We start from the raw sequence: 56,636 nt of genomic DNA on the forward strand, positions 1-56,636 counted from the left end.
CTCGCGTCGGTTCAGGACGGATGCGGCGTCCAAGCCATGAGAATGCCCCGCGACCTAGTTGTCGCGGGGCATTTCTCGTTCATGCGTCCTCAGCTGAGGTGGTGCACCTCGGCCAGGCCGTAGACCGGAGTGTCGAGGCCCTCGTACCGAGCCTTCAGCTGAAGGGCCAGGTACAGCGAGTAGTGGCGGGACTGGTGCAGATTGCCTCCGTGGAACCAGAGGCCCGGCTGCTGCGTCGGCTTCCACATGTTGCGCTGCTCGCCCTCCCACGGTCCGGGGTCCTTGGTGGTCTCCGATCCCAGTCCCCAGACCTTGCCGACGCGGTCGGCGACCTCTTGTCCCATGAGGTCGGCGGCCCAGCCGTTCATCGATCCGAATCCGGTGGCGTAAACCACGACATCGGCTTCGAGTGCGGTGCCGTCGGACAGGACCACCGCGGTCTCGGTGAGATGATCGAGCTGACCGTGGACCAGCTTGATGGTGCCGTTGGCGATGAGTTCGCTGGCGCCGACATCGATGTAGTAGCCCGAGCCGCGTCGTAGGTACTTCATGAAGAGACCCGAGTCGTCGTCCCCGAAGTCGAGCTGGAAGCCGGCCGCCTCGAGACGGTCGTAGAACTGCTTGTCCTGCTCGCGGATCTGGTTGTACACCGGCACCTGGAACTCGTGCATGATCCGGTAGGGCAGCGAGGCGAAGGTGAGATCGGCTTTCTTGGTGGTCATCCCGGAGGCGACCGCCTCCTCGCTGTAGAGGCCGCCGAGAGCGATCGACCGTAGCGAATCCGACTTCACGATGTGCGTTGACGATCGTTGCACCATCGTGGTGTCGACGCCGGTGTCGACGAGCGCCTTGCAGATGTCGTGGGCGGAGTTGTTCGACCCGATCACGACCACCTTCTTGCCCGCGTAGGCGTCGGGTCCCGGATGCCGGCTGGAGTGATGCTGTTCGCCGGCGAAGATGTCCTGACCCGGAACGGTCGGGATCGAGGGCTTACCGGACATACCGGTGGCGAGAACGAGCTGCATCGGATGAAGAGTCAGGCGTTCGCCGTCGCGGTCGAGTTCGACCGTCCAGCGTTCCTGGTCCTCGTCGTAGGTGGCCGACAGGCAGGTGGTCTTGCTCCAGTACGGCACCTCCATGACCTTGGTGTAGAACTCCAGCCAGTCGCCGATCTTGTCCTTGGGTGCGAACACCGGCCAGTTCTCCGGGAAGGGGAGGTACGGGAGGTGGTCGTACCAGACCGGGTCGTGTAGGCAGAGAGACTTGTACCGCTTGCGCCACTGATCACCGGGCCGGTCGTGACGGTCCACGACGACCGACGGCACCCCGAGTTGCCGGAGGCGTGCGCCCAGCGCGATCCCGCCCTGTCCGCCGCCGATGACGAGGACGTAGGGCTGTGCCGTGCGGCCCAGCTCGCGCTCTTCGTCGGCCTTCTTCTCGGCCCAGGATCGGGTGTCGGGATCGGAACCATGTACGGCACCCAGCACGCGGGTGGGGCCCCGGCTCTCCTCGTACCCCTTCAGCTCCTGCATGGTGGTGAGGAGCGTCCAGGCGCGATCGGTGCCGTCGGCGTCCGGGCGGATACGTAGGTGACCCTCGCAGCGTCCGACGGCGGTCTCGAAGGAGATGAAGGCCGACGCCACACCGTCGCCGTCATCGGCGGCCTCCTCGGTCGTCGCGAAGCCCGCGGGACGGGTGTCGGCCAGACGAGCAAGGAGCATGTCGGTGATCTGCTCGTGGCCTTCGACGGTCTTGATGTTCCAGGTGAACGCCGTCAGATCGCGCCAATAGCTGTCGGTGAGGAACGCAGCTGTCGCCCGACCGACGTCGAGCGAGGCCAGCGCGGCTTCGAACTCCTCCAGCCACGCGTCGATCCGCTGCTGCGGGGTCCGGCCGGTGCTGACGACCGGCTCGAGCGTCTGGGTCATGGTGTCTCCTCAACAGTTCGGGTGGTCCACCCCCGAAAGTGACGCGGACCACAGTCTTGCTGAGGACAGCAGACGCCACGCCTATCCACCGCGGCAAGGGTTGCAGCCCGTTGCGACCCGACCCCTTCTTGCATCGATTCTGTGATGTGACGCACAATCTTCGTGATGATGACTTCCGACCACGTCTCCGATCTGGAGCCTGCGGTTCAGGCCGGCGACGATCCGAGGGAGTTCGCCCACGTCCTCAGCGCCGTCCACGACGCGGCGATGTCGGGTGGGCGGATGCCGGCACGTCCGCGGGCCGTGATCGACGACTCGTGGCAGCGGCTCCGTAAGGCGGGCCTCGACCCGGACGCGGACTCTGCCGTCGAAAGACGACTGGACGTGGAAGAACTCGAGGAGCGCCGCCGCCAATCGGGGCTTGTCGAGGTCGTCGACGAACTCGCCCGCGGTCTCGACTCGCTCATCGCCGACGGCGACAACATCCTGGTGATCGCGGATGCGCGGGGTCATGTGCTGTGGCGCAGCGGGTCGTCGAGGGTGCTCAGCCGCGCCGATCAGCTGGGCTTCATCGAGGGCGCCGACTGGGCCGAGAGCTCGGTGGGCACCAATGCGATCGGCACCGCCCTGATGTCCGGCCGGTCCATCCAGGTGTTCTCCGCCGAGCACTTCGTGCGCAGCCATCACTCCTGGACGTGCTCCGGCGCGCCGATCAAGGACCCGCGCACCGGTGACGTGCTCGGCGTCGTCGACGTGAGTGGGCCGGCGGCGACGATCCATCCCACCACGCTGGCGCTCGTGCACGCCGTCGCGCGGCTTGCCGAGTCCCAGCTGCGGGAACGGCATCATCGACGTCTGGACTGCCTACGCGCGGTCGCTGCCCCGATCCTGGCCCGCTCACCGGGTCCGGCGCTGGCCGTGGACGTCGACGGCTGGGTGGCGGCTGTCGACGCGGTGTCCCCGCGAGCCCGGCTGCTGTTGCCGCGTGGCGTGGGACCCGGCCGGACCTTCTTCGGTGCGCTCGGTGAGTGCGATGTGGAGGCGCTGCCGGGCGGCTGGCTGGTTCGGGTCGCCGACGCGGTGGATGCGTCGCCGACGCGGGTGTCGATGCGCACGGTCACGACCGCTTTCGGCGGTGAGTGCGTCGCGGTCTCGGTCGAGGGAGCCAGCGGCGGATGGACCCACCGGTGTTCGCCGCGTCACGGGGACATCCTCACCCACCTCGCCCGGCATCGCAGCGGGGTCGCCGCGGCGCAGATGTCGACGCACCTCTTCGGCGTCGATGACCGGACGGTGACCGTGCGCGCCGAGATGTCGCGGCTGCGCAAGCGGTTCGGCGGTCTCCTGGTGGCGGGGCCGTATCGCTTCGCCGACGGGGTCGAGGTGCGGCTGGACGGCTGAGTGCCGAGAACCGCCCCGGAAAACCAACCGATGGGGTCGCGCCGCGCGCATACCGTCGTCGGCTGCGTCCAGGAGGGCGGATCTCCGGGGTGGATTCGTTGTTCTCCGTCAGTCGAACTCGGCCAGGACCAGCCCTCGGTCATACGCCGCAGTTCGGCACCGAGGTCTGCTGTGAAGCTCGTCACCGTTCCAGAATAGGTCCGCAGCCCGCTCCCACCTCCGCCCACCGATGGATTCTGACCTCCACCCACGGGCGGAGGTCAGGTCATCCCACAGCATGGCGATTCGGGGTCTTCGTCTCTATAGCGTTGTGAGCAGCACGTTTACACCACTGGCGAGAGGACGAGACGATGACGCTGCACCCCGGACGCAACGGCCCGCAATGGCTCGCGTCACCCGCTGTTCCGGAACTACACGGCCTGTCCGCGGGACGCCCGGTGGTCGTCGGCGTCTCCGGAAGCGAGGCGTCGCGTCGGGCCATCAAGACCGCCGTGCGCGCGACCGGAGGGACGTCCGACATTCTTCTGGTCTGCGCGACACGACGCAGCCGGCGAGACGAGGCCCCGACCGGACTCCACGATGCCCTCAAGGGCGAGTCCTATCTGCTGACCGGGCAGGCCACGGTCGCCGAGCAGCTGCGGACCGCGCGCGAACTCGCGATCTGGCTCGGTGCGCGGTCGGTGGAGATCGTCACCGACTTCGGCGACCCGGTGACGGTGCTGCAGCACGCTGCCGATCGCTTCGGCGCCGGGGCGGTCGTGCTGGGCACGTCCGGTCGGCGGCCCGGGTGGACGGCGAAGAGCCTTGCCCGCCGACTCGATACCGAGGTGGATCTCGTCGTCACCGACGGGAGGCTGCATCACCACCGCCGGTTCGCGACGCGTGAGGCATCGCTCCGCACCATCCGCTGGACACCGGGATGGACCGTTCCGCAACGCGGCCTCGCCTCCCGCTGAACGCTTGGGAGGAGGTGCGCATGCGCATCACCGACGAGGCACGTCTCAGGGAGATCGTCGGGCATCCGATCCTGGTGGTGGGGACCGCAAGATCCTGTACTTGTCCCCTTCGACACGCTTCTCCGCAGGCTACTCGACCGCGTCGAGCACTGAGGTGGCAACCTCGTCCGCGGGCTCCAGTGGCAGTGTGTGGTGGGTTCCGCTGCCCAACATGATGATCCGCGCATCGGGTAAGTGCTCCCGAAGTCGCGCCGCGACACGGGGAGAGTGGTGTGCCCGGCTGTCGGGCGCGAAGATCGCGGTGACGATCTTGCCGCCCTGCAGCTTCGAGGATTCCTCTCGGGACGGGCGTTTCGGAACGATCGTGGGGCCGGTGGGGTACTGCGCTCCGGCGCAGTACATCTCGGTCCACGTGCGGTCGAGGGTGGCATCGCGGGTCTCCCACGACAGGAACCGGCGTTGCCGCCGCGGAGTCGGTGCGATGAGCGTCGGCACTGCGTGGGCGAGATAGCGCAGTCGGAGGCCGCCGAAACATGAGGTCGGGTCGAGGAGGACGAGTCGCCGCACCCTCTCTCGGTGGACGCCGGTCGCGTAGGCCAGCGCGATCATCGCGCCGTACGAATGGCCCACCAGGTCAACGGATTCGACATCGAGGGCGTCGAACGTCGCGTCCAGCCAGGTCGACAGTTCGTCGGTTGTGCGCGGCCGGCCGGGCCCGGGGCGAGAGCGTCCGGCGTCGCCGATGATGTCGACGGTGAGTACCCGACGCGACTCTGCGAGGCGGCCGACCACATTCACATACGACGCGGATGTCGCGCCACCGCCCGGGAGCAGGACGATGGGCGTGCCCGGCGAGGTGCCACAGGTGTTGACCCGAGTCACCCCGTGGCCGCTCTCGACCTCGAGGGGCCGACCTCCTCCGCGTGCGATGAGGGCGTCGTAGGCGGTGAAGAACCTGGTGCCGTCAGGCGAATCGGCGAACTCCTGCATGCCACCGACGTGCGTGCGCTCATCGCCCTCCTCGACCGTTCGCGGGCAGGGGAAATCGCAACCCCCGGCTGGCTTGCCGGGCACCTGGGACTCAACAGCGCGTCGACGACGGCGTTGATCGATCGGCTGGAAGGTCGGGGCCTGGTCTCCCGGGCGCGCGACGACGCGGATCGTCGACGGGTCACGCTGTACGTCACCGACGCGGCCCAGGAGATGGGTTGGGGCTTCTTCGGTCCGCTCATCGACCGGGTCCGGGCCGTAGCCGACGACTTCTCGGCGGCCGAGCTCGACACCGTCCGCGCCTTCCTCGACCACGTCACCGCGGCGGTGGGGGAGCTGCGCAACGCCTGACCGAGCGTGGTGCGTGACCGTTCGTCGCCTGCCGGTGACCGATCGGCGCAGGTTGAGAGATCCGATTCGGTGCCGGCCATCACACCGATACCCTCTAGGGGCGGCGTGGCACATGAGGTGTCCCGCCCTACGCGCGAGAACGGCGAAAGGATGGCCATGGGCCGGTACACCGAAGCATTCACCCAGGCGGTCGACGATCGTGAAGGCTTTTGGCTCGAGGCCGCCCGGGCCGTCGACTGGACCGTGCGGCCCACTCGCGCCCTCGACGACTCGGCCGCTCCGTTCTACCGCTGGTTTCCCGACGGCGAGCTGAACACGTCGTACAACGCCCTCGACCGGCACGTGCAGGCCGGAAACGGCGACCGCACCGTACTCATCTGGGATTCGGCGATGGTCGGCGAGGTCCGCCGTTACACCTATGCCGAACTGCTCGACGAGGTCTCGCGCTTCGCAGGTGTCCTCGCCGCCCGGGGCATCGCCGCCGGCGACCGTGTCGTCATCTACATGCCGATGATCCCGGAGGCCGCGATCGCGATGCTGGCCTGCGCGCGGATCGGTGCCGTCCACTCGGTGGTCTTCGGTGGGTTCGCCGCACCCGAACTCGCCACCCGCATCGACGACGCCGAGCCGGTCGCTGTCGTCACCGCCTCCGGTGGTCTGGAGCCGGGGCGCGCGGTCGAGTACCTGCCGATGGTGGCGAGGGCGATCGAACTGTCGGCCAGTGCTCCGCAGACCGTCATCGTCAAGGACCGTCCCGAGATCAACGGCTCCGCAGCCGATCACGACGGTTGGCTGGACTGGGATTCCGCGATGGGCGACGCCCGGGCCGTCGACCCAGTGCCCGTCGCCGCGACCGATCCGCTCTACATCCTCTACACCTCCGGCACCACCGGAAAGCCCAAGGGCGTGGTCCGCGACAACGGCGGCCATGCCGTCGCGCTGACCTGGTCGATGAAGAACATCTACGGCATCTCCGCCGGTGACCTGTGGTGGACGGCGTCCGACGTCGGCTGGGTCGTCGGCCACTCCTACATCGTGTACGCGCCGCTGCTGGTCGGTGCGACGACCGTGATGTACGAGGGCAAGCCGGTCGGTACGCCGGACGCCGGTGCCTTCTGGCGCGTCATCGCCGACCACGGCGTCAAGGCACTCTTCACCGCGCCGACCGCGATCCGCGCCGTCCGCAAAGCCGACCCGAATGCCGCGGAGCTGGCGAAGTACGACGTGTCCACGCTCCAAACGTTGTTCGCTGCAGGCGAGCGGCTCGACCCGGACACCTTCACCTGGGCCTCGGAGGTTCTCGGGGTGCCGGTCGTCGACCACTGGTGGCAGACCGAGACCGGCTGGGCCATTGCGGCGAATCTTCGTGGCCTGGAACCGATGCCGATCAAGGCGGGGTCGCCGACGGTCCCCGTCCCCGGTTATCAGGTGGGCGTCGTCGACGCCGAGGGCAAGCAGGTGGGCGCGAATGAGGAGGGCAACATCGTCATCACCCTCCCGCTGCCGCCGGGGACGCTGACCGGTTTGTGGCGCGACGAGGAGCGCTACCGCAAGTCCTACCTCGCCGCCTTCGAGGGGTACTACCTGACCGGCGACAGCGGATATCTCGACTCCGACGGGTACGTGTTCGTCCTGGGACGCTCGGATGACGTGATCAACGTTGCCGGGCACCGGCTTTCGACCGGAAGTATCGAGGCGGTCGTGGCGTCGCATCCGGCGGTCGCCGAATGCGCGGTCATCGGGATCCACGACGATCTCAAAGGACAGCGCCCGAGCGGTTACGTAGTGCTGAAGTCGGGTGTCGACATCGAGGCGGACACGCTGCGGAGCGAACTGGTCGCCATGGTGCGCAACGAGATCGGCGCCGTCGCGACCTTCCGCGATGTGACGGTGGTGCCGGCGCTGCCCAAGACTCGGTCGGGCAAGATCCTGCGCAAGACGATGCGCCAGATCGCCGACCACGAGGACTACACGGTCCCGTCGACCATCGAGGACCCGGACGTCCTGACCGCGCTCGCCGAGCAGCTCAAGGGTTGACGGGCGTCACGACGTGCGCGACCGCATCCTCCGCACCGCGATAGCCCTCGTCCCGTTCGTCGGGCTGGTCGGCACGATCGTCATGACGGTGATCGATGTGCTGTCACCTGGAGGCGAACCAGGCCGGGATCTGCTCGAGAACTCGGTGCTGTGGATGATCGGCGTACAGGGCTGGATGACCGGGTGCGGTCACATGTTCTTCGGCGAGCCGATCGCGGAGTCGATCGGCTGGCCGTCGAAGACGCCGTGGCAGTGGGAGGTCGGTCTCGCCAGCCTGGCGACCGGTGTGCTGGGTGTCATCGCCTCCGGTTTCGGTGACGAGTTCACCCTGGCCACGATCATCGCGTTCTCCGTGTTCTACCTGGGTGCCGCCGTCGGACACGTGCGGGAGATGGTGACGCACCGGAACTTCAAGGCGGGCAACGCCGGACCGATCTTCTTCTTCGACGTGCTGGTGCCGGTCTATCTGATCGTGTTGTACACGGTCGTCACGTAGCGGAGACTTGTCGCGTGCATGTGGACAAGCACGACGAACTCCCCGTCGATCCCGACGAACGGCCGCTGCATCTGCGCGTGCACGCCTTGGTGTGGGTGTTCGCGGGAGGGCTGATCGGTACGGGCGTGCGGTACTGGGCAGAGGAGACATTCCCCGCAGCCGAGGGGCACTGGCCGTGGGCGACGTTCGCGGTCAACATCATCGGCGCCTTCGTACTCGGTGCGCTCCTGGAACTGCTTGCGCGGCTTGGCCATGACGAGGGCTGGCGACAGCGGGTGAGGTTGTTCGGTGGCACCGGCATCTGCGGGGCACTGACCACCTACAGCACGTTCGCACTGGAGATCTCGGAACTGACCCGCGCGTCGGCGGTGGTGACCGCCATCGCGTACGCGGCGGTCAGCGTCGTGCTCGGTCTCGGCGCGGCAGCCTGTGGGATCGCTGCCGCCTCGGGGTTCGCGGCACGACGGAGGCGGCGATGATCGCCCTCGCCGTGGTGGTGGCGGGAGCGCTCGGAGCGGTGGTGCGCTTCGTCGTCGACGGTGCGGTCAAATGGAAGTGGCCCAGCATCACCCCGTGGGGAACCTTCGTCATCAACGTGACCGGTTCGGCGCTGCTCGGTGTGCTCGCCGGTCTGGTGATCTTCCAGGGGGCTCCGCATGAACTGCAGGCCGTCGTCGGCACCGGATTCTGTGGCGGTTACACCACTTTCAGCACCGCGAGCTTCGAGGTCGTCCGCCTGGCGGAGAACCGGCAGAGGCTGGTCGCGGCCGGGTACGCCGGAATCACGCTGACCGTATCGGTCGCCGCATGTGCCGTCGGTCTGGCACTAGTCGGGGCGGCCTGAGGTCGACCGGCGCCGAACGCATTCGTCCCCGCCACCTTCGTCGAGGCGGCGGGGACGAAAAGCGCACGGTCAGAGACTCACTTGAGCTCGGCGCTGCTCTTGTTCAGCACGCGGCGGGCGATGATGAGGTTCTGGATCTGCTGGGTGCCCTCGAAGATGTCGAGGATCTTCGAGTCGCGGGCCCACTTCTCCACCAGCAGGCGCTCCGAGTACCCGAGCGTGCCGGTCAGCTCGACCACCTTGTTGGTGATGTCGGTGACGGTGCGTCCGGCCTTGGCCTTCGACATCGACGCCTCGGTCGAGTTCGGTTGCTTGTTGTCGGCCATCCAGGTGGCGCGCATCGTGTGCAGGTAGGCCGCCTCGAAGTCGGCCTCCATGCGCAGGAACTCGGCGGCCGCGGCGTGCTGGTCGGCGGCGGGACGGTCGTAGTCGACCTCGATACCGGCCTCGTCGAGAATGCGGCGCAGTTCCTCGAGAGCGGCACGCGCGACACCGACCGCCATGCCCGCGACGAGGGGCCGCGTGTTGTCGAAGGTCTGCATGACCCCGCCGAACCCCTTCTTGGTGTCCACCTCGGGGGAGCCGAGCAGGTTCTCCTTGGGGATCCGGCAGTTCTCGAACCGGATCACCGCGGTGTCGGAGACGCGGATGCCCAGCTTGTGTTCCAGCCGAACGACTTCCACCCCGGGGTGCTCACGCGGGACCACGAAGCTCTTGATCGCGGCGCGGCCCAGGCTCTTGTCGACGGTCGCCCATACGACGATGTGGGTGGCGCGCGAGCCGGCGGTCACGAAGATCTTCTCGCCGTTGATGACGTACTCGTCGCCGTCGAGGGTGGCGGTGGTGCTCACGGCCGCCGAGTCGGAGCCGAAGCTGGGCTCGGTGATGGCCATCGCGGCCCACACCTTGCCGAACCGCTCCAGCTGTTCGTCGGTGGCCACCGCGGCGATCGCCGAGTTCCCCAGACCCTGGTAGGGGATGGACAGCATGAGACCGAGGTCGCCCCAGCCTGTTTCGATCACGTTGAGCGCCGACTGCATGTTGCCGCCGTTGACCACCGCGCCCTCTTCGCGCGGCTTCGCCTTCTTCTGCTGGCTGCGACCGCCGTCGGCACCCGCGCCGGCCTGGCCGGTCTCCGAGAGACCGTCGTAGAGGCTGGCCAGGGTGTCGAGTTCGACCGGGTAATCGTGTTCGCGCAGATCGTATTTGCGCGAGATGGGTCGGAAGATCTCCGCCGCCGCCTGATGTGCCTGGTCGATGGTGACGTGCAGCTTCTTCGGGAGTTCGAGATTGATGCTCATGTCAGTTTCCTTGGGTCACAGGCGGTCTAGAGGACGACGATGCCTTCGCCGATGCCGGCGCCGCGGAGGTCGCGGTACCAGCGCTCGACCGGGTGCTCCTTGGTGAAGCCGTGTCCGCCGAGCAGCTGGACGCCGTCGAGGCCGATCTGCAGGCCCTTGTCGATGGTGAGCTTGCGGGCGAGGGCGGCTTCGCGGGCGAAGCTCAGGCCCTGCTCGGCACGTGCGGCGCCGCGCAGCGTCACGAGGCGGATCGAATCGACCTCGGTGGCGATGTTGGCGACCATGAACGCGACCGCCTGCCGGTTGGAGATCGGCTCGCCGAAGGCCTCACGCTCGTTGACGTAGGGGATGACGTAGTCGAGGACCGCGCGGGCGGTACCGGCGGCCAGTGCGGACCAGCCGAGGCGTGACAGGCGCACCACGTCGCGGTACGCGGCGAAAGCGGCGTCGCCGTCGCCGGCCAGCAGTGCCGTCTCGGGAACGGCGACGTCCTGCAGGAGCAGGCGTCCCATGCCGGCGGCGCGGACACCCATGCCGGGATCGGCTTCGACGATCAGGCCCTTGGAGTCGGACTCGACCAGGAACAGCGCGGGTTTGCCGTCGAGCTGGGCTCCGACGACGAACAACTCCGACGACCCGGCGGCCGGGACGAAGGACTTCACGCCGTTGAGGCGGTAGCCGCTGGGTACGCGGGTTGCCTTGGTGCTCAACGCGAATGCGTCGAACAGTGGCTTGGGCTCGGCGATGACGACGGCCGACTGCGGCACGTTCTCGCCGGCGAAGTCGGGCAGGTAGGTGCGCTGCTGGGAGTCGGTGCCGAAGTTGGTGAGGGTGGTGGCCACACCACTCGGCGCCAGAAGCGGGAGGGCCAGGCCCATGTCGCCGTAGGCCATCGCCTCGGCGACGAGTGCGTTGGTGACCACGCCACGCTCGGAGGCCGCACCGTCGAAGGTCTCGGGCACGTTGATCATCGTGATGCCCAGCTCGGCCGAGCGCTTGACGATGTCCTCGGGCGCCGTGGCCGCGGCATCGGCGTCGTAGGCGGCGGGGCGCAGGATCTCGGTGGCGAACTCCTTCACCGTCTCCGCGATCATCTGCTGCTCGTCGTCGGGGGTGAGGTTGAAGTAGTTCTTGGGTGCGGTGGTCAGCCGCTTGGCGTCGCCCGAGCCGCCCTGGGCGGCCTTGAACGCGCGGTTGGCCGCACCGAGGGTCTGGAAGCCGGTCTTGGTGGCCTGGTAGGCGACCCGGTTGATGGGTTCGCGGATCTTGTACTTCTCCGCGAACTCCGAGCCGGTCACCGTCGTGAGGACACGCATCGCGGTGCCGATGAAGTTGCGGGGATGCGGGTTGCGGCCGACTGCGGAGGTGTCGCGCGGTTCGGTGTGAGTTGTCATGATCACCAGCCGTTCTTCCAGTCGCCCCGGTGAGGGGCTCTGCACAGGTATTTGCGGACCGATCTTACTCGGTGGTAAGTCCAAACCTTACTCTGCAGTAAGAAGTTTGTCACCTACTTGTCCGACGCCGGCGGGGGTGTTGCGCGCTAGGCTGGCCGGGTGACCGTGGAAGCCCGCTCCGACCTGCGCTTATCGTCCACCGGCGCGCTGGGTGCGGCGGTCGTCGGACTGGCCGGTGCCGCCGCGGTGGGAGCCGCGTGCGTGTTCACCCCGGCCGGGATCGACGCCGGTCCGGGGATCTGTCCGTTCGCGATGATGACGGGCCTGCCGTGTCCGGGTTGCGGTCTCACCCGTAGCTGGGTGGCGTTCATGCACGGCGACGTCGGAGCGGCGTTTCGCTTCAACGTCTTCGGGCCGATCCTGCTCGTCCTCACCATGGTGACCGTCGCCCTCGCGACCGCAACTCTGGTGTGGCGGCGGAAGTCTCCGCTCGGGAGCTGGCGCGACCTCGTGCTGGGCCGCGCGGGTGCAGTCCTGCTGGGCGTGTGGCTGACCTACGGGTTGGCGCGCATCGTCGACGCCGCCGCGGGCTGGGGGATCTTCCCGATCGTGGTCTGAAGAAGGCAGAGTGGATGCATGCAGATCACCCACTTCGGCCACTCCTGTCTGCTCGTCGAGATCGACGGGACCAAGGTGCTCTTCGACCCGGGCAACTTCTCGCACGGTTTCGAGGGCATCAGCGGTCTCGACGCCATCCTCATCACCCATCAGCATCCCGATCACTGTGATGTCGCGAAGCTGCCCGACCTCGTCGCGGGCAACCCCGACGCCGTGCTCTACGCCGACCCGCAGACCACCGCGCAGCTCAACGGCGACGACGTCGCGGGGGAGTGGACGGCTGCCCACAGTGGTGGCCTGATCGAGATCGGTTCACTCACCGCACGATTCACCGGCGGCCGGCACGCGGTCATCCACCCGGAGATCCCGGTCGTCGACAACGTCGCCTATATTCTCGGCACCCCCGAGAACCCGGGACAGTTCATGCACCCGGGTGACTCTTTCTACATCCCGTTCGAGCGCGTCGACGTCCTCGCGCTGCCGTCGGCCGCGCCGTGGATGAAGCTCAGCGAATCCGTCGACTACCTCCGCGCGATGGCCCCGCGGGTCGCGGTGCCGATCCACCAGGCGATCCTCTCCGACGCCGGGACCGGCATCCACTACGGGCGACTGTCGGACATGAAGAACGACGCGACCGAGTTCAAGGTCCTCGACAAGGAGACCGGTACGGAGCTCTAGGGACGAAGCTCTTGGGACTGCGCTCTAGGGACGGAGCGCGGCCAGCACCTTGTCGTGGAGCAGGCCGTTGCTGGCGACGGCACTGCCGCCGGCGGGACCCGGGGTCCCGTCGAGTGCGGTGAACCGCCCGCCGGCCTCCCGGACGAGGATGTCGAGGGGAGCGAGGTCCCAGAGGGAGACCTCCGGCTCGGCGGCGACGTCGACCGCGCCCTCGGCCACCAGGCAGTAGTTGAAGAAGTCGCCGTAGCCGCGGACCCGCCACACCTGATCGGTGAGGTCGACGAAACGGTCGCGGATGCCGCGGTCGGCCCAGCCGGAGAGGCTCGAGAACGCCAGGCTCGACGCGGAGAGGTCGCCGACCCCCGACACCGAGAGCTGACGGGCGTCCTCACCGTCGAAGCACGTGTGGGCGCCGAGTCCGCCGGCGGCCCACCAGCGTCGACGCAGGGCGGGTGCCGACACCACGCCGACCGTGGGCACGCCGTCGACGAGCAGGGCGATCAGCGTGGCCCAGACCGGGACACCGCGGACGAAGTTCTTGGTGCCGTCGATGGGGTCGATGACCCATTGGCGACCGGTGAGGGTCGCGTCACCGCCGAACTCCTCACCGAGGACCGTGTCGGCGGGCCGGCGGGCGGCCAACCGTTCGCGGAGCAGCGTCTCGCAGGCGAGGTCGGCGTCGGTGACGGGTGTCAGGTCCGGTTTGTCGTCGACGCGGAGGTCGACCGCCCCGAACCGGTCCGTGGTCAGCGCATCGGCGGAATCGGCGAGCGACAGCGCGAGTTCGAGGTCGTCGTCGTAGCTCTGTGCGGTTCTGGGGTTTTTCGGACCGGAGTCGGCGGACATGCCCGGTAGGGTAGCCGTCATGCTGCTCACCGTGACGTTCACCCTGTTGCTGGCCGCGCTGGTGGTGGTGCTGGTCGTCCAGTGGCAGCGAGGCCGGAATCCGCGGGCGATGTCCCCAGGTAAGGCCTCGCAGTATGTGCAGGGCACGCTGACGGTCGTCGGCGTCTCCGACGACCAGGTCGACCCGCAGAGCACGACGGACAAGAACGGCCAGCGCTTCTACACCATCACCGGGACCATCGTCGGACCGGAGACCAACCCGACCGAGGTCTACGGAACGCTTGTGCTCGGTCCCGACGATCCGTGGCCGCAGGTGGGCGACGACCTGCCGGTGATCTACAAGCCGCAGAAGGCCGTGACGTCCTGGCAGTTCGGTGTCCTGCCCGATCCGCAGCCGCCCGCGGGACCCGGCGGCATCTGAACTGCGGGGCCTGACACTGTCTGACCCGGCCCGCGGTCGGTACTCTGGATAACCGTGCATCCCGACGTGACCGCAGACCTCGAATCCCTCGACACCACCTTGACCACCGTGGAAAAGGTGCTCGACCTCGAGGAGCTCCGTCGTCGCATCGACGAGCTGGAGATGCAGGCCTCCGATCCCGACCTGTGGAACGACCAGGACCACGCGCAGAAGGTCACCAGCGAGCTCTCGCACGCCCAGTCCGAGCTGCGCAAGGTCTCCGAACTGCGTCAGCGCCTCGACGACCTGCCCGTGCACTACGAGCTCGCCGACGCCGAAGAGGGTGACGACAAGACCGCGGCCCTGGCCGACGCCGATGCCGAGCGGGCGAGCCTGCGCGCCGACATCGAGGCCATGGAGGTCAAGACGATGCTCGCGGGTGAGTACGACTCCCGCGAGGCACTGGTCAACATCCGCTCGGGCGCCGGTGGTGTGGACGCCGCCGACTGGGCGCAGATGCTGATGCGCATGTACATCCGCTGGGCCGAGCAGAAGGGGTACGGCGTCGAGGTCTACGACACCTCCTACGCCGAAGAGGCGGGCCTCAAGTCCGCGACCTTCGCGGTCAAGGCGCCCTACATGTACGGCACCCTCTCGGTCGAGCAGGGCACCCACCGCCTCGTGCGGATCAGCCCGTTCGACAACCAGAGCCGCCGCCAGACCTCGTTCGCCGAGGTGGAGGTGCTGCCGGTGGTCGAGACCACCGACCACATCGACGTCGACGAGAACGACGTGAAGGTCGACGTCTACCGCTCGTCCGGCCCCGGTGGTCAGTCGGTCAACACCACCGACTCCGCCGTGCGCCTGACACACATCCCGACCGGCATCGTCGTGACCTGTCAGAACGAGAAGAGCCAGCTGCAGAACAAGGCGTCGGCGATGCGGGTGCTGCAGGCCAAGCTCCTCGAACGCAAGCGACTGGAGGAGCGCGCCGAACTCGACGCACTGAAGGGTGACGGCGGTTCGAGCTGGGGCAACCAGATGCGTTCCTACGTGCTGCACCCGTACCAGATGGTCAAGGACCTGCGGACCGGCGTGGAGGACAACAACCCGACCGCGGTGCTCGACGGAGAGCTCGACAAGTTCATCGAAGCCGGCATTCGCTGGCGTATGGCGTCCGCCGAAGCGTGACCGTGCAGCCGGGAGCCGCGCTGCTGGCCGCCGGGCCGTCCCCGACCGAACTCCTCATCGGCCGGGTCTATGTCTGGCTGGCCACCAACGGACTCGAGATCGTGATCTGGATCCTGGGTGCGGTCCTGTTGGCCCGCGTCATCCGGTGGTTCGCCGGCAGATATGCCACGCGGGTCGAGTCGCGCTTCTCCACCAGCGACCTCATCGTCCAGACGGAGGACGCCAAACACCGTCGGGCGCTGGTCGATGTGGTGGCGTGGACGCTGATCGTCGGCATTGCGATCGTCGTCGTCATCCACATCCTGGGCGTGTTCGGGATCCCGCTCAGCGGGCTCACCGGACCGACCGCCGTGATCGGTGCAGCCCTCGGTTTCGGCGCGCAGCGCATCGTGCAGGACATCCTGGCGGGCTTCTTCGTCGTTGCCGAGAAGCAGTACGGCTACGGCGACGTGGTGAACCTGACCGTCACCGGCAACGCCCCGGCCGAGGGAACCGTCGAGGACGTGACCCTGCGGGTGACCAAGCTCCGCACCACCGAGGGCGAGGTCATCACCGTCCCCAACGGTCAGATCATCAAGGCCACCAACCTCTCCAAGGACTGGGCCCGCGCCGTGGTCGACGTGCCGGTGCCCTCCGAGGCCGACATCGGCCTCGTCAACGACACCCTCGATCGGGTGGGCCGCGAGTTCTACGAGCTGCCGCGCTGGCACGATCTGCTGCTCGACGCGCCGTCGTCGCTCGGCGTGATCAGCCTCGAACTGGACTCGATCACCGTGCGCATGGTGACGCGGACCCTGCCGGGCAAGCAGTTCGAAGTGGGCCGCGCCCTGCGCGTCCACATCATCCGGGCGCTGGCACGGGAGGGGATCAACGTGCCCCCACGCGACGTCCAGGCGTCGAGTGGGCCGCCGGCAACGTTGGCCGACCAGGTCGCGCGTGACCGGGGCGGGGACGAGTGATGGCCGAATCCCCACAGGGCTCGTCGCCGTCGGATCCGCAGGACGGACGTCGCTTCCGGTTCCGGTGGAATCAGCACATCGGTAGGACGTCGGTACGGATCAGCACCACGATCCTGTTCGCCGTGTTCATCCTCTGCTGTGTCCTCTACGGCTACACCTCGCAGCGCTACGGCGTGGTCGCGCCGGAACCTCCTCGGCCTGCACCGAAGACGTCGCAGGTCGTCGACACACCGGTCTATGAGGAACCGGTGCCGTCGACGTTCAGCGAAACCACGTCCAGTAGACCGTCGGAGTCGTCGACCAGCGAGCCGGGCATCGACGGCGGGACCGAGGGCGGTACACGCTCCACGTCGACGCCGTCCACCACCCGCCCGACGATCCCGGGTCTGCCGGGGGTGGAGATACCGCAGTTCGGCGCGCCGACGCCGACCACGCCCGTCCCGACACGCTGAGGTCGACACAACCGCTGCCGAAGGGGCAGGTCAGGAACATTCACGGTGTGGTGTGTCGCGCCTGAACGGACTCTCAGGCGTCGTCGTTACACTGGCTCATCGTGATCAAGCTGGAGAACGTCACGATGCAGTACAAGGCATCCTCTCGGCCGGCTCTGAAGGATTTGAGCTTCGAGGTCGACAAGGGGGAGTTCGCGTTCCTCATCGGACCGTCCGGATCGGGCAAGTCGACGTTCTTCCGACTGCTGCTCAAGGAGGACCGGCCGACGAGCGGCGACGTGTATCTCGGTGAGTTCCACGTCAACAAGCTCCGGGCCCGGGACGTGCCCAAGCTGCGACAGTCGATCGGCTGTGTGTTCCAGGACTTCCGTCTGCTGCAGAAGAAGACCGTCGCCGAGAACGTCGCCTTCGCGCTCGAGGTGATCGGCCGCCCGCGGTCGACGGTCCAGCGCGTGGTGCCCGAGGTGCTCGAGTACGTCGGCCTCGAGGGCAAGCACGACCGCATGCCCAACGAGCTGTCCGGCGGCGAGATGCAGCGAGTGGCGATCGCCCGTGCCATCGTCAACCGCCCGCTCGTTCTGCTGGCCGACGAACCCACCGGAAACCTCGATCCCGAGACCAGTGAGGAGATCGTCGACGTCCTCGACCGCGTCAATCGTCGGGGCACCACGGTGGTCATGGCCACTCACGACCGGCACATCGTCGACGCGATGCGGCGCCGGGTTCTCGAATTCGACAACGGGCAGCTCGTGCGCAACGACCCGCAGGGTGTGTACGGAATCGGCTGACGGCTCGGCCCACTCCCGACACACAACAACGACCCCCAAGGACGTCTGAGCAAGCATGCGAGCGAATTTCATCATCAGCGAGGTTCTCCACGGACTCCGCCGCAACGCGACCATGACCATCGCGATGATCATCACGACGGCGATCACGCTGGGCATGTTCGGCGGCGGTCTGTTGGTGATCCAGATGGCCGACAAGAGCCAGAAGATCTTCCTCGACCGGGTGGAGATGGAGTTCTACCTCAATCCTGAGATCACCGAACGCGATCCGCAGTGTGATGCGGACCCGTGTGCGCAGTTGCGCCAGGGACTCGAGAACGAGCCCGGGGTCACCTCGGTGACGTACCTGGACAAGGACGAGGCCTACAAGCGTGCGAAGGAGATCTTCGCCAACAACCCCGACCTCGCCGAGAACATCGTCGAGGGCACGCTGCCGGCGTCGTTGCGGGTCCGCGTCTCCGACCCGGCACAGTTCGACGCCGTGCTCACCAAGTACGCGGGCCGAAAAGACATGGGCGTGGACGCTTTCAAGGACGATCGCAAACTGGTGCAACGTATCTTCAGCGTGCTCGACGGCGTGCGGAACGCGACCTTCGCGATCGCATCGGTGCTCGCGATCGCGGCGATCCTGTTGATCATCAACACCGTTCAGATCGCTGCCTTCACCAGACGGACCGAGGTGTCGATCATGCGCCTGGTGGGCGCGACGCGGTGGTACACGCAGTTGCCGTTCCTGCTGGAGGCGGTGGTGTCCGCCCTGGCCGGTTCGCTGTTGGCGATCGGTGGTCTGCTGCTCGCGAAGAAGTTCTTCTTCGACACGGCGTTGAAGGAGTTGTACGGCGTCAGCTTCTTCGCCCGCATCGAGCTGACCGACGTGCTGTTCGTGGCGCCCTGGCTGATCCTCGGCGGAATTGTGTTGGCGGGTGCGACGGCATATGTCACCCTTCGTGTGTACGTCCGTGAGTGAGCGGACCCGCTGCTGCCGTTGTGGCGCGGCCAGTACGATTACCGGTTCGACGAGGAGGTGAGTGCGCGATGCCCAGGGAAAAGGGACGCAACGTGATTGCGACGAACCGCAAGGCGCGGCACAACTACACCATCCTCGACGTCTACGAGGCCGGCATCGTCCTCGTCGGAACCGAGGTGAAGAGCCTGCGCGCCGGAAAGGCGTCGCTCGTCGACGCCTTCGCCACCATCGACGACGGTGAGGTCTGGCTGCACGCCCTGCACATCGCCGAGTACGGCCAGGGCTCGTGGACCAATCACGCGGTCCGGCGTAAGCGCAAACTGCTGATGCATCGTCGTGAGATCGACAACCTGATCGGCAAGATCCGAGACGGCAACCTCACGCTCGTGCCGCTCTCGATGTACTTCAGCGATGGTCGCGTGAAGGTCGAGCTGGCGCTGGCCCGCGGTAAGCAGGCCCACGACAAGCGTCACGACATCGCCAAGCGGACCGCGCAGCGTGAGGTCGAGCGTGAGGTCGGCCGTCGGGTGAAGGGGATGTGACCTCACCTTCGGTGAGATAGCCGTCAGGCGGCCCGGTCGAGACGAGTGCCCTCGTCCGCGGGTGCGGTCGCGGGGGCCTCGACGGCTGCCACCCGTGCGCGACGGTAGGTCCGCTCGTACTGTTCGACGTCGGCACGTCGCAGCGGGGGAGTCATCGGATCCGACGAGATGATCATGTCGTCGGAGTGCTGCTCGCTGAGTGTGATCTGCAGCCGGAAAGCAGCGATGGACAGGGCGAACAGCACTGCCACCGCCAGGCCGAACGGCCATGCCGGCGCACCGATGCCGCCGGCCAGGGACACCACGAAGAGTCCCAGGAAAAGGAATCCGAGAAGCATCACCAGGTACCCGGCGAATGCGTACGACTTCGAGCTGGATGCATTGTGCACGTCCACCAACCTCCTTGTTGAGAATTGATCGCTACATCTCATGTATCGATACACCGACTGTAGCGCTACACTATATGTAGCGCTCGATGGGCGCGTGATATTCCTGAAGCACCGGATTCGACGACGAAGGGTTCCGCGGGTGCCTGCTGACAGCGGCTCGAAGATCATCACGGCTGCGCTGGAGTTGCTGCGCGCGAAAGGTCCGGCCGGGGTGACGATCGAGGCGGTCGCAGCTCATTCCGGCGTCGCCCGCACCACCATCTATCGGCGTCACCGCAACCGGGACGAGATGCTGACCGCCGCGCTCGTCGCCGTGGGAACGCCGCCGGCCCTCGACGAGGATCTGTCCGGTGAGCAGCGACTCAGGTGGGTGGTCCGGCAGGCGGCATCCATGGTGTCCGACGGCATCGGATTCGGCGGCATGGCGGCGCTGATCACCGATGCCGATCCCGCGTTCACCGAGATCTTCCGAACCGTGCTGTCCAAGCACCGCGCCGATCTCGCCGCCGTCATCGACGACGGCAAGGGCCGTGGTCTCGTGGCGTCGACCGTGGACCCGGACGCGCTGCTCGACGGGATCGTCGGGACGCTCGTGGCCGAAAAGGCCAGGTCGGGGAGTGTGGGCGACGACTGGGAGAACCGTGTCGTCGAGCTGTACGCCCCGCTCGTGCTCAGCCGGGAATAGACTCCGCTGTCCGACTTGTTAGACTGAAGTACTCGCTGACTTCGGTCGGCGGGTTCCTCCTCGGGGCTGATCGGTTTCGACTACGTGCGTCGAGGTAGGGGAAGCGTGTCGGTGCAGGCTGGAGACCACCGTATAAGCGTCGCAGCAACCAATTAAGCGCCGATTCCAATCAGCGCGACTACGCCCTCGCTGCCTAAGTAGCGACGGCTAGTCTGTCGGCCCGGATTTTGCTCCCGAATCCGGATGCCGGCATCATCTCAGGGAGCTCACCGTCCTCGCCGGTCGCGGGCGAGGTCGGAACATCAAACAGCGACTGGGATCGTCATCTCGGCTTGTTCGCGTGACCGGGAGATCCAAGTAGAGACATAGCGGACTGCACACGGAGAAGCCCTACCAACACGACGGAGGACCCGGGTTCAATTCCCGGCAGCTCCACGGCGAAGCGCCCCACCTGTTCGCAGGTGGGGCGCTTTTGCGTACAGCGGTTGGACACGTCACTCGCAACGGCACCGTAGGATTTGCTGGTCACTTCCGCAGCCCTTCCCATGAACTCGGAAACAGCGTGGGGTCAGTTCGGGAATCTGAGCTGACCTCAAACCTCGAGTTCGGCGAAAGCCGGGTGCTGGTTCTCCGGATGCCTATCTCAGTAGTAGTGCGCTCGACCGCCCACCGCGCGCCCGGTGGCACCGAGGATCGCCAGGATCGCGCCGATCACGGCGATGATGATGCCCAGGGTCCACAGGATCGGGATGCCGAAGATGAATCCGAGAACTAGAAGGATGATTCCGAGGATGATCACCGCGCACACTCCGGGGTTCGGTGTTACAGGATGCTCGACGCTGCTGCAAGCGATTCTCACCTTACTCCCGTCACATCCGGTGGTGCGCCAAATGATGCCGGACGTCGGATCCAGGTCTGCGGGCACGTGGGCAACACCCGATTGATACGGCGGATCTCGACAGCGGGCGGTCTCGGCCGGCGGCTCAAGCCGCCGTGGCGTCGGCCAGCGCGTTCTCGCGGTGACGGCGTCGCTTGCTGATGACGCCGTGGGTCGGGCTGAACAGGAAGACGAGCAGGAACAGGATGCCTTGCACCAGAACGACCATGCCGCCGGGCGAGGTGTCCTGGTAGTACGACACGTACAGGCCGATGACGCCGCACAGTGCAGAGGTGACCGGAGCGATGATGAGCATCCGGCTGAATCGGTTGGTGAGCAGCTGCGCGGTGGCGCCGGGGATGATCAGCATCGCCACCACCAGCACGATGCCGACGACCTGCAGGGCGGTCACGGCGGTCAGGGCGAGTAGGGCGAGGAGTGCAGCGCCGAGGAGTCTCGGACTCAGACCGATGGCGAAGGCGTGCGTGGGATCGAAGGCGTAGAGAGTGAAGTCGCGGCGCTTGAGCAGGAGGATGACCGCGACGATGGCGCCGAGGATGGCGATCTGGATGAGGTCGGACGTCGAGACGCCGAGCAGATTGCCGAAGATGATGTGGTTCAGATCGGTCTGGCTCGGCGTCACCGAGATCAGGACCAGGCCGAGCGCGAACAGCGTCGTGAAGACGATGCCGATTGCGGCGTCCTCCTTCACCCGCCCGCCGTCGCGGACCGCGCCGATCATCGTCACCGCGAGGAATCCGAAGACGGCCGCGCCGATGGCGAACGGGATTCCGACGATGTAGGCGAGGACCACGCCGGGCAGCACCGCGTGGGAGACCGCGTCACCCATCAGCGACCAGCCGATGAGCACCAGCCAGCAGGACAACAGGGCGCACACCACCGACGAGATCAGCGTCGCCCACAGCGCACGCGTCATGAACGCGTAGGCGAACGGGTCGAGGAGGTAGTCGACGATGCTCACGATGCCTCTCCTTGGCGGTCGCGTTCGAGCGGGTCGAGTCCGAAGGCGCGCACGAGATTGTCGGTGGTGATGACCTCTTCCGGAGCGCCCTGGGCGACGACCCGGCGCATCAGCAGGATCGCCTCGTCGGCGAGCGTCGGCAGGACCTGCAGGTCGTGAGTGGAGACCAGGATCGTCACACCGGAGTCGGCGAGTTCACGCAGGAGTGCGGTGATCGTGGCCTCGGTGCGCTTGTCGACGCCGGCGAACGGCTCATCGAGCAGGAGGATCGACGCCTCCTGGGCGATGCCGCGGGCGACGAAGGCGCGCTTGCGTTGACCGCCGGAGAGCTGGCCGATCTGGCGGTCGGCGTAGTCGGTGAGTTCGACGCGGGCGAGTGCTGCGTCGACGGCGTCGTGGTCGGCGCGTCTGGGGCGTCGGGTGAAGCCGAGATGGCCGTAGCGGCCGGTCATCACCACATCGCGTACCGACAGCGGGAACGACCAGTCGATGTCCTCGGACTGCGGTACGTACCCGACGAGGCCGGACTTGCGGGCAGCGGTCGGGCTCTTGCCCGCGAGGGTGACCGAGCCGGTGGTCGGGGTGACCGACCCGACGATGGTCTTGAACAGTGTCGACTTTCCTGATCCGTTCATGCCGATGAGGGCGCAGACGCGGCCGGTCGGCACCCGCACCGACGCGTGATCGAGTGCGAGGATTCGCCCGTAGCGCACGGTGACGTCGTCGACCTGGATTGCCTGCGAGGTGATCATCGGTTGTCTCCCGTCAGTCCCGACACGATGGTCCGGGCGTCGTGGCGGATCAGGTCGAGGTAGGTGGGCACGGGGCCGTCGGCCTCCGAGAGGGAGTCGACGTACAGGGTGCCCCCGAAGCGGGCGTCGGTGGCGCCGACGACCTGCTGCATCGCTGCGTCGGAGACGGTCGACTCGCAGAAGACAGCCGGCACCCGGTTCTTGCGCACGAAGTCGATGGTCGCGGCGACCTGCTGCGGGGTGGCCTGCTGCTCGGCGTTGACCGGCCAGATGTAGCGCTCGGTGAGCCCGGCGTCGCGTGCGAGGTAGGAGAAGGCGCCTTCGCAGGTGACCAGTGCGCGTTCGTTGGGCGGCAGGTGGTCGAGTGCGGAGACCAGTTCGGTCTGCACCTGCTGCAACTGTTTCTTGTACGACGCGCCGTTCGCCGCGAAGATCTCGGCGCCCTCGGGGTCGAGGTCGGTGAAGGCGTCGACCAGGTTGTCGACGTAGATGCCGACGTTGACCGGACTCATCCATGCATGCGGATTCGGTTTGCCCGCATAGGCATCCGAGGCGATGTCGATCGGTGCGATGCCGTCGCCGGCCACGACGTGCTCGACGTCGAGGCCCTCGACGAACTGCCCGAACCAGGCCTCGAGGTTGAGTCCGTTGTCGACGACGAGGGAAGCCGTCGCCGTGCGTCGGACGTCGCCGGGTGTTGGTTCGTAGCCGTGTATCTCCGCGCCGGGTTTGGTGATCGACTCGACGCGGAGACGGTCGCCGGCCACGTTCGACGCGATGTCGGCGAGCACGGTGAACGTGGTCAGCACGACCTTCTCGTCGGGGAGCCGGCTGGAGAGGGTGCAGCCCGAGATGAGAATCCCGATCGCAGCGATGAGTGCGCCGACTGGCAGGAGTCGGCGGGCAGCGTTCAACTTGGGCATGCCGACACTATAGTTTCGGGTCGCCGAACTTTCTACCTGAGGAAGCCCTCATCTCCGTTTCCGCTGCAAACCGCCCCAGGAAGCCGCCCTGCTCAACGAGGTCGGCGACAGTATGGTCGCCCGCGGACCTGTGGCGGGTGCTTTCCGGGGGCGCTTTCCAGGGGCGGATTTCAGGGGCCGGTCAGATGACACCCGACGCCCGCAGCTCGGCCACCTCGTCGGCCGACAGCCCCAGCACCTCGCCGTAGACGGTCTCGTTGTCGCACCCCGGCGCGGGCGGGCCGGCGTTGCGGATGCCGCCGGGGGTGTCACTGAACTGCGGCACGACGCCGGGTCCGAGGACCGTGCGCTGCGCCCGTTCGTCGTAGTGTTCGGCGATCATCCCGCGTGCCCGCAAATGTGGGTCGGCGACCACCTCGGCGACCGTGTTGACCGGTCCCACAACGACTCCCGCGGCGCTCAGGACCTCGGTGAGTTTGTCGGGCGAATACTGCGACGACCATTCGCCGATCAGTTCGTCGAGCTCGTCCTGGTTGCGACCGCGGGCGGCGTGGTCGGCGAATCGCTCGTCGGTCGCGAGTTCGGGCCGGCCCATCGCCTGACAGAGGCGTGCGAACACCGAGTCCTGGTTGGCCGCGATGATCACATGCGTGCCCTCGCTGGTGGGGTAGAGGTTCGACGGCGCGATGCCGTCGAGGCGCGTTCCCGACGGTCCGCGCACCACGCCACCGGCGTCGTAGTCCGCGATCGCCGACTCCTGAACGGCCACACAGGATTCGATGAGCGACGTGTCCACGACCTGGCCCTTGCCGGTCACCGAACGGCGATACAGTGCCGCCAACGCGCCCTGTGCGGCGAACATCCCGGCGAGGGTGTCACCGAGCGAAAGTGCCAGTCGCGGAGGCAATTGCCCGGGATAGCCGTTGAGATACCGTAGGCCGCTCGCCGCTTCGGCGACGGATGCGTAACCGGCACGCGTCGAATCCGGTCCGGTCTGGCCGTAGCCGGACACACGTACGACGATGATGCCCGGGTTGCGCTCGGACAACACCTCGGGACCGATGCCGAGGCGCTCGAGGGTGCCGGGCCGGAAGTTCTCGACGACGATGTCGGCGTGGTCGGCGAGCCGGAGGAAGATCTCGCGTCCACGATCGGAGCGCAGGTCGAGGGTGATCGCCTTCTTGTTGCGGCCGTGGACCGTCCAGTAGAAGCGATGGCCGTCGACCTCGGCCTGGCCCCAGGTGCGGATCGGGTCGGGCTTGCCCGGCGGCTCGATCTTGATGACGTCGGCGCCCATGTCGCCCAGGAGTCGGGCGGCATGCGGGCCCGCGATCAGGGTTCCCAGCTCGAGTACGGTGACGCCCTCGAGCGGTCCGGTCGGCGCTGCGGACCGGTCCGGCGCGGCAACGGTGTTGTCGGTCATGGAAGACAGTGTGGCGGGTCACAACCGGTGGCGCCATCACCAGGTGACCGATCCCCGGTTGGAACGAATCGCTACCGACGTTTCATTGTCGCCGATCTCCCGCTATGGTGTGTGTCGTCGAACACATACTCGGGGAGGCTTTGAATGGTTGAACACGCATCGGGGACCGGGCTCTTGCCCGACATCCGTCTCGCCGACATGGCGGCGGGGGTCGCGTCACTGCGCAAGGACATCGGGACCGTTCTGCGTGTGCTGCCGGAGATGCTGCCGAAGCCGCCGACGACCAAGATGTCGATCGGCAAACGCTTCCAGCAGTCCGTCGACAAGTACCCGGACCGCGACTTCCTGCGCTTCGAGGGCTCGTCGATCACCTACCGCGAGGCCAACGCCCGCGCCAACAGGCTCGCCGACTTCCTGACCAGGGAAGGTGTCGGCAAGGGCGACGTGGTGGCGGTGCTGTCGAAGAACCACCCCGACGTCGTGATCGCCATGCTCGGCATCGTCAAGATCGGCGCGATCTGCGGCATGATCAACTTCCACCAGCGCGGCGCGGTGCTCGAGCACAGCCTGGGTCTGATCGGCGCCAAGGTCGTTCTCTACCAGGAGGATCTGGTCGAGGCTCTCGACTCGGTACCGGAGAGTGCGCGTCCATCAAAGGAATTCACCTTCGAGAAGCTGTCGTCACTGACCGCGCCGTGCTCTCCCGTCAACCCGGCGGCGACGGAGACCGTCGAACTCGGGTCGACCGCGATCTACATCTTCACCTCCGGGACCACCGGATATCCCAAGGCCAGCAAGATGACCCATTACCGCTGGCTGGTGGCCATGAACGGTATCGGCGGTCTCGGCATCCGACTCCGCGGTGACGACGTGATGTACACGGCGCTGCCCTTCTACCACAACAACGCGCTCACGATCTCGCTGTCGTCGGTGCTCGCGTCGGGCGCCTGCCTCGCGATCGGCAAGCAGTTCTCTGCGTCGCGGTTCTTCGACGAACTCATCGAGAACGACGCCACCGCGTTCAGCTACATCGGTGAGCTGTGCCGGTATCTCCTTGCGCAGCCGCCGAAGCCGACCGACCGCGCACACCGAGTGCGGCTCGCCGTCGGCAACGGTCTCCGCCCCGATATCTGGGACGACTTCACCGGGCGCTTCGGCATCGACCGCATCGTCGAGTTGTACGCGGCCAGCGAGGCCAACATCGGCTTCGTGAACGTCTTCGGCCTGTCGAAGACAGCTGGCTTCTCGCCGCTGCCGTACATCGTCGTCGAATACGACGAGGAGACCGGCGAGCCGCTGCGCGGACCCGACGGGCGGGTCAAGAAGGTCGGCAAGGGCGGCACGGGACTGCTTCTCGCACAGATCAACTCGCGCGTCCCCTTCGACGGGTACACCGACCCCAAGGCCACCGAGAAGAAGATCGTCCGCGACGCCCGCAAGAAGGGCGACCAGTGGTTCAACAGCGGCGACGTCGTCCGCGACCAGGGCTTCAACCACATCGGATTCGTCGACCGCATCGGTGACACCTTCCGCTGGAAGGGCGAGAACGTCGCCACCACCGAGGTCGAGGCCGTCCTCGATGCGCATGACTCCGTCGAAGAGGCCGTCGTGTTCGGCGTGCCGGTGCCCGGCGTCGACGGCAAGGCCGGCATGGCGGCTGTGAGCCTCCAGGACGGTCGGGAGTTCGACGCCGCCGGGTTCGCCGCGCACGTCCGCGACGGACTGCCGACCTACGCGGTGCCGCTGTTCGTGCGGCTCGTGCCCCAGCTCGAACACACGTCGACCTTCAAGAACATGCGCACCGAACTGCGGAAGCAGGCCTACTCCGAGACCGGTGAGGACCCGATGTTCGTGCTCTCCGGTGACACCTACGTCGAGTTTTACCCGGAGTTCGTCGAGGAACTGTCGGGGTCGCGGCGCCCGGCCTGATCGAGCGCCTCGTAAACCCACCGTTGATCGCCAGATCCTCCACTCATGGGGGTGCTGGGTTTGGCGATCAATGGTGGGTTTGTGCGTTGTCAGGACTGACGCAGCGCGGACAGGCGCTCACCGACGAAGTCGAGAGCGCTGCGTTGCCACAGCCCGACGTGGTCGAGCATCGCGTGATCCCCATCGGGAACGTTGATGTACTCGGCGTCGACGCCCTGGGCCGACAACTCGTCGATGCCCTTGTGGGTGCGCTTGGCGAACGTTCTCTCGTCGGCGTCGCCGTGGATCGCCACCACGCGGGCGCCGGGCTGGATGTGCCGCCAGTCGGCGTGCTGCCACCACGGGGCGAGGGCGAGGACGCCGATCACCCGACGGTCGGCGGCGAGCTGTGCGGCGACGCGGCCGCCCATCGAATGCCCGATCGTCACCACCGGGACGCCCGGGTGGCGGCGGCACATCTCGTCGAGCGCGGCTCGCGCGGGCAGCATCGGGCTGTTGTCCTCGCCGTTCCACCCGTAGACGCGGTACCGCACCTGATGCACACGCACCGACCGTCCGTAGCGAAGCCTCAGCGACCACGTGAACGGATACATGCGCAGTGCCGACCCCTGCCACGCGGAGAACGGCTTGCGGCTGTCGTCGGTGCCACCGGGCAGCACCAGGACGATGAGGCCGGCCGAGTCACGGCGGGCGAACATGCCGGGGGAGAGCAGGGCGGGCCGAAACAGGCCGGGTCGACCGGGGTTCTTCATGGTCTGGTTGGCCTCCAACGGCACGTCGACGATCGTTCCACCCTAGCGATTCGATTCCGGGCGGAATATGGACCGGTCTCGTGAGTCTCGCTAATCGGCATCGTCGGGCAGGCGGATTCCGCGCAGAGTGGCAGAATCGCAAATATGGCGCATTCCCGAGCTGGAACATTGGCCCTGCCCGAAGACCTCGTCGATGTGGAGGCACTCGAGCGTGCCTATTACGAGAACGTCCCCGATCCGTCGGACCCGTTGCAGCAGGTGGTGTTCGGGACCTCTGGTCATCGGGGTTCGAGTTTCGACACCGCATTCAACGAAGCGCATATTCTCGCGACGACCCAGGCGATCGTCGAATACCGGCGAGGTGCCGGAATCACGGGTCCGCTGTTCATCGGTTTCGATACCCACGCTTTGTCGATTCCGGCGTGGCGGACCGCGCTGGAGGTTCTCGCCGCCAACGAGGTGTCCGTGTACACCGCCGAAGACGACTCGTTCACACCTACTCCAGCGGTCAGCCGCGCCATCCTGACGTTCAACAAGGAGAACCCCGGAGTGCTCTCCGACGGGATCGTGGTGACCCCGTCGCACAACCCGCCCCGCGACGGCGGATTCAAGTACAACCCGCCGACCGGCGGACCGGCCGACACCACGATCACGTCGGTCATCGCGGCACGCGCGAACGAACTGCTCGCGTCGCGCCTCGACGGGGTCAAGCGCATCCCGTTCGAGCGTGCCCGCGCGAGCGAGCACGTGACGGACTACTCGTACCTGCTCGGCTACATCGAGGGCATCGGCGACGTCGTCGACATGAAGGCCATCCGCGACGCCGACATCCACATCGGCGCCGACCCGCTCGGCGGGGCGTCGGTCGGGTACTGGGCCCACCTCGGTCTGCGCTACAACCTGGAACACCTCACCGTCGTCAACCCCACCGTCGACCCGACGTTCTCGTTCATGACGCTCGACACCGACGGCAAGATCCGGATGGATTGCTCGTCGGCGAACGCGATGGCATCGCTCATCTCCGCGCGCGACTCTTTCGACATCGCCACCGGCAACGACGCCGACTCCGACCGCCACGGAATCGTCACGCCCGACGCCGGCCTGATGAATCCGAACCACTACCTCGCGGTCGCCATCGACTACCTGTTCACGCATCGCCCGCAGTGGTCGGCGCAGGCCGCGGTCGGCAAGACGCTGGTGTCGTCGTCGCTGATCGACCGGGTGGTCGCCGGAATAGGACGGCCGCTCCTGGAGGTGCCGGTCGGCTTCAAGTGGTTCGTCGACGGGCTGCTGTCCGGCCGCGTCGCCTTCGGCGGCGAGGAGAGCGCCGGGGCGTCGTTCCTGATGTTCGACGGCACCCCGTGGTCGACGGACAAGGACGGCATCATCATGGCGCTGCTCGCCTCCGAGATCCTGGCCGTCACCGGCAAGACGCCGTCGCAGCGGTACGCCGAACTCGCCGAAGAGTACGGGGAGACCTCCTACGCCCGCATCGACGCACCGGCCTCGCGCGAGCAGAAGGCGGTGCTGTCGAAGCTCTCGCCCGAGCAGGTGAAGGCCACCGAACTCGCCGGTGAACCGATCTCCGCGATCATGACCACCGCACCCGGAAACGGGGCGGCCATCGGTGGCCTGAAGGTGACCACCGAGAACGCGTGGTTCGCCGCGCGGCCGTCGGGAACCGAGGACGTCTACAAGATCTACGCCGAATCCTTCAAAGGCCCTGAGCATCTCGCGCAGGTCCAGAAGGAGGCGCAGCAGGTCGTCGACGCCGCACTCGGGAGCTGATCAGCCGCCCGCGGGGACGCCGATCGCCAGGCCCACCAGGTAGGTGGCGCCGGCGGCGACGACCCCGAAGCACAGCTGCCGCAGCGCGCCCCGCACGATCGGATGACGGGTCACGTAGGCGGCGACGCCACCGGCGATGAGGAGTCCGACGGCACCCACCGACAGGCCGAGGATCAGCGACGAGAAGCCGAGCAGGTAGGGGATGAGCGGCACGATGCCGCCGATCGCGAACATGATGAACGAGGAGACCGCGGCCACCCACGGGGACGGCTTGTCCGAGGGGCGACGCCCAATTCGTGGATGATGTGAACGTTGACGGCGCCGTCGGGGTCTGCGTGGATCTCGTTCGCCGCGGTGGTCGCGGTCGACTCGGTCATCCCCATGTCGGTGAGCATGTCGATGAGTTCGTCGAGCTCGCCGCGCGGGTTCTTCTCGATCTCGTTGCGCTCGACAGCGACCTCGGCGTCGAGCTGCTCGTTCTGCGTCGAGACCGAGGTGAACTCGCCGAGAGCCATCGAGAACGCGCCCGCGATCAGGCCCGCGACACCCGACAACACGATGGTGTGTGCGCTCGCACCGGCGCCACCGACACCGGCGACGAGGCTGATGTTGGTGACCAGCCCGTCCATCGCCCCGAAGGTCGCGGCTCGCACACGGCCACCAGACACGTCCGCGTGCTCATGGCTGATCGGGTTCATGTCCTCGTCGAGCTCTCTGTCCGTCACCCGCCGAGCGTAACGACGCACGTTCCGGGCCGCTCGACGACCTGGGGCATACACTCAGCGACTTATCAGTGCGGCGCGGATATTGTCGTAACGTGAGCGAAAAGCGTAAGTCGGGAGCCTCCGTGCCCCGCGCCACCAAGTCGAAGTATCAGCCGAGCGCGCCGTCGAGCACGATGACCTACGTCCTCGGTGGGATCGCGGTCCTGGTGATCGCGGGTCTGGTCATCGGCGGCATCTGGTGGAGTGGCCGCGACAAGGGCACTGCGGACCAGTCCGCGCTCGCGTCGAGCTCGACGATGATCGTCGGACCGGAGAACGCACCGCTGATCGATCTGTTCGAGGATCCGCTGTGTCCGGTGTGCAAGCTCTTCGAGCAGCAGTCGGGGCCTGCGATCACCGCCGCGGTCACCGAGGGCAAGCTGCGCGTGCGCTATCACACGCTCAACTTCCTGAACTCCAGATCGGCGACGGGCGACTACAGCTCGCGGGCCGCGGGTGCCCTCACGTGTGTGGCGCAAGAGCAGAACACCGACCTGTTCCTCCGGTTCCACAGCGCGCTGTTCGGCGCCCAGCCGGCCGAGGACGGCACCGGCAACATCACCAGTCCGGAACTCGCCCGCCTCGCGACGGCGCAGGGTGCGACCCCCGCCACCGCGACGTGCATCACGAACAACGAGAAGGTCGCGCAGGCGGAGGCGAACGCCACGAAGTCGACCGACGAACTGAAGAAGGCCGCCGGCCAGGTGGGCACCCCAAGCGTTCTGCACGAGGGCAAGCCCGTCGAGAACCTGCTCGACGGCACCGGCTGGCTCGACGGAATCCTGGCCGGCAAGTCCTGATCCGGGAGGGACCGGGCCCTGCATCGGGCCCGGTTCCTGCGGATTTGGTCGCCGTCATGGCAGTGGTGTAACTTTCCTAGTGCCCTTGAACAGGGCGGAACAACAAAATACGGGGCTATGGCGCAGCTGGTAGCGCACCACACTGGCAGTGTGGGGGTCAGGGGTTCGAGTCCCCTTAGCTCCACTGAAAGAAGCCCGCTTCGACTCTGGTCGGAGCGGGCTTCTTCGTTCCTCGGGATCATCCCCGACGGCCCCAGGGCAGATGGATCTCGGGTGCCACTCCCAGTCGGTGCGAATGTGTGGAGCCCTGGTCGTGCCGAAGAGGAGGTCGGTGGCACCGTTCGGCGGACGTGGACCGTTCGCGCCATTAGTCTCGGACCATGGCTTGATCGGCGGCAAACCGCAGGAGCGACGTCATGTGTGCGTCCTCCGACGATCCGCGCACGCTGAGCCGGGCCCGACGGAATGGTTCAGCGATGACTTCTGAGATCGACGAGATGACCGAGCTGGCCTACGAGGGTGGCGAGGCCCCGCTGACGACCACCCCGATGGTCGGGACGCCGGCCAGGGACTATCCGCGCACCGTGCGTCCCGACACCGAGCGGGTCGCCGACGGCGAGATCCGGGTGACCATCCTGGGGAGCGGCGATCCGTTCGTCAAGCGGGCGCAAGCATCGGCGTCGGTGCTGATCGAGGTCGGTAACGAACAGCGAGACTTCTTCTTCTTCGATCTGGGGTCGGGGGCGCTGGCCAACTTCAACGGCCTGCAGCTACCCGTGACGGCCACCACGAAGGTCTTCCTCAGCCACCTGCACGCCGACCATGTCGGCGACATGCCGACCTTGGTGTGGAGCCTGGCCAAGGCCGGGCGTCGCGACCCGGTCGAGGTGTGGGGTCCCGGCGGTGAGCGCCCCGAGCTCGGTACGCGCGCCTACACGCAACACCTCGAGGCGGCACATGCGTGGGACATGGAGTCCCTGTGCGGGCACCCCGGCCAGTCCGGAGCACGCACCGAGGTCACCGAAGTCCCCTTCGCCACGACGAGCACGGTCTATGAGCGCAACGGTGTGCGCATCTCCTCGTTCCCGGTCATCCACATCCTCAACGGCGCAGTCGGCTACCGTCTCGACTACGCCGGGCTGTGCGTGGTCTTCTCCGGTGACACGCGGCCCAGCCACACCCTCGTGGATGCCTGCGACGGTGCGGACCTACTCATCCACGAGACATTTCCTTCGCCGGGCATCTATGCCAGGAAGGCCGGTGTCCCACCGGAATTCGCCGAGAAGATCGTCAACGGTGCCCACACCAGCCCGACCGCTGCGGGCAAGGTGTTCCGGCGGGTAGGTGCCCGCATGTCGGTGATGTGGCACCTGGACGTGGACCACGAGACGGTCGGGCCGGCGTTCGCCGACATGCGCACCCAGTACGAGGGACCCGTGACGATAGCGCAGGACCTGACGACGTTCACCATCACCCGGGACTGCGTCGTCACCCGGCAGGCGATGATCGACCCGTCCGCCTGGCCGGTCGTCGGCCCCACCGGAGTGACCGGTCCGCCGATGGCCGCACCCAAGCCGCCTCCGGCCTGGTGGGCCGACGCCCTGATCACCGACTGAGATACGGACTTCGTCGCGGCGAGCGTTTCGGCGTCATGAGAGAAGCGCCGCCAACGCATGTTGCACGTCGTCGGGACTGATGGCCGGGAGGCCGTCGTGCCCGTGGATGTAACCGATCCCGGCGTACACCAGCAGGCTCGCCAGCATGCGTGTCTGTCCGGGACCCATGCCGAGTTCCGTCAGGGTGGCCTCGGCTGCGGCGAAGATCTCGCTGTCGATGTCACGCACCGTCTCGGCAATGCGCTCGTTGGTGCGTGCCCGGTCCCGGATGGCTCGTTCGACCGTGAGGTGGTCGCTGCTGACCAGCATCGTGGACAACGCGGTGAGTCGAGCGTCGGGTGTCATCTCGGCCAGGGAATTCAGTTCGATGACCCGCTGACGGTTCATGTCCTTCCAGCGCATCGCCATCGCCTCCCACAGGCCGTCGAGATCCGTGAAGTGCCAGTAGAAACTTCCCTTGGTGACGCCGAGCGTCTCGCACAACCGGGCGATGGTGACACCCCGCGGGCCGCCGGTCGAGGTGAGCAGTTCCAGTGCTGCGTCGACCCAGTCGGTGGCGCCCAGACGGTGGGAGCTCAGACGGTGGCCGCCTGGTCTGGGGGCACCCGGTTGGTCGGCGCTGCGCGAGTGGGTCATCTTCCGATCTTGCCTCCCGGGGCGGGTGATCCGTCGAAGGTCAGACCTTATCTGGCCTCTACCAGGTCCGATGAGGCCGAGATCGATGGTGGTGTTGCCGTCCCCGCAGGGCACCATACCGATGGTATGGTGCCCTGGCGTAGTGGTGGCGCCGGGTGAAGGGGGCCGAGTGGGCATGGGTGTCAATCGACGGAAGTTCCTGATGGGCACCGCTGCAGCGGCCGCGTCCGGGGTGGTGGGCGGTCGCCTCGGCACAGCCTCGTCGGGCGCCGCGCCCGTGCCTGACATCAAGCTGCCGACCATCTTCCACTCGCCGGAGATGACCGCCTACGTCGACGACCTTCCCGTGCCGAGCGTCATCACCTCATCGCCGTCGCAGCCGATCGAGATCGTCGCCCGCACCACCAGCAGCCGGTTCCATCGCGACCAGCCGAAGGTGCCGACTATGGCCTACAACGACGAGTCCTATCTGGGGCCCACCATCGAGGCCCATGTCGGCGAGCAGACGACAGTGCACTACCGCAGCGAACTCGGCAAGCACATCTTCGCGGCGGATCTGGACACGTCTTTGCATGGCGTCGCCGAGCGGTACCGCGACGAGCCGGTCACCTCGATGCATCTCCACGGCGGTGCCACCCCACCGGAATTCGACGGCAACCCGGAACGGCTGATGTTGCCGCATCACGGCACGGCGCTGTTCGAATTCCCCAATCGTCAAGAGGCCGGGCATCTCTGGTACCACGACCATGCGATGGCGATCACGCGTGCCAACGTGTACGCGGGGCTGGCCGGGATGTATTTCCTACGTGACGACCACGACACCGGTACGCCCCAGAATCCACTCGGGCTCCCCGCGGGCGAGTACGAGATCCCACTGATCCTGCAGGAGAAGATCTTCCGCCCCGACGGGCATCAGTCACTGCGCTCGACGCCGGTGGTCCCGCAGGGGATGTGGGAGGGAGGCGCGGTCGGCGACCGCGGGCTGGTCAACGGCAAGGTGTGGCCGAAGATGACGGTGGCTCGTGGGCTGTACCGTTTCCGGCTGATCAACGCGGCGTCGTTCTCGGTGTGGAACCTCTTCTTCTCCAACCGCATGCGCTTCTGGGTCATCGGCAACGAGGGCGGCCTGCTCAACGCTCCGGTCGCGACCCGTTCGTTCCAGGCGGCGCCCGGCGAGCGCTTCGATCTACTGGTCGACTTCGGTTCGCTCGCACCAGGAGAGACCGTCGACCTCTGCAACGACCTCGCGCCGCCATTCCAGGCGGCGATTCTGGGTGAGGTCGCCATGCCGCGGTTCTGCCGGTTCATCGCAGGTGCCGACCGCGGTCACCGGGGCGGTGTGCCACACCGCCTTCGAGGTGGACCGGGACAACCGAATCGCATACCGGCCGTCGCCACCCCGCAGCGGGTGCGGCGGGTGAGTGTTTCGCAGCCCTACGCGCTGCGCGTCCCGCCGGCCATCATGTCGCTGAACAATCTGCGCTACTCCGATCCGCAGATCGAGAAGCCGCGCGCCGGTACCACCGAGCGATGGGACATCATCAACATCACGCCGGATCCTCACCCGGTGCACCTGCATCTGGTGATGTTCCGTGTACTCGGAAGGCGTCCACTGCGGACCGTCGAGTACCAGGCGGCCCATCCGCAACCGCCGCTCGGAACCCGATGGGCACCCGATCCGAGCGATTTCTACGCGGGACCGATGCGCGGCCCGGCGGCCTGGGAGGCGGGCTGGAAGGACACTGTGCACGCCACCGGTGGGCACGTGACGTCGATCGTCGTCCGCTTCCCGACGGCCGACGAACTGGGATTCGACCCCGACGCGATCTTCTCCTCCGATCCGACGCAGTCCTGGACACGCCCGTCACTCGGCCAGGAGGCCGACCGGCCGGCACCATCTGCGCACCACAACCACGCCGGTGCGACGCCGGCGCACGGAATGGTCACCAAGGATCTGCAGGGTTACGTCTGGCACTGCCACATCCTCGACCACGAGGACCACGACATGATGTTGCGTTACAGGGTGGTGCCGTGACATAGGTCGGGTTCCGGACTCGTTCGGTTGTTCGATCATCTCCTCAGCCGGGATCTACGACTGAAATGCCAAGTGCTGCAGCGGAAACGGACTCGTGAAAATGGAGTATCGCGCGTTCGGCGACGCCGGGACCACCCGGCGTCGCGCCGTGCCGACTACGCCTCGTGGGCCGGCCGCTGTTCGGGCCGCGGGTTGCGGCGGAACCATGCGGCGTACCGGTCGGCGAGGGGGGCGGCGGTGGCCCCGTGGGCGAGGACCGACAGGCCCACGGTGACGACGGCGGTGAGCAGTAGCAGGTCCTCATGGGGCAGGGTGCCGGGTTCTTCGAGAACCAGGATGACGAAGACGATGGTGGCCAGCCCGCGGGGGCCGAACCAGCCGACGAAGGCCACGGTCGGGCGCCGGGCATGGGTGCCGAGCAGTGCGAGCGCGACGGGCAGCATGCGCACGACGGTCAGACTCAGTACGGCGTAGGCGAGCACCGACCACGACAGGTGCCCGAGTGCCGGCCCCAAGAACACCGCGCCGAAAACGATGAATGTCACGGCGCTGAACACGTCCCCGGCTTCGTCGATCAAGTGGGAGACTTCCCCTCCCGCGCGGCGTCGGATCGCCCCGAAGGTCAGCCCACCGACGAACGCGGCGATGAATCCCGAGCCGCCGAGAGGCGAAGCGACGGTGTAAGCCAGTGTGGCGGCGGCCACCGGCAGGATCTGAACCCACAACGAATCGATCATGCGGCGGCTCCCGGCGAGGAGGAGCACCACCGCCGCGACGGCCCCGGCACCTATCCCGGCGAGGATGCCGTAGCCGATCTCCTCGGTGACCAACCGCACGGCCGCGCCACCGCCGACTGCCCCGGATTCGGCGCCGGCGATCGCCAATACGATCAGGAACAGCGGAACGCAGATGCCGTCGTTGAGCCCGCTTTCCACGTTCAGCCCCTGTCGCACCCGCGAGGGCAGAATCGGCAGGGTGACCACAGCCTGCCCGAGCGCGGCGTCAGTGGGTGCGAGGAGCACGGCGAGCAACAGTGCCTCGGGCCAGGCGAGGTCGCCCAGGACGAGCACCGCGGCGCCGAATCCGGCGGCAATGGTGAGGGGTAGTCCGATACCGAGAAGGCGTGCAGGGAGTGCTATCTCGGCTCGCAGAGCAATCAGGTTCACGCGGGAGGCATCGGCGAAGAGCACGAGGGCGAGGGTGACCTCGGCGAGCAACTTCACCGTTTCGCTGGTGGCCTCGACGTCGATCAGTCCGGCAGCGTGCGCGCCCAGCACGAGGCCCCCGGCGGTGAAGACCATCGGAGCCGTGAGGGAGGTGCCGGAGACCCGTCCGGAGATCGCCGCGAAGACGAGCAGGATCGCGGCGATCGCCGGAAGCGCCCAGGTCACGATCCTGCCTTCGAGGAGGGCGGACGGTGGACGGGGGCGTCGGCCGCCGACCGCTGTTGTCCGAACGGCCCGAGAACCGCCATGCAGGACCACAGTGGAATTCCCAGGAACGTCAGGATGATCCAAATCATGATCCGAGTCCTTCTCGCCTCGCCGCAGAGGTCTGCGCGGCCGTTCGACCCGAGAGTGGCGTGGTCACATTCTGCCAGACCCGGAATGCCGTGCGATGAACTTCGGCCGATCGAGCCGTTTGCATGTTCGGCGATCAGGCCAGTTGTTACGCTCGGGATTCCGGGGGTCAGCCAGGTTTGCTCGACACCGGGAGCCTCGTCATGGCAGGAACTCACCGCGGAAAGATCGCCGTCGACATTCGCGATGCCATCCCGGACTGGGCGCCGTACCTTCCCGCACAGGCGCCCGAGAACGCCCCGAACGTCCTGATCATCGCGTGGGATGACGTCGGGTACGGCAGCATGGACATCTTCGGGGGTCCGACCGAGACACCCACCATGCGACGCATCGCCGACCGGGGTGTGAAGTATTCGAACTTCCACACCACCGCCCTGTGTTCCCCGACCCGGGCCTCACTGCTGACCGGGCGCAACGCGACGACCAACGGTATGGCGACCATCGCCGAGTTCAGCTCCGGATTTCCGGGCATCTCCACACACATACCGTTCGAGAACGGATTCATCTCCGAGGTGCTGGCCGAGCGGGGGTGGAACACCTACTGCGTCGGCAAGTGGCATCTCACGCCGGGCGAGGAGATGAACATGGCCGCGGTCAAGAGCCGGTGGCCGCTGGGCCGCGGGTTCGAGCGCTTCTACGGCTTCCTCGGCGGCGAGTCGAGCAGCTGGTACCCCGACCTGGTCTACGACAACCATCCGATCGACGCCCCCGCAACCCCGGAAGACGGCTACCATCTGTCGAAAGACCTGGCGGACAAGGCAATCGAATTCATCCGTGACGCCAGGGTCGTCGACCCGGACAAACCGTTCTTCATGTACCTGGCCCCACAGGCCGGGCACGCCCCGCACCATGTCTTCACCGAATGGGCCGACCGGTACAAGGGCAGGTTCGACCAGGGCTACGAGGCAATCCGTGCCGAGATCCTGCAGCGGCAGAAGGATCTCGGGTTGCTACCCGAGGACACCGAGCTCTCCCCGATCAATCCGCACGGGGAACCGGCCACCACCGGGCCCGACGGACAGCCGTGGCCCTTGCTCGACACGGTCCGACCTTGGGGTTCGCTCACCGCCGACGAGCAACGTCTGTTCATCCGGATGGCCGAGGTCTTCGCCGGCTACATCTCCTACACCGACGATCAGCTCGGCCGGGTGATCGACCTGCTCGAAGCGACCGGCGAGCTCGACAACACCCTCATCGTCGTGGTCTCCGACAACGGTGCCAGCGGTGAAGGGGGGCCGAACGGATCGTTCAACGAATGGCGGTTCTTCAACGGGATCCCCGACACCGCCGAGGGCACCCTGCCACACCTCGACGAGCTCGGCACACCCGCGTCGTACAACCACTACAACACCGGGTGGGCGTGGGCCTTCGACACCCCGTTTCCGTACTGGAAGCGTTGGGCCGGTTACGAGGGTGGCATCGCCGACATGTGTGTGCTCTCGTGGCCGGCGCGGATCGACGCCTCGGCCGAGCCTCGCCAGCAGTATGTCCATGCGGTCGATGTCGTCCCGACGATCTACGAGTTGCTCGGCATCACCCCGCCCGAGGTCCTGAAGGGATACACCCAGAGTCCACTCGAGGGCGAGAGCTTCGCGGCCTCGCTCACCGATCCCGCCGCGCCGGGCAAGGACGTGCAGTTCTACACGATGCTGGGGCAACGCTCGCTGTATCACGACGGGTGGCTCGTCTGCTCCGTGCATCCGCCGCTGTCCGGTTGGGGCCATTTCGACAAGGATGTGTGGGAGCTGTACCACCTGACGGAGGACCGGGCCCGACTGCACGATCTCGCCGACGCCGAGCCCGAGCGGCTGGAAGCCTTGAAGAGCCTGTGGTTCTACTACGCCGGCCGCTACCACGGGCTACCGCTGGACGACCGCAGCGCCCTCGAACAGGTGCTCGCCGAACGTCCCCGCCCGGGAAAGACGCGGGACCGCTACGTCTACTACCCGGACTGCGCGGACGTCCCCGAGGCGGCCGGTGTCGTCATCATCGGACGGTCCTACACGATCGCCGCGGGAGTCCACCTGGATTCGGCGGATGCCGGGGGAGTCCTCTACGCCCACGGCGGCCTGGCCGGCGGTCACAGTCTCTACGTCAAGGATCGTCGTCTGCGCTACGCCTTCAACTGGGTCGGCACGCACCTGCAGACCGTGGTCGCCGACCGGGACATCGGTCCCGGAAACCACGTGTGCACCGCCGAATTCGCCCTCTCCGGGAAGAACACCGATCCGGCGATGCCGGGGTTCGCCGGCACCCTGACCCTCTACGTCGACGATCAGCAGGTGGCGACCGGTGAGATCGTCACCCAGCCGGGGCCGTTCTGTGCCGTCGGTGACGGCATCTGCGTCGGGCGTGACAGCGCCTCATCGGTCACACCTGACTACGTGTCCCCGTTCCCGTTCACCGGGGGCACGATCGACAGGGTCGTCGTCGACGTCTCCGGCGAACGCTATGTCGACCACGAGGCGCAGGTGCGCGCCTGGTTCTCGATCGATTGACCGGCGCTGCTCAGCGGCTGCGGACGATGCAGCGGAACCCGATGTGGCAGGTGGAGGTCTCCGCGCTCTCGCCCTGCCTGGCTGCGGGCCGGTAGCGCAAGCAGTAGTTCGGGGCGCAGAGGTGCGATCCGCCCTTGATGACTCGCCGGGGATGGGCCTCGGCGCCGGTCCCGGACGCGAGCGTGCGCGGATCGGCGGGCATGCAGCATGCCGTGACCGGGGAGCTCCCACGTCTGTTCGGATCGTGGCGGGCGGTGAAGCGGTCCGTCGTCCATTCCCAGACGTTGCCGGTCACATCCACCAGGCCGTAACCGTTGGGCCGGAAGCTGCCCACCGGGGACGTGCCGACGTACCCGTCCTCCGCGAGGTTCTGCCACGGGAACTCGCCCTGCCAGGTGTTGGCCAGGTACCGCCCCTTCGGGGTGTATTCGTCGCCCCACGAGAACCGGGCCCGATCGAGACCGCCGCGGGCCGCGAACTCCCACTCGGACTCGGTCGGCAGCTCCTTGCCCGCCCACCGGGCGTAGGCGAGCGCGTCATAGTGGGACACGTGGGTCACCGGATGGCGTTCGCGGCCGCCGACCGTACTTCCCGGACCCTCGGGATGGCGCCAATCCGCACCCGGCACCCACGACCACCACCGGCGATAGTCGTCGAGCGGTACGCGCCGAGCGGGCGGGGTGAACACCAGCGACCCGGGTACCAGCAGCGCCGGGTCGGCATCGGGATACTCGGCCGGATCGGGCGCGACCTCGGCGGTCGTGACGTGACCGGTGTCCTTCACGAAACGCCGGAACTCGGCGACCGTCACCGGATGGGTGTCCATCCAGAACCCGCCGACACCCACCTGGTGGACCGGACGCTCCTCGGGGTAGAACTCCTCCGACCCCATCCAGAACATCCCGCCCGGAATCCAGCTCATGTTCTTCGGTGCGCGGCCGGTCGGCGCTGCAGATTGCACACCTCGAGTATCCCGGAACCGGCGAGTTTCGAGTGCGGTCTCGGGATACCGTGCAGGTCTTGCCCTATCGGAATCGCATGCCGGGCCGTCCAGTGGGTGTCCGGCCCAGATGGTTTCCGAAAGCGGCCCGCCGCGGGCTCACCTGCGGTGCTTGCGGCCCCAGAGCAGGTAGATCGCCGGCGCGATGCCGGCGGTCGAGCCGAGCGACAGTCCGATGACCCAGGCACGCTTGGGGCCGTTGATCTCGTCGGCCTGCCGTCCGGCGAGGTCTCGTAGTGCCCACACTCGCGTACCGGCATCGACCGCGGCGACCGTGACGATCGCGGCCTTCGCGGTGGGGGACAGCTCTTTCCAGCTCTTCTTCTTACTCATGGTCGAGAGCGTAGCGGAGCCGACCCACGCCCTCGCGTGTCACCGCACGTAGCGCAGGAACACGTCGTCCCCGTGCGGGACTGCATGTTTGAGCCGGAAACGACGAGGGGCGTCGAGCGGACTGAGCACTGCCGCGGCCGGATCGGTCACCGGGTTTCCCTCGGCGGTCACCTGGGGCGCCATGGTCACGCAGAACTCGTCGACCAGGTCGGCTTCGGACAGTTTGTCGAGCAGACTCGGCCCGCCCTCGCAGTTGATCCGTCGCAGTCCTCGTGCACGAAGTTCGCCGATCGCGGCGGGCAGATCGATGCCGTCGTCTCCCACGGCGATGATCTCTGCTCGGTCCCGCACCGCGGAGGTGTCCGCCTGCGCGGAGGTGATGACTATCGGTCGATGCTCCGGCGGTACGTCGAGAGACCGTTCGGGCAGTGCGCAGGACAGCGAGACGATCGCCAGACGCGGGATGTCCGAGCTCTTCGACCCGATAGTGCGCGAACGCAATTCGGCCAGCTCGGGGGAGAGGGTCGCGGGACCGTACTTTTCGACGCGCGCGGTGGCCGCACCGACGAGCACGACGTCCGAGAGTGCGCGGAGCGCGTGGAAAAGGGCACGGTCAGCCGGGGAGGACAACGGGCCGACCCGACCGCGGAAACTCACCGAGCCGTCGATGCTCATCACCATGTTGGTGCGGAGCCCTTCGGGAAAGTCGGCGTAGAGGCGTTCGGCGAAGGCCGGCGCGTCGAAGCCCGGACCGTGCTCCTCGGTGGTCGTGTCGCTCATGCGTCGTGTCCGGGCTCGATGTGGCGGGTGTCGGCGAAGCTGACCCAGGAATCGCGCGAAGGGTCGTCGACCAACACCGCGCCGTCGATCGGCTCGACGATGTGCGCGGTGTGGTCGCCGACGTCGATGCGATCGAGAATCCGTGCGGCGAACCACATTTCCGAGTCTTCGAGGATCGGCAGACCGTGCGGGCCCGCCGACCATCGGCATCGCTCGAACTTGTCGACCTCGTCGCCCGTCTGTCCTCCGAACAGTTCGGCGAGTTCCTTATGATCGCTCGGTATCAGGTGAACCGCGAGATACTCGGCGGCCGTTGCGACGCCGTGCGTGTGATTGGCCTGGGAGATCCCGATCAGGAAGCGCCGGGGGTCGATGCTCGTCTGGGTCGCGAACCCCACGAGACATCCTGACCGTCGACCTTCGGCGACGGTCGTGATCACGAACACCGGGTAGTCGATGACCTCGACCATCTTGTCGAATGCGTCCGTGCCGGCCACACTCACCTCTTTCTCTCGGGGTACACAGTGCCTTGCTGTCGTACCCGATCGGTGTGAGTCTCAACCGCCTCGGAGCGTCGGGTTACGCGGCGTCCTTGATCTGCTGACGCTGCGCGGTGAACATCTCGGCGAGGCTGCTGGTGACCTCCGAGCTGACCGACGGCGCGCTGTCGCTGAAGGTGTTGTGGGCCACCGAGAACGACACACCGCGCTCTTCGCCGACCGCCAGGGTGCCCACCATGTGGACCTCGATGTCGGAGATGGTGAACTCGCCGGTCATCCGGAATGCCTTGTAGTCGCCACTGATCGGCAGGTTATGCTTCTCGAGCTTGATCGCGACCGGCACGGTCTCGCCGTCCTCCTCCAGATTCAGAGTGAAGGATTGGCAGGCGGAGAGGATCTCGTCGAAGTCCTGGTAGCTTCCGTCGGCGGGCTTGGTCACGTCGACGCTGTACTCGTCGAGACCGAAGAAGACCTCTCCCGAGTCGGCGGTTTCGCTGAGCTGGCGTTCGGCGTACTCGGCGGTGGTGTCGGGGCTCTCCACCAGTCGCGCGCACTTCTCGTTGTCGACGCTGGTGCCGTCGTCCTCGTCGGACTGGTCGGTGTCCAGTGTGAATTCGCCGGTGATGTCGGGGAATTCGGCCTCCGGGAGCAGCATGGCGACGGCCGACGCGGTCGGCACCTTCGGCTCGTCGGAATTGTTGTCGCCGCCCAGTGTGAACGCCAGGACGACCGCCACGACGACGATGAGCACGAGTAGGAGTCCGCCGCCGCCGATGAACCACCACTTCTTGCCGCCGCCGGACGACGACGGGGGAGGAGGCGGTTGCTGACCGTACGGCTGTTGACCGTAGGGCTGCTGCCCGAACGGTTGTTGCTGCCCATAGGGCTGTTGTCCGTACGGCTGTTGGCCATAGGGCTGCTGCTGCGGGTACGGCTGCTGGCCCTGGGGTTGCTGCTGCGGGTACGGCTGCTGCCCATGGGGTTGCTGACCGTACGGCTGCTGACCGGGCGCGGGTTGTCCACCCTGCGGGCCGAGCCGGGTGGGCTCATTCGGGTCGTAGGGACTGCCCACGATTGGCTCCTTTTCTCAGCGGAACGCGACCCATGACTCTGTGCGGTCGTCGACTCGGGGAGAGTACCGCGCGCAAAGAGGCCCACGGTGGTGCCCGAGAAAACCGGATCGTGCGGGATGGCCGAATTGTCTTCGCAGGTCATCGATGGTTCGAGGGTGGGGAACCGGGGCGGATTCAAGCGGTTTCCACGGCGTGACGAACGCCGTATTTCATGCGGTCGAATGAGAATGCCGAGGGATGCTCATCGGCGGTCGTGACGACGTGGCGATCCTCGACGGTTCGACGATGGCGACGGCGAACAACCCCGACCGTCCGCTGGTCCCCGGATCGTCCCCGAACTGAAGGACACGGGGGTCACTTCTGGGTATGGGATCCGTGAACCGCCGGACACCGCGTGCGTGGCTGCGTTCCACTCGGTATGCGGTGGTGGGGTACCCGGCTCGGCGCTGCCGTGCCCGTGATCGACGAGCCGGGCAGAGGAGAACGGTCTCATGGCAAGTACTCCACGCCGGTTGCTGGCCGAGTTGTTCGGCACCTTCTGGTTGGTCTTCGGCGGTTGTGGCAGCGCGATCTTCGCGGCCAAATACGTCGCGAGCGCCGGCGACGACAGAGACACCCTGATCCAGTTGGGCATCGGGTTGCTCGGCGTCGCGTTGGCGTTCGGTCTGACGGTCGTCACGATGGCCTACGCGGTCGGGCACGTCTCGGGCGCGCACTTCAACCCGGCGATCACGCTCGGTGCGGTCATCGGCGGTCGCCTCCCGGTCAAGGATCTACCGGGCTACTGGATCGTGCAGGTCGTCGGCGGGCTCCTCGCCGGCACCCTGCTCTATGCCATCGCCAACGGCAAGCCGGGGTTCGAGGCGACGGGCAACATGGCGGCCAACGGCTACGGCGACCATTCACCGAACAACTACAGTCTCGTCGCGGTCCTCATCGCGGAGGCGGTCCTCACCGCGTTCTTCCTGCTCGTGGTGCTCGGTGCCACCGACGACCGTGCTCCCGCCGGATTCGGTCCGCTGGCCATCGGTCTGACGCTGACGGTGATCCACCTGATCTCGATTCCGATCAGCAACACCTCGGTGAACCCGGCACGTTCGACGGCGGTCGCGTTCTTCAACGGCAACGGCGCGCCCGGTCAGTTGTGGTTGTTCTGGCTCGCGCCGCTGCTGGGCGGCCTCATCGGCGGCATCCTGTACCCGCTGATGTTCGGCAACGGGAAATTCGCTCTGGGCCGGGCGTCCGACGACGGACCGGCCGCCGAGCCGACCCGGAGCTGACCGCTCACGGCCGGGGTCATCGGTGGTGCGACCATTGACCGATGACCGCAACTCTCGTCGCCAAGGACGTCGCGGGCGGATACGCCCACCGCGTCCTGTTCGATCATCTCGACCTCACCGTCGCGCCCGGCGATGTGGTCGGGGTGGTCGGAGCGAACGGAGCAGGCAAGACGACGCTGCTGCGCGTCCTCGCCGGTGACCTCGCACCCCTGGCGGGAACGGTGACCCGTGCACCGGCCGACGCGTTCGTCGGCTGGTTGCCACAGGAGCACGAGCGGATCCCCGGGGAGACCGTTCGTGAGTACGTCGGGCGTCGTACCGGATGCACGGCTGCCACGCGGGCGATGGACGCCGCCGCCGCGGCTCTGGCGGACGACTCCGCTCCGGCCGGGGCCGACGATCCCGCCGACGTGTATGCGGTGGCCCTCGACCACTGGCTCACCACCGGTGCCGCAGACCTCGACGATCGTCTGCCGGCAGTCCTCGCCGACCTGGGCCTCGCCACCGATGTCATCGACCCGGACACCACCCCGATGACCGCGCTGTCGGGTGGCCAGGCGGCGCGCGTCGGCCTCGCGGCGCTGCTGTGCTCCCGCTTCGACATCGTGCTGCTCGACGAGCCGACCAATGACCTCGACCTCGACGGCATCGCCCGACTGGAGGATGTCGTCGCCGGTCTCCGCGGCGGCGTCGTGCTCGTCAGTCATGACCGAGAGTTCCTGGCGCGCACTGTGACCCGGGTCCTCGAGCTCGACCTCGCCCAGCACACGAACACGGTGTACGGCGGCGGCTACGAGAGTTACCTCGAGGAACGCGAAGTGGCGCGTCGGCACAAACGCGAGGAGTACGAGGAGTTCGCCGCCAAGAAGGCCGATCTGGTGGCGCGGGCGCGCACGCAACGAGAATGGTCGAGCCAAGGTGTGCGCAACGCGATGCGCAAGGCACCTGACAACGACAAGATCCGACGCCGTGCCGCCACCGAGTCCAGCGAGAAACAGGCGCAGAAGGTCCGGCAGATGGAAAGTCGGATCGCACGCCTGGACGAGGTCGCCGAACCGCGCAAGGAATGGGTCCTGGAGTTCACGATCGGCTCGGCACCCCGCTCGAGCTCTGTCGTCTCGACCCTCAACAACGCCGTTGTGCGCCAAGGTGATTTCGTGATGGGTCCGGTCTCGATCCAGGTGAACGCGGGTGAGCGCATCGGCATCACCGGGCCCAACGGCGCCGGGAAGTCGACGCTACTCCGACTGCTCCTCGGCCACCTCGAACCCGATTCGGGTTCCGCGCAGCTCGGCGCCAACGTGGCGATCGGTGAGATCGACCAGGCGCGAGGGCAATTCACCGGTACGACACCACTCGCCGACCGCTTCGCCGAACTCGTGCCCGACCACACCATGGCCGACGTCCGGACACTGCTCGCCAAGTTCGGCTTGCGCGCCGACCGCGTCGACCGGGCGGTCGGCGAACTGTCACCGGGCGAGCGCACCCGCGCCGGGTTGGCGCTGCTGCAGGCCCGCGGTGTCAACGTCCTGGTGCTCGACGAGCCGACCAACCACCTCGACCTCCCGGCGATCGAACAACTCGAATCGGCTCTCGACTCCTACGACGGCGCACTGCTTCTGGTCACGCACGACCGGCGCATGCTCGCGAATGTGCGCGTCGACCGGCACTGGCACGTCGAGGGTGGACAGGTCACCGAGCAGTGACGCCGGCCCGTCACGGTCCGAAGCGCTCGTCCGGTAGTCCTGCGGCTTTGCGTGCCCGCCAGTTCTCCAGATAGGGGAGGGCTCGGTCTCGATCGAGCGCGGAGCGGACCGCCGCTGCCGGTCGGCCGAGAGCCGTCAGATCGCCGTCGTCGACGGCCCAGCCGAAGGGGAAGGGCGTTCGCGTCGTGAAGTGGGACATCCAGAGCAACAAAAGGTCTCCGGGATGGGCGAGTCGCGTGTAGTGGTGACTGCCGCGCTCATGATCGTCGATCAACCAGCCGCCGTCGGTCCGGTGTGCGGTGAAGTCGGGATCGTTCAGCCACTCCCATCGACCGTGATGGTCTCGTGGAGCGGTACCGAAACCAGCTGTCTGCAGCTGTCGGGCGAGTGCTGTCGGCGTCCACGGCGCGGGGAAGAAGGACCTGATGGTCACATCGAGTTCGAGGCGGTGAAGATCGGGCCCGCTGTTTCCGCGTTCGGTGATGAGAGCGTTGACGATCATGGTCGACGGGGACGGCGACCCGTCATCGATCAGCGCCAGGTGAAGCGCGAGCATCCGGGAGAACCGGCGGTGCTCGTCGGGAGAGGTGAACGGCGGCAGGGGAATGTCCGGCACACGAGGCATCCCCCAGGGCACGCCGGTCGCCTTGTGGAGCGGCGCCGCCGACCACTGCCGTCGAATTTCATCGGAGTCCACGAACCCAGCCTAAGGCGAGTTCTTGCGTGGGCATTGACATACAACCAATCGGTTGTATGTTGGAGCTGTGGCCGAAACCACTGGCGCATCGCCAGACGACGAGGACAGGGCCGACGCCCTGTTCCACGCGCTGTCCGATCGCACGCGCCGCGACATCATGCGACGTGTGCTCGCCGGTGAACACTCGGTCTCGGTACTCGCCGCGAAATACGACATGAGCTTCGCGGCGGTACAGAAGCACGTCGCCGTGCTCGAGAAGGCGGGCCTGCTGACCAAACGACGTCAGGGGCGCGAACAACTCGCCAGTGGCGATGTCGCCGCGGTGCGTTCGGTGGCGTCGATGCTCACCGAACTCGAACAGGTGTGACGCGGCCGTATCGCGCGCATCGACGATCTGCTCACGCTCGAAACACCACCAACTGCAACACCGTCGGAGGAATGACCAATGCCCGTCATCGATGTGACCCCGGACCTCGACGCCCGCACGATCACCATCAACGCCGAATTCGCCGCCCCCGTCGAACGCGTCTGGCAGATCTATGCCGATCCGCGCCAGTTGGAGAAGATCTGGGGTCCGCCCACCTACCCTGCGACCGTCGTCGACCACGAACTCAAGCCGGGCGGGAAGGTCACCTACTACATGACCAGTCCCGAAGGCGAGAAGTTCGGCGGCTATTGGAAAGTCGAGACGGTCGACGAGCCGCGCGGATTCACCTTCCTCGACGGATTCGCCGACGCCGACCTCAACCCGCTCACCGACATGCCCGAGTCCCGCAACGCATACACGTTCGCCGAGAAGGGTGACAAGACACTCGCCACGTATATCAGCACCTACGACTCCGCCGAAGCGCTTCAGAAGGTGCTCGACATGGGCGTCGTCGAAGGTGCTTCCAGCGCAATCAATCAGATCGACGACTTCCTGAAGGTCTGACCTCGATACGGCCTCGGCTTGCGCCTCGGCCTACTCGGCCGGCGGTGGGACGGCTCGGCTTGCGCCTCGGCCTACTCGGCCGGCGGTGGGACGGCTCGGCTTGCGCCTCGGCCTACTCGGCCGGCGGTGGGACGGCTCGGCGTGCGCCTCGGCCTACTCGGCCGGCGGTGGGACGGGTCAGATGTTGGAGTTCAGCGCTGGGAAGCCTTCGGGCAGTTCGGCGGCCGGCGCGTCGCTGAACTGTCCGGCGTCCAGGTCCAGGCCGTGTGTGTAAGCAGCCATCGAGATCGATCCGGCCGCATGTCCGTCGACCAGCAGATCCAGTGGCGACTCCTGCGCCAGACCCGCGACGTAGAGCAGCGGCAGGTAGTGATCGGGTGTCGGCACGGAATTCTCGAAGTCGGGATGGCCGTCGAGGCTCAGGACGTGAGAGGGGTTGTCCTGCAGCACTTCGCGCGCAGCGTCGTCGAATCGGTGGGCCCAGTCGTATCCGCTGTCGGCCTTGCTGAAATCGACCGCCCGCAGGTTGTGGACGATGTTGCCGCTGCCGATGATGAGCACGCCCTGCTCCCGTAACGGCGCCAGCTTTCGGCCGAGTTCGTAGTGGTGCTCGAAGTCCTTGAAGGCGTTGAGGGACAGCTGCAGAACCGGGATCGACGCGTCCGGGAACGTGTGCACCAGAACCGACCAGGTGCCGTGGTCGATGCCCCAGCTGTCCAGGTCTAGGCCGCACCACGTGGGTTTGACCACGTCGGAGACCATCTCGGCGACGTCCGGGGCGCCGGGTGCGGGGTACTCCACGTCGAACAGGTCCTGCGGGAACCCGTAGAAGTCGTGGATGGTGCGCGGACGCGGCATGGCCGTCACTGCTGTCGCGTTGGTGTACCAGTGTGCGGAGATCACCAGGATCGCCCGCGGCTTCGGAACCGCCTGCCCCAACGCCCGCCACGCCTCGGTGTACCGGTTGCGCTCGAGTGCGTTCATCGGGTTGCCGTGTCCGATGAACGCTGTGGGCATCGTCGGTCGGGCAGTGGTCATGAAGGCCGCCTCGGGTCGCGCGGGTCGGGTCACCGACGACGGTACGCCGCCGGCCGCCGGACAGCTTCGCAACACGAAGTACCGCCATTTGTGTGCCGTGTCCGCCGAGTTCGGACTCGCGACGACGGCCGATGCCAGAAGCTGACCGTATGGCAAAGCGCTGGTCGGTGGTCGTGGCACTACTGTTGGTCGTCGTGCTCGCGGCTTGCGGGTCGTCCGGTTCGTCCTCGGATTCGCCCACCTCGGCAGCCTCCGCAGACCCGGAGAAAGCCGCGGCGATCGAGCGGATCGTCGAAGACCTGATGGCGTCGAAGCACCTCAAGGCAGTGATCGTCCGCGTGACCCAGGACGGCGACGAGGTGATCACCAAGGCGTTCGGTGAATCCCAGACCGGTATCCCGGCCACCCCCGACATGAACTTCCGCAACGGTGCCGTCGCGATCGCCTACGTCGCCGCGGTCCTCCTGCAGCTCGTCGACGAGGGCAAGGTGTCCCTCGACGACACCATCGGCAGGTGGGTTCCGGAGATCCCACACGCCGACGAGGTGACCCTCGGTCAGTTGGCGACCATGACCTCCGGATACCAGGATTACGTTCTCGGCAACGAAGCCTTCGAGAGGACTGAACTCAACAATCCCTTCAAGGCGTGGACGATCGACGAGATGCTGTCCTACGCAATGGACAAGCGGTTGCTGTACGAGCCCGGCACCAATTGGAACTACGCCCACACCAACTACGTGATCCTCGGTCTGGCGCTGCAGAAGATCACCGGCAAGCCCGTCGAAGATCTGCTCCGCGAGAGGATCTCGGAGCCGCTGGGTCTGACGAACACCGTGTCGAACCTGACCGCGACGATTCCCGAGCCGGCCCTGCACGCATACTCCTCCGAACGTCGCGGAATCCTGAATCTTCCGCCGGATACGCCCTTCTACGAGGAGACCGCCGGCTGGAACCCGTCGTGGAGCATCACCCACCGTGCCATCCAGACGTCGAACATCTACGACGTCGAGGCCACCGGGCGCAAGCTCTTCGCCGGCGAGACGCTCTCGAAGGAGGCCTACGAGACGATGACCTCGACCCGGCTCCGCGGGATCGCCCGGCCGTTGTCCGGGTGCGCGACGTGCCGGGAGATGAACGAGCGCTACACATACGGGATGGGGGTGGTCCTCGCCGGGGAATGGATCGTCCAGAATCCGCTGTTCAACGGCTACGCCGCCGTGGTCGGATATCTGCCGGAGGAGAAGATCTCCATCGCCGTCGCGGTGACCTACGAATCGGAGGCGTTCGGCCCCGACGGTTCCTACGACAACGGTGGCAACCCGATCTTCTCGCAGATCGGGGCGCTGATGGCGCCCGATCACGCACCGCCGATCCCGCGGGACTGACTACCTCGCGTGACGGACGTGGCGGCATGCCACGATGTTTCGCATGATTCTCGCCGAGTCCGCGTCCACGGACACCTCAGTGATCGTGTCGCTGTTCTGGATCGTGCTCATCGCCGCGGTGTCGCCGCTGTTGTCGAGGCTGTCCCGCGGCTACGTTCCCGACGCCGTGCTGCTGCTGGTGTTCGGGATCGTGATCGGCCCGCACGCGCTGGACTGGGCCGACCGCACGGGCATCGACATGCTCAGCCAGCTCGGCCTGGGCATGCTGTTCCTCCTGGCCGGTTACGAACTCGACCCGAAGCTGTTGGGCGGCAGGCCTGGTCGAGTCGCGCAGCTGTCCTGGTTGGTGAGTCTCCTCATCGCCTGGGGTTCGGTGGCCCTGGTCGCCACGGTTCTCGCGCTGGGTCTGAGTGAGGCCGGCTTCACCGCCCACATCGCGATCGCGATCACCCTCACCTCGACCGCGCTCGGCACCCTGCTGCCCATCCTCAAACAAGCCGGCCTCGACGGCACCCGCCTGGGGCGTGCGGTCATGGCGCACGGGGCGGTCGGCGAGCTCGGCCCGGTGCTCGCGATGTCGCTGCTGCTCACCAGCCGGAGTTTCGGCGGTGCGGTGATCGTACTGGTGCTCTTCGTGCTGGCTGCTCTGCTGATCGCGGCTGCCCCGCAGCACATCCTCGCGCGCATCCCCGGCATCGGGACGGCGATCGGTGAGATGGCCGGCGGAACGGTGCAGTTGCCGGTGCGCGTGGTGGTGCTGCTGCTCGTGTCACTCATGACGGTGGCCGCGGTGTTCGACCTCGACGTCGTGCTGGGCGCCTTCGCGGCCGGATTGATCCTGCGCCGGCTCATCGGACCCGAACACCCGCATGTCGGTAGGTCGTTGGAGGTCATCGGGTTCGGAGTCCTGATCCCGATCTTCTTCGTCACCTCGGGTATGAACATCGACGTGTCCGCGGTCGCGTCCAAGCCCGGGACGTGGGTCGTGCTGGTGCTGGCCATCGCGATCGCCCGCGGCGGTCCCGTCTGGTTCAGCGCCCGTTTCCTCGACGACGGGCACTTCCTGAGACACCCGCGCGAGCGTGGTCAGCTGGCGCTGTTCGCCGTGACCGGATTGCCGATCATCGTGGCCGTCACCGAGGTCGCGGTGTCCTCGGAACTGATCTCCGCCGCGCTCGCCTCCACACTGGTGGCCGCCGGCGCGACGACGGTCCTGCTGTTCCCGCTGGCCGCCAGGCTCATCGGGAGATCCACTCCAGCAACCGATCCGACGACCACGTCGTGACGATCCGGTCCGGGTCGATGTCGTGCTCCACGGCACGACGCGCACCCAGGACCTTGAACTCGAGCTGGCCGGGCGCGTGCGCGTCGGAATCGATCGCGAACAGACAGCCGGCTTCGAGGGCGATCTCGATCAGCTCGTCGGGCGGATCCACGCGTTCGGGTCGTGAGTTGATCTCCACGATCGTGTCGTTCGCGGCGCACGCCTCGAAGACCGCGCGAGCGTCGAAGGTCGACGGCGGTCGGTGGCCGCGTCCGCTGAGCACCCGGCGGCCGGTGCAGTGCCCCAGGACATGGACGCGAGGGTCGGACACGGCGTTGACGAGCCGGGTCGTCATCGCGTCGTGGTCCATCCGCAGGTGTGAGTGGACGGAGGCGGTCACGGTGTCGAGGCGTTCGATCATCTCGTCCGACTGATCGAGCGCGCCGTCGTCGAGGATGTCGATCTCGATTCCCCGGAGAAGTCGAAAACCATTGCCGTGCAAGCTGTTCCACTCGTCGATGGCTTCGATCTGGGAGGCCAGTCGTTCGGCACTCAACCCGTTGGCGACCGTCAGGCGCGGCGAGTGGTCGGTGATCGCCAGCCAATCGTGGCCCAGGGCCCGTGCTGCAGAGGCCATCTCGGTGATGGGGGCGCCGCCGTCGCTCCACTCGGTGTGTGCGTGGAGGTCCCCGACGACGGCGGTGACCAGATCGTCGGCGCCCTCCGGCGGGAACGGCGGATCCTCGTCCTGAAGCCGGGCGAGATAGTCGGGGACCCGGCCGTCGACGGCCTGTCCGATGACGTCCGCGGTGGTCTTCCCGATGCCCTTCACCGTGGTGAGGGATCGGCCCGATGCCCGGTCGCGCAGGTCGTCGGCGGAGAGTCGTGCCGCGGCCTGGGCGGCTCGTCGGAACGCCTCCACCCGGTACGTGCTCTCTCGTCGCTGTTCGAGAAGCCAGGAGATGCGGGTCAGCGCCTCTACCGGGTCGACCGGAGGGGTCAGCGGTTCGAGCGGCTTCACACGTGCACCGGGTCGGAGACGAGTACCGCCCGGCGCAGAAGATGCAGCCGGGCGGTCGATCGGGTCGCCGAGGAATTCCTCACGCGTGACCGGTCAGTGTGCGGCCTCGAAGGCCTCGATGATGCTCTGCGGGATGCGGCCGCGGTCGCTGAGTTCGTAGCCCTCGCGGATGGCCCACTCGCGGATCGCCTTGGTGGTCTCCTTGTTGCGTCCGCCGCCGGCAGCGGCGGTGGTGGCCGTCGCGCGCTTGGTGACCCGGCCGGTCTGACGCGAAATGTCGAGGTATTTCGCGAGCGAATCACGGAATTGCTGAGCGTGCTTCGATGAAGTGTCGAACTCGTAATTCTTACCGTCGAGTGACCACCGAACAGTTTCGTACTGATCCAAAACCTTGCCGTCGAGATCGTCGATGACCTGAACGATTTCCTTCTTCGCCATGAAACGCTTTCCCCTCGATTTGTGTCATGCGACCAAGACGGTCGTGGGAGGTCTATTAAACCTTATCCACCCGGTTTGATCTATTCATCGGTACACAGCTTAGACCCAAACTATGAGTAGCCGCTGAGAACCCCCCCGCTTAGACCATAAAGTATCGAAAGGCCTCAGGGAAGCCGGGACGCCAGATTATTAGGGATTAGGCGCAATACTGCTGTTCGATGATCGCGTTCGGGGTGTCTCGGTCCGAGTTGTCGTCCGTGATGTCCGAGTTGTGGGCGTGATGGTCGTCGCACTCCGAGCGGATTCGCCCGTTTCTTCAGGGGAGAGTGCCACCAGATCTTCGGGTGCGCGATCGGCTGCGTAGATGGTTCGGTAACCACCGTCGGTCACCGAGAATCCGGATTTCGAACGCGATTCGAGACAGAACATGCCAATCGTCTCGATGAGGCAAGAGAATCGCGAAATGGAAATTGTGTGCCCGAAGTCGACTATTGAAGAGCGATAGAGAACCGGATAGCGATTGGCGCACGCACCATGTTGCGGACCGTCCGAACTGAGGATTGCGTAATCGGGCGCCCAGTCGCAGGATGCCGACGCCGTGGACGGAGCCTCGCGCCGCCTCGAAGGTCCGGAGTCGGCCCCGTCGTTGATACGGCAGACCAGCGACGACCGTCCGTTGGTGCCGGTCGAGCAATTGACTGATCGATCGGGTGTGGAGAAATGGAAGCCGGACGAGTCCTGTAACGGTGAATCCGCGGTCACCGAACCCTGATGAAAGCGCGAATTGTCGACTCGTGGGGCCAATGCGACCACTCGGCCGATTGTCCAATCGGGAAGATTCTGTGCCGTGTCCTCACCGGTGGTGGACGTCGTCGACGACGACTCGACCTCGGTGAGGGTGGACAGTTCGTCGGTCGGTGGAATGACGATTCGTGACGGCGTGGTGTCGGTGGGCAACGAGCAACCCGTGATCGTCACGATTGCCGCGACCGTCACGGTTGCGAATGACGCGCAGATCACACGGCCGAAGTGAGTCGGCCGCGGACGTGGGACGGGTACGGGCCGCCGTGGTCGATTTCCGTACCCTTGCATTGTGTCGACCCCCAAGATCGTTCTGTTCTACGTCTTCGTCCCGCTGCCCGATCCGGAAGCCATTCGGCTGTGGCAGCTGTCGGTGTGCGAGTCGCTCGGGCTGCGGGGCAGGATCATCGTGTCACGACACGGAATCAACAGCACCGTCGGTGGCGACATCGCCGCGGTCAAACGCTACGTCAGGACCACCCGTTCCTACCCCGGGTTCGCCGATGCCGACATCAAATGGTCGGACGGCGCCGGCGACGATTTCCCCCGCCTGAGTGTGAAGGTGCGCCCGGAGATCGTGACCTTCGGGGTTCCCGACGAGATCGTCGTCGACGAGAACGGGGTGGTCGGAGGCGGTGTCCGGCTGACGCCCGAAGAGGTCCACCGACTCGTCGACGAACGCGGTGACGAGGTCGTCTTCTTCGACGGCCGCAACGAGATCGAGGCGCAGGTCGGGCGGTTCGACGGGGCGGTGGTCACCAAGGCGCAGACCACGCGCGACTTCATCCCACTGATCGAGAGCGGTGCCTACGACCACCTCAAAGACCGTCCGGTGGTCACCTACTGCACCGGGGGCGTCCGGTGTGAGGTCCTCAGCACGGTCATGCGCAACCGTGGATTCAACGAGGTCTATCAGCTCGACGGCGGCATCGTGCGATACGGCGAGCGGTACCGCGACGGAGGGCTCTGGAAAGGATCTCTCTACGTCTTCGACAACCGCATGAGCACGGAGTTCTCCGATCGCGCCGAGGTGCTCGGACAATGCGTCGAATGCGGGGGTTCGACGAACAACGTCGCGAATCATCCCGACCGCGAGGGTCGGGACCTCGCCGTGATCTGCCCGGCATGTCTGGCCTGAGCACGTCCCGGACGGCCCGGCCGCCGGTGCCGGTGATCGTGGTCGCCGGTTTCCTCGGGTCCGGCAAGACGACCCTGCTCAACCATCTGCTGCGCACCGCGGGAGCCACCGGTACGAGACTGGGCGTCCTGGTCAACGACTTCGGATCGGTCAACATCGATGCACTGCTGGTGTCCGCCCAGGCCGACGGTGCGGTGAGCCTGAGCAACGGATGTATGTGCTGCACGGTCGACGCCGACGGTCTCGCCGACGCGCTGACCTCCCTGGTCCGCCCGAGCGCGAAGATCGACGCGATCGTGATCGAGGCCAGCGGGATAGCCGAACCGAGATCACTCATCCGGATGGTCACCGCGGTGACGGATCCGCGGCTTCGTTATGGCGGTCTGGTCTACGTGGTCGACGCCGCGCACATCCACGCGCTGCGCGAGGAACACCCAGAGGTCGACGCGCACATGGCGATAGCCGATCTCATTCTGGTCAACAAGTCCGACCTGATCACCGGCGCGGACCTGCGAACCGTCGAAGAGATTGTCGCGCAGCTGAACCCGACCGCAGCGGCGATGGTGACCCAGGAGGCCCGGATCGACCCGGCGCTGTTGTTCGACATCGACGAGTCGGCCGGGACCGACGAACCGCGAAGCGGACAGCTCACCCTCGACGAGCTGTTGCTCGAGGAACACGACCATTCCGGTCACGACCACCTGCACGCCGGGTACGAGGCGATCACCTTTCGGAGCGATGAACCGCTCGACCCGCGTCGGCTCGCGCGGTTCCTGGAGCGACCGCCGAGCGGATGCTTCCGGATCAAGGGCATCGTGCACTTCGACCGGCCGCGGTATCGGCAGAAGTTCGTCGTACACGCTGTGGGCGGGTTCGTCCGGGTGAGCCGTGAGTCGTGGGCGCCGCGGACGCCGTCGACCGAACTGGTCGCGATCGGTCGCGGTCTCGACGCCGAGGCCGTCAACGCCGAGTTGCAGGCCGCGATCGCGCGTCCGGAGGATGCGGAGGACGAGCACGGCATTCTCGGTGTCCTGCGCCACGTGCCCGACTGAGCGCGATACCCGCGACACGTGTGGCGCGGATCACGCGACACGCCGGTCCGGATGTCACATTCGGCTAACGAAATCCGGAACGCCCAGGTAGCGCATTTCGCAAACTCCGCTCGCCCTGTTTCACTGTTAAGTCTGTGACCAGTGTGACCAATGGTGCCTAACGGGAGGAGTGAGGCGAATGACCGGAGCTGAGATGCGCGATCGCCGCCTCGAAACGCCGATGTTCCAGAAGATGATGAAGAAGCGCATGATGACGACCGCCTTCGCCGTGACGGCAGTGGCGTCGACCGTGATGGCGTCGAACCTGGTGGTGGCGCCAGCGCAGGCCGCGCCGGCCCGTGGGACCGCGCTCGCGGGGAAGACGATCTTCCTGGACCCGGGCCACCAGGCGAGTGCTGCCGGTCGGAGCCTCAGTGCGCAGGTGTCCGACGGGCGCGGCGGCAAGAAGGACTGCCAGACCACCGGGGCCACGGGGGTGAACGGCGCCAAGGAGCACACCGTCAACTGGCAGGTCACCCAGTTGGTCAAGGCCGGCCTGGAGAGCCAGGGCGCCCGGGTGGTGCTCAGCCGGCCCGACGACGTCGGGTGGGGTGGCTGCGTCGACGAGCGTGCCGCCGCGGCGAGCCGGTCCGGC

Annotated in this window: 55 protein-coding genes, 1 tRNA gene, 1 other RNA gene and 2 pseudogenes (1 of these 59 running past the window's edge); 35 read left to right on the top strand and 24 right to left on the bottom strand. The window is 66.8% G+C overall.

The genetic code is table 11. The features are described 5' to 3' along the window. Positions 1-89: 89 nt before the first annotated feature. Entirely contained in the window at positions 90-1,928 is a 1,839-nt protein-coding gene (locus tag GOAMI_RS07500; RefSeq protein ID WP_006435852.1) for a flavin-containing monooxygenase, read from the bottom strand. Positions 1,929-2,093: 165 nt separating this feature from the next. Here GOAMI_RS07500 and GOAMI_RS07505 point away from each other — a divergent pair, with 165 nt between their 5' ends. Next, a complete protein-coding gene (locus GOAMI_RS07505; protein ID WP_040004657.1) occupies positions 2,094-3,329 on the top strand; it encodes a GAF domain-containing protein in 1,236 nt (411 codons plus the stop codon). Between the two features lie 350 nt (positions 3,330-3,679). Further along, on the top strand, positions 3,680-4,285 hold the full coding sequence (locus tag GOAMI_RS07510; protein WP_006435854.1) for a universal stress protein: 606 nt from the start codon (positions 3,680-3,682) through the stop codon (positions 4,283-4,285). Positions 4,286-4,414: 129 nt separating this feature from the next. On the opposite strand, the gene GOAMI_RS07515 is transcribed toward GOAMI_RS07510, so the two are convergent. Beyond that, positions 4,415-5,275, bottom strand: a complete 861-nt coding sequence (locus tag GOAMI_RS07515) for an alpha/beta fold hydrolase (RefSeq protein WP_006435855.1) — start codon at positions 5,273-5,275, stop codon at positions 4,415-4,417. A gap of 9 nt (positions 5,276-5,284) precedes the next feature. Here GOAMI_RS07515 and GOAMI_RS07520 point away from each other — a divergent pair, with 9 nt between their 5' ends. The 5 genes from GOAMI_RS07520 to GOAMI_RS07540 all read left to right on the top strand — a co-directional run bounded on the left by GOAMI_RS07520 (position 5,285) and on the right by GOAMI_RS07540 (position 9,003). After that, the gene (locus tag GOAMI_RS07520) at positions 5,285-5,626 is read left to right on the top strand and encodes a MarR family transcriptional regulator (protein WP_006435856.1); all 342 of its coding nucleotides are present in this window, start codon (positions 5,285-5,287) and stop codon (positions 5,624-5,626) included. 156 nt (positions 5,627-5,782) lie between these two features. Then, complete coding sequence (locus GOAMI_RS07525) at positions 5,783-7,663, top strand: propionyl-CoA synthetase (protein ID WP_006435857.1); 1,881 nt, start codon at positions 5,783-5,785, stop codon at positions 7,661-7,663. Between the two features lie 13 nt (positions 7,664-7,676). Further along, positions 7,677-8,159, top strand: coding sequence for a DUF6790 family protein (locus tag GOAMI_RS07530; protein ID WP_006435858.1), 483 nt, complete (start codon positions 7,677-7,679; stop codon positions 8,157-8,159). A gap of 14 nt (positions 8,160-8,173) precedes the next feature. Then, positions 8,174-8,638, top strand: coding sequence for a fluoride efflux transporter CrcB (gene crcB, locus GOAMI_RS07535; protein WP_006435859.1), 465 nt, complete (start codon positions 8,174-8,176; stop codon positions 8,636-8,638). After that, a complete protein-coding gene (locus GOAMI_RS07540) occupies positions 8,635-9,003 on the top strand; it encodes a fluoride efflux transporter FluC (protein WP_006435860.1) in 369 nt (122 codons plus the stop codon). The genes crcB and GOAMI_RS07540 overlap by 4 nt, the downstream gene beginning before the upstream one ends. A 77-nt stretch (positions 9,004-9,080) precedes the next feature. Here GOAMI_RS07540 and GOAMI_RS07545 read toward each other — a convergent pair whose 3' ends face one another. Both GOAMI_RS07545 and GOAMI_RS07550 read right to left on the bottom strand, forming a co-directional pair. Next, positions 9,081-10,304: an acyl-CoA dehydrogenase family protein gene (locus GOAMI_RS07545; protein ID WP_006435861.1), complete on the bottom strand. Its 1,224-nt coding sequence runs from the start codon at positions 10,302-10,304 to the stop codon at positions 9,081-9,083. 26 nt (positions 10,305-10,330) lie between these two features. After that, positions 10,331-11,698, bottom strand: a complete 1,368-nt coding sequence (locus GOAMI_RS07550; RefSeq protein WP_040004673.1) for an acyl-CoA dehydrogenase family protein — start codon at positions 11,696-11,698, stop codon at positions 10,331-10,333. A gap of 159 nt (positions 11,699-11,857) precedes the next feature. Here GOAMI_RS07550 and GOAMI_RS07555 point away from each other — a divergent pair, with 159 nt between their 5' ends. Both GOAMI_RS07555 and GOAMI_RS07560 read left to right on the top strand, forming a co-directional pair. Beyond that, positions 11,858-12,316, top strand: a complete 459-nt coding sequence (locus tag GOAMI_RS07555) for a DUF2752 domain-containing protein (protein WP_006435863.1) — start codon at positions 11,858-11,860, stop codon at positions 12,314-12,316. An 18-nt stretch (positions 12,317-12,334) separates the two neighbouring features. Beyond that, a complete protein-coding gene (locus GOAMI_RS07560) occupies positions 12,335-12,994 on the top strand; it encodes an MBL fold metallo-hydrolase (protein WP_006435864.1) in 660 nt (219 codons plus the stop codon). 24 nt (positions 12,995-13,018) lie between these two features. Here the strand turns inward: GOAMI_RS07560 and hisN are convergent, their stop codons facing one another. Then, on the bottom strand, positions 13,019-13,840 hold the full coding sequence (gene hisN / locus GOAMI_RS07565; RefSeq protein WP_051995381.1) for a histidinol-phosphatase: 822 nt from the start codon (positions 13,838-13,840) through the stop codon (positions 13,019-13,021). 19 nt (positions 13,841-13,859) lie between these two features. Here hisN and GOAMI_RS07570 point away from each other — a divergent pair, with 19 nt between their 5' ends. The 7 genes from GOAMI_RS07570 (at position 13,860) to smpB (ending at position 19,136) form a co-directional block, all read left to right on the top strand. After that, positions 13,860-14,261, top strand: coding sequence for a hypothetical protein (locus tag GOAMI_RS07570; protein WP_006435866.1), 402 nt, complete (start codon positions 13,860-13,862; stop codon positions 14,259-14,261). Positions 14,262-14,315: 54 nt separating this feature from the next. After that, positions 14,316-15,431, top strand: a complete 1,116-nt coding sequence (prfB, locus tag GOAMI_RS07575; RefSeq protein WP_006435867.1) for a peptide chain release factor 2 — start codon at positions 14,316-14,318, stop codon at positions 15,429-15,431. Then, the gene (locus GOAMI_RS07580; protein ID WP_006435868.1) at positions 15,428-16,390 is read left to right on the top strand and encodes a mechanosensitive ion channel family protein; all 963 of its coding nucleotides are present in this window, start codon (positions 15,428-15,430) and stop codon (positions 16,388-16,390) included. The genes prfB and GOAMI_RS07580 overlap by 4 nt, the downstream gene beginning before the upstream one ends. Beyond that, complete coding sequence (locus GOAMI_RS07585) at positions 16,390-16,842, top strand: hypothetical protein (RefSeq protein ID WP_006435869.1); 453 nt, start codon at positions 16,390-16,392, stop codon at positions 16,840-16,842. Before GOAMI_RS07580 ends, GOAMI_RS07585 begins: the two co-directional genes overlap by 1 nt. A gap of 101 nt (positions 16,843-16,943) precedes the next feature. Continuing rightward, entirely contained in the window at positions 16,944-17,630 is a 687-nt protein-coding gene (ftsE, locus tag GOAMI_RS07590) for a cell division ATP-binding protein FtsE (protein WP_006435870.1), read from the top strand. Positions 17,631-17,685: 55 nt separating this feature from the next. Next, positions 17,686-18,594 carry a permease-like cell division protein FtsX gene (ftsX, locus tag GOAMI_RS07595; RefSeq protein ID WP_006435871.1) on the top strand — a complete coding sequence of 303 codons (909 nt, stop codon included), beginning with the start codon at positions 17,686-17,688 and terminating at the stop codon, positions 18,592-18,594. Between the two features lie 68 nt (positions 18,595-18,662). Then, the gene (smpB, locus tag GOAMI_RS07600) at positions 18,663-19,136 is read left to right on the top strand and encodes an SsrA-binding protein SmpB (protein WP_006435872.1); all 474 of its coding nucleotides are present in this window, start codon (positions 18,663-18,665) and stop codon (positions 19,134-19,136) included. A 23-nt stretch (positions 19,137-19,159) separates the two neighbouring features. Here the strand turns inward: smpB and GOAMI_RS07605 are convergent, their stop codons facing one another. Beyond that, positions 19,160-19,525, bottom strand: coding sequence for a hypothetical protein (locus tag GOAMI_RS07605; protein ID WP_040004674.1), 366 nt, complete (start codon positions 19,523-19,525; stop codon positions 19,160-19,162). 139 nt (positions 19,526-19,664) lie between these two features. Here GOAMI_RS07605 and GOAMI_RS07610 point away from each other — a divergent pair, with 139 nt between their 5' ends. Together GOAMI_RS07610 and ssrA are read left to right on the top strand one after the other, a co-directional pair. After that, entirely contained in the window at positions 19,665-20,210 is a 546-nt protein-coding gene (locus tag GOAMI_RS07610) for a TetR/AcrR family transcriptional regulator (RefSeq protein ID WP_006435874.1), read from the top strand. A 62-nt stretch (positions 20,211-20,272) separates the two neighbouring features. Beyond that, positions 20,273-20,648, top strand: a transfer-messenger RNA (tmRNA) gene (gene ssrA / locus GOAMI_RS22545). A gap of 205 nt (positions 20,649-20,853) precedes the next feature. Here ssrA and GOAMI_RS23190 read toward each other — a convergent pair. From GOAMI_RS23190 to GOAMI_RS07630, 5 genes are all read right to left on the bottom strand, one after another. Continuing rightward, positions 20,854-21,009 carry a DUF6131 family protein gene (locus GOAMI_RS23190; RefSeq protein WP_085950442.1) on the bottom strand — a complete coding sequence of 52 codons (156 nt, stop codon included), beginning with the start codon at positions 21,007-21,009 and terminating at the stop codon, positions 20,854-20,856. Positions 21,010-21,193: 184 nt separating this feature from the next. Continuing rightward, complete coding sequence (locus GOAMI_RS07615) at positions 21,194-22,069, bottom strand: metal ABC transporter permease (protein ID WP_006435876.1); 876 nt, start codon at positions 22,067-22,069, stop codon at positions 21,194-21,196. Then, a complete protein-coding gene (locus GOAMI_RS07620) occupies positions 22,066-22,821 on the bottom strand; it encodes a metal ABC transporter ATP-binding protein (protein WP_006435877.1) in 756 nt (251 codons plus the stop codon). The genes GOAMI_RS07615 and GOAMI_RS07620 overlap by 4 nt, the downstream gene beginning before the upstream one ends. Next, entirely contained in the window at positions 22,818-23,744 is a 927-nt protein-coding gene (locus tag GOAMI_RS07625; RefSeq protein ID WP_006435878.1) for a metal ABC transporter substrate-binding protein, read from the bottom strand. The genes GOAMI_RS07620 and GOAMI_RS07625 overlap by 4 nt, the downstream gene beginning before the upstream one ends. Positions 23,745-23,925: 181 nt before the next feature. Next, positions 23,926-25,167 (bottom strand): CaiB/BaiF CoA transferase family protein, encoded by a 1,242-nt coding sequence (locus tag GOAMI_RS07630; protein ID WP_006435879.1) that lies wholly within the window; start codon positions 25,165-25,167, stop codon positions 23,926-23,928. Positions 25,168-25,311: 144 nt separating this feature from the next. On the opposite strand from GOAMI_RS07630, the gene GOAMI_RS07635 reads away from it, so the two are divergent. Continuing rightward, complete coding sequence (locus tag GOAMI_RS07635) at positions 25,312-27,096, top strand: long-chain-acyl-CoA synthetase (protein ID WP_006435880.1); 1,785 nt, start codon at positions 25,312-25,314, stop codon at positions 27,094-27,096. An 89-nt stretch (positions 27,097-27,185) separates the two neighbouring features. Here GOAMI_RS07635 and GOAMI_RS07640 read toward each other — a convergent pair whose 3' ends face one another. After that, positions 27,186-27,872 (bottom strand): alpha/beta fold hydrolase, encoded by a 687-nt coding sequence (locus GOAMI_RS07640; protein WP_006435881.1) that lies wholly within the window; start codon positions 27,870-27,872, stop codon positions 27,186-27,188. A gap of 120 nt (positions 27,873-27,992) precedes the next feature. Here GOAMI_RS07640 and pgm point away from each other — a divergent pair, with 120 nt between their 5' ends. Beyond that, entirely contained in the window at positions 27,993-29,636 is a 1,644-nt protein-coding gene (pgm, locus tag GOAMI_RS07645; protein WP_040004658.1) for a phosphoglucomutase (alpha-D-glucose-1,6-bisphosphate-dependent), read from the top strand. On the opposite strand, the pseudogene GOAMI_RS07650 reads toward pgm, so the two are convergent. After that, positions 29,637-30,334: pseudogene (locus GOAMI_RS07650) on the bottom strand (VIT1/CCC1 transporter family protein). A gap of 119 nt (positions 30,335-30,453) precedes the next feature. Between GOAMI_RS07650 and GOAMI_RS07655 the strand changes: the two are divergent. The 3 genes from GOAMI_RS07655 (at position 30,454) to gntH (ending at position 32,816) form a co-directional block, all read left to right on the top strand. Next, positions 30,454-31,200 carry a DsbA family protein gene (locus tag GOAMI_RS07655; RefSeq protein ID WP_006435885.1) on the top strand — a complete coding sequence of 249 codons (747 nt, stop codon included), beginning with the start codon at positions 30,454-30,456 and terminating at the stop codon, positions 31,198-31,200. 111 nt (positions 31,201-31,311) lie between these two features. Then, positions 31,312-31,384, top strand: a tRNA-Ala gene (locus tag GOAMI_RS07660). Positions 31,385-31,676: 292 nt separating this feature from the next. Beyond that, positions 31,677-32,816 (top strand): guanitoxin biosynthesis MBL fold metallo-hydrolase GntH, encoded by a 1,140-nt coding sequence (gene gntH / locus GOAMI_RS07665; RefSeq protein ID WP_006435886.1) that lies wholly within the window; start codon positions 31,677-31,679, stop codon positions 32,814-32,816. A 33-nt stretch (positions 32,817-32,849) separates the two neighbouring features. Here gntH and GOAMI_RS07670 read toward each other — a convergent pair whose 3' ends face one another. Next, a complete protein-coding gene (locus GOAMI_RS07670) occupies positions 32,850-33,452 on the bottom strand; it encodes a TetR/AcrR family transcriptional regulator (protein WP_006435887.1) in 603 nt (200 codons plus the stop codon). Positions 33,453-33,627: 175 nt separating this feature from the next. On the opposite strand from GOAMI_RS07670, the gene GOAMI_RS07675 reads away from it, so the two are divergent. Beyond that, the gene (locus tag GOAMI_RS07675; RefSeq protein WP_040004659.1) at positions 33,628-35,487 is read left to right on the top strand and encodes a multicopper oxidase family protein; all 1,860 of its coding nucleotides are present in this window, start codon (positions 33,628-33,630) and stop codon (positions 35,485-35,487) included. A 155-nt stretch (positions 35,488-35,642) separates the two neighbouring features. Here the strand turns inward: GOAMI_RS07675 and GOAMI_RS07680 are convergent, their stop codons facing one another. Further along, the gene (locus GOAMI_RS07680) at positions 35,643-36,878 is read right to left on the bottom strand and encodes a cation:proton antiporter (protein ID WP_006435889.1); all 1,236 of its coding nucleotides are present in this window, start codon (positions 36,876-36,878) and stop codon (positions 35,643-35,645) included. A gap of 332 nt (positions 36,879-37,210) precedes the next feature. Here GOAMI_RS07680 and GOAMI_RS07685 point away from each other — a divergent pair, with 332 nt between their 5' ends. Beyond that, positions 37,211-39,565 carry an arylsulfatase gene (locus GOAMI_RS07685; RefSeq protein WP_040004660.1) on the top strand — a complete coding sequence of 785 codons (2,355 nt, stop codon included), beginning with the start codon at positions 37,211-37,213 and terminating at the stop codon, positions 39,563-39,565. Positions 39,566-39,575: 10 nt separating this feature from the next. Here GOAMI_RS07685 and GOAMI_RS07690 read toward each other — a convergent pair whose 3' ends face one another. From GOAMI_RS07690 to GOAMI_RS07710, 5 genes are all read right to left on the bottom strand, one after another. Beyond that, positions 39,576-40,487 (bottom strand): formylglycine-generating enzyme family protein, encoded by a 912-nt coding sequence (locus GOAMI_RS07690; protein ID WP_040004661.1) that lies wholly within the window; start codon positions 40,485-40,487, stop codon positions 39,576-39,578. 177 nt (positions 40,488-40,664) lie between these two features. Beyond that, entirely contained in the window at positions 40,665-40,898 is a 234-nt protein-coding gene (locus tag GOAMI_RS07695; RefSeq protein ID WP_006435892.1) for a hypothetical protein, read from the bottom strand. 39 nt (positions 40,899-40,937) lie between these two features. Continuing rightward, the gene (locus GOAMI_RS07700; RefSeq protein WP_006435893.1) at positions 40,938-41,678 is read right to left on the bottom strand and encodes a pyrimidine reductase family protein; all 741 of its coding nucleotides are present in this window, start codon (positions 41,676-41,678) and stop codon (positions 40,938-40,940) included. After that, complete coding sequence (locus GOAMI_RS07705; RefSeq protein WP_210738077.1) at positions 41,675-42,148, bottom strand: flavin reductase family protein; 474 nt, start codon at positions 42,146-42,148, stop codon at positions 41,675-41,677. The genes GOAMI_RS07700 and GOAMI_RS07705 overlap by 4 nt, the downstream gene beginning before the upstream one ends. A gap of 109 nt (positions 42,149-42,257) precedes the next feature. Beyond that, complete coding sequence (locus GOAMI_RS07710) at positions 42,258-43,250, bottom strand: hypothetical protein (protein ID WP_040004663.1); 993 nt, start codon at positions 43,248-43,250, stop codon at positions 42,258-42,260. Positions 43,251-43,742: 492 nt separating this feature from the next. Here GOAMI_RS07710 and aqpZ point away from each other — a divergent pair, with 492 nt between their 5' ends. Both aqpZ and GOAMI_RS07720 read left to right on the top strand, forming a co-directional pair. Next, positions 43,743-44,531, top strand: a complete 789-nt coding sequence (gene aqpZ / locus GOAMI_RS07715) for an aquaporin Z (RefSeq protein ID WP_006435897.1) — start codon at positions 43,743-43,745, stop codon at positions 44,529-44,531. A 41-nt stretch (positions 44,532-44,572) separates the two neighbouring features. Then, positions 44,573-46,237 (top strand): ABC-F family ATP-binding cassette domain-containing protein, encoded by a 1,665-nt coding sequence (locus tag GOAMI_RS07720; protein ID WP_006435898.1) that lies wholly within the window; start codon positions 44,573-44,575, stop codon positions 46,235-46,237. A 10-nt stretch (positions 46,238-46,247) separates the two neighbouring features. Here GOAMI_RS07720 and GOAMI_RS07725 read toward each other — a convergent pair whose 3' ends face one another. Continuing rightward, the gene (locus tag GOAMI_RS07725; RefSeq protein WP_006435899.1) at positions 46,248-46,934 is read right to left on the bottom strand and encodes a hypothetical protein; all 687 of its coding nucleotides are present in this window, start codon (positions 46,932-46,934) and stop codon (positions 46,248-46,250) included. A 67-nt stretch (positions 46,935-47,001) separates the two neighbouring features. Between GOAMI_RS07725 and GOAMI_RS07730 the strand changes: the two are divergent. Both GOAMI_RS07730 and GOAMI_RS07735 read left to right on the top strand, forming a co-directional pair. Next, positions 47,002-47,298, top strand: a pseudogene (locus GOAMI_RS07730) (ArsR/SmtB family transcription factor); the annotation flags it as partial. 81 nt (positions 47,299-47,379) lie between these two features. Next, positions 47,380-47,865: an SRPBCC family protein gene (locus GOAMI_RS07735; protein WP_006435901.1), complete on the top strand. Its 486-nt coding sequence runs from the start codon at positions 47,380-47,382 to the stop codon at positions 47,863-47,865. Positions 47,866-48,042: 177 nt separating this feature from the next. Here the strand turns inward: GOAMI_RS07735 and ygiD are convergent, their stop codons facing one another. Beyond that, the gene (gene ygiD / locus GOAMI_RS07740) at positions 48,043-48,882 is read right to left on the bottom strand and encodes a 4,5-DOPA-extradiol-dioxygenase (protein WP_445614944.1); all 840 of its coding nucleotides are present in this window, start codon (positions 48,880-48,882) and stop codon (positions 48,043-48,045) included. A 170-nt stretch (positions 48,883-49,052) separates the two neighbouring features. On the opposite strand from ygiD, the gene GOAMI_RS07745 reads away from it, so the two are divergent. Both GOAMI_RS07745 and GOAMI_RS07750 read left to right on the top strand, forming a co-directional pair. Further along, the gene (locus tag GOAMI_RS07745) at positions 49,053-50,288 is read left to right on the top strand and encodes a serine hydrolase domain-containing protein (protein WP_006435903.1); all 1,236 of its coding nucleotides are present in this window, start codon (positions 49,053-49,055) and stop codon (positions 50,286-50,288) included. Positions 50,289-50,331: 43 nt separating this feature from the next. Beyond that, a complete protein-coding gene (locus GOAMI_RS07750; RefSeq protein WP_006435904.1) occupies positions 50,332-51,573 on the top strand; it encodes a cation:proton antiporter in 1,242 nt (413 codons plus the stop codon). On the opposite strand, the gene GOAMI_RS07755 is transcribed toward GOAMI_RS07750, so the two are convergent. Together GOAMI_RS07755 and GOAMI_RS07760 are read right to left on the bottom strand one after the other, a co-directional pair. Then, positions 51,527-52,573 carry a PHP domain-containing protein gene (locus GOAMI_RS07755; RefSeq protein WP_006435905.1) on the bottom strand — a complete coding sequence of 349 codons (1,047 nt, stop codon included), beginning with the start codon at positions 52,571-52,573 and terminating at the stop codon, positions 51,527-51,529. The two genes, GOAMI_RS07750 and GOAMI_RS07755, sit on opposite strands and share 47 nt — an antisense overlap. Before the next feature lie 93 nt (positions 52,574-52,666). Next, positions 52,667-53,011 (bottom strand): histone-like nucleoid-structuring protein Lsr2, encoded by a 345-nt coding sequence (locus GOAMI_RS07760; RefSeq protein WP_006435906.1) that lies wholly within the window; start codon positions 53,009-53,011, stop codon positions 52,667-52,669. Positions 53,012-53,858: 847 nt separating this feature from the next. Here GOAMI_RS07760 and GOAMI_RS23010 point away from each other — a divergent pair. The 4 genes from GOAMI_RS23010 to GOAMI_RS07780 form a co-directional block, all read left to right on the top strand. Next, the gene (locus tag GOAMI_RS23010; protein ID WP_006435907.1) at positions 53,859-54,044 is read left to right on the top strand and encodes a hypothetical protein; all 186 of its coding nucleotides are present in this window, start codon (positions 53,859-53,861) and stop codon (positions 54,042-54,044) included. A gap of 60 nt (positions 54,045-54,104) precedes the next feature. Then, complete coding sequence (gene trhO / locus GOAMI_RS07770) at positions 54,105-54,950, top strand: oxygen-dependent tRNA uridine(34) hydroxylase TrhO (RefSeq protein ID WP_006435908.1); 846 nt, start codon at positions 54,105-54,107, stop codon at positions 54,948-54,950. Then, positions 54,938-56,002, top strand: a complete 1,065-nt coding sequence (locus tag GOAMI_RS07775; protein ID WP_040004664.1) for a CobW family GTP-binding protein — start codon at positions 54,938-54,940, stop codon at positions 56,000-56,002. The genes trhO and GOAMI_RS07775 overlap by 13 nt, the downstream gene beginning before the upstream one ends. A 220-nt stretch (positions 56,003-56,222) precedes the next feature. Continuing rightward, a protein-coding gene (locus GOAMI_RS07780; RefSeq protein WP_040004677.1) for an N-acetylmuramoyl-L-alanine amidase crosses the window boundary here: on the top strand, positions 56,223-56,636 show its start. The gene runs 612 nt beyond the window's last position; 414 of the gene's 1,026 nt are visible here — the first part of the coding sequence; its start codon is at positions 56,223-56,225; the stop codon falls past the right edge of the window.

Source organism: Gordonia amicalis NBRC 100051 = JCM 11271 (genome assembly GCF_000332995.1).
GTDB classification, from domain to species: domain Bacteria; phylum Actinomycetota; class Actinomycetes; order Mycobacteriales; family Mycobacteriaceae; genus Gordonia; species Gordonia amicalis.

Bases quoted from the DNA above. Each gene is read 5' to 3' on its own strand.
- GOAMI_RS07500 (WP_006435852.1), bottom strand. From the start codon at position 1,928: ATGACCCAGACGCTCGAGCCGGTCGTCAGCACCGGCCGGACCCCGCAG.
- GOAMI_RS07505 (WP_040004657.1), top strand. From the start codon at position 2,094: ATGATGACTTCCGACCACGTCTCCGATCTGGAGCCTGCGGTTCAGGCC.
- GOAMI_RS07510 (WP_006435854.1), top strand. From the start codon at position 3,680: ATGACGCTGCACCCCGGACGCAACGGCCCGCAATGGCTCGCGTCACCC.
- GOAMI_RS07515 (WP_006435855.1), bottom strand. From the start codon at position 5,275: ATGCAGGAGTTCGCCGATTCGCCTGACGGCACCAGGTTCTTCACCGCC.
- GOAMI_RS07525 (WP_006435857.1), top strand. From the start codon at position 5,783: ATGGGCCGGTACACCGAAGCATTCACCCAGGCGGTCGACGATCGTGAA.
- GOAMI_RS07540 (WP_006435860.1), top strand. From the start codon at position 8,635: ATGATCGCCCTCGCCGTGGTGGTGGCGGGAGCGCTCGGAGCGGTGGTG.
- GOAMI_RS07545 (WP_006435861.1), bottom strand. From the start codon at position 10,304: ATGAGCATCAATCTCGAACTCCCGAAGAAGCTGCACGTCACCATCGAC.
- GOAMI_RS07550 (WP_040004673.1), bottom strand. From the start codon at position 11,698: ATGACAACTCACACCGAACCGCGCGACACCTCCGCAGTCGGCCGCAAC.
- GOAMI_RS07560 (WP_006435864.1), top strand. From the start codon at position 12,335: ATGCAGATCACCCACTTCGGCCACTCCTGTCTGCTCGTCGAGATCGAC.
- hisN (WP_051995381.1), bottom strand. From the start codon at position 13,840: ATGTCCGCCGACTCCGGTCCGAAAAACCCCAGAACCGCACAGAGCTAC.
- GOAMI_RS07570 (WP_006435866.1), top strand. From the start codon at position 13,860: ATGCTGCTCACCGTGACGTTCACCCTGTTGCTGGCCGCGCTGGTGGTG.
- GOAMI_RS07585 (WP_006435869.1), top strand. From the start codon at position 16,390: ATGGCCGAATCCCCACAGGGCTCGTCGCCGTCGGATCCGCAGGACGGA.
- ftsX (WP_006435871.1), top strand. From the start codon at position 17,686: ATGCGAGCGAATTTCATCATCAGCGAGGTTCTCCACGGACTCCGCCGC.
- smpB (WP_006435872.1), top strand. From the start codon at position 18,663: ATGCCCAGGGAAAAGGGACGCAACGTGATTGCGACGAACCGCAAGGCG.
- GOAMI_RS07620 (WP_006435877.1), bottom strand. From the start codon at position 22,821: ATGATCACCTCGCAGGCAATCCAGGTCGACGACGTCACCGTGCGCTAC.
- GOAMI_RS07625 (WP_006435878.1), bottom strand. From the start codon at position 23,744: ATGCCCAAGTTGAACGCTGCCCGCCGACTCCTGCCAGTCGGCGCACTC.
- GOAMI_RS07630 (WP_006435879.1), bottom strand. From the start codon at position 25,167: ATGACCGACAACACCGTTGCCGCGCCGGACCGGTCCGCAGCGCCGACC.
- GOAMI_RS07635 (WP_006435880.1), top strand. From the start codon at position 25,312: ATGGTTGAACACGCATCGGGGACCGGGCTCTTGCCCGACATCCGTCTC.
- pgm (WP_040004658.1), top strand. From the start codon at position 27,993: ATGGCGCATTCCCGAGCTGGAACATTGGCCCTGCCCGAAGACCTCGTC.
- gntH (WP_006435886.1), top strand. From the start codon at position 31,677: ATGACTTCTGAGATCGACGAGATGACCGAGCTGGCCTACGAGGGTGGC.
- GOAMI_RS07670 (WP_006435887.1), bottom strand. From the start codon at position 33,452: ATGACCCACTCGCGCAGCGCCGACCAACCGGGTGCCCCCAGACCAGGC.
- GOAMI_RS07675 (WP_040004659.1), top strand. From the start codon at position 33,628: ATGGGTGTCAATCGACGGAAGTTCCTGATGGGCACCGCTGCAGCGGCC.
- GOAMI_RS07685 (WP_040004660.1), top strand. From the start codon at position 37,211: ATGGCAGGAACTCACCGCGGAAAGATCGCCGTCGACATTCGCGATGCC.
- GOAMI_RS07690 (WP_040004661.1), bottom strand. From the start codon at position 40,487: ATGAGCTGGATTCCGGGCGGGATGTTCTGGATGGGGTCGGAGGAGTTC.
- GOAMI_RS07695 (WP_006435892.1), bottom strand. From the start codon at position 40,898: ATGAGTAAGAAGAAGAGCTGGAAAGAGCTGTCCCCCACCGCGAAGGCC.
- GOAMI_RS07700 (WP_006435893.1), bottom strand. From the start codon at position 41,678: ATGAGCGACACGACCACCGAGGAGCACGGTCCGGGCTTCGACGCGCCG.
- GOAMI_RS07705 (WP_210738077.1), bottom strand. From the start codon at position 42,148: ATGGTCGAGGTCATCGACTACCCGGTGTTCGTGATCACGACCGTCGCC.
- aqpZ (WP_006435897.1), top strand. From the start codon at position 43,743: ATGGCAAGTACTCCACGCCGGTTGCTGGCCGAGTTGTTCGGCACCTTC.
- GOAMI_RS07720 (WP_006435898.1), top strand. From the start codon at position 44,573: ATGACCGCAACTCTCGTCGCCAAGGACGTCGCGGGCGGATACGCCCAC.
- GOAMI_RS07735 (WP_006435901.1), top strand. From the start codon at position 47,380: ATGCCCGTCATCGATGTGACCCCGGACCTCGACGCCCGCACGATCACC.
- ygiD (WP_445614944.1), bottom strand. From the start codon at position 48,882: ATGCCCACAGCGTTCATCGGACACGGCAACCCGATGAACGCACTCGAG.
- GOAMI_RS07745 (WP_006435903.1), top strand. From the start codon at position 49,053: ATGGCAAAGCGCTGGTCGGTGGTCGTGGCACTACTGTTGGTCGTCGTG.
- GOAMI_RS07750 (WP_006435904.1), top strand. From the start codon at position 50,332: ATGATTCTCGCCGAGTCCGCGTCCACGGACACCTCAGTGATCGTGTCG.
- GOAMI_RS07760 (WP_006435906.1), bottom strand. From the start codon at position 53,011: ATGGCGAAGAAGGAAATCGTTCAGGTCATCGACGATCTCGACGGCAAG.
- GOAMI_RS07775 (WP_040004664.1), top strand. From the start codon at position 54,938: ATGTCTGGCCTGAGCACGTCCCGGACGGCCCGGCCGCCGGTGCCGGTG.